Source organism: Oceanobacillus phoenicis (assembly GCF_047238145.1).
Classification (GTDB): Bacteria; Bacillota; Bacilli; order Bacillales; family Amphibacillaceae; genus Oceanobacillus.
In genome coordinates this window covers 57,672-115,342 of the sequence record NZ_JBDFME010000002.1, presented here as the reverse complement: position 1 = coordinate 115,342, position 57,671 = coordinate 57,672, and the positions used below count along the sequence as shown (strand labels likewise).

At 33.1% G+C, this 57,671-nt stretch carries 61 protein-coding genes and 1 pseudogene (2 of these 62 cut by a window edge); 40 read left to right on the top strand and 22 right to left on the bottom strand.

The genetic code is table 11. From position 1 onward, the window contains the following. Positions 1-204, bottom strand: the 5' end (the start) of a protein-coding gene (ctaG, locus tag ABC346_RS20385) for a cytochrome c oxidase assembly factor CtaG (RefSeq protein WP_317958572.1). The gene continues 702 nt to the left of window position 1, outside the view; 204 of the gene's 906 nt are visible here — the first part of the coding sequence; the start codon lies at positions 202-204; its stop codon lies off the left edge, out of view. A 542-nt stretch (positions 205-746) separates the two neighbouring features. On the opposite strand from ctaG, the gene qoxA reads away from it, so the two are divergent. From qoxA to ABC346_RS20330, 11 genes are all read left to right on the top strand, one after another. Further along, positions 747-1,625, top strand: a complete 879-nt coding sequence (qoxA, locus tag ABC346_RS20380; RefSeq protein WP_317958573.1) for a cytochrome aa3 quinol oxidase subunit II — start codon at positions 747-749, stop codon at positions 1,623-1,625. Between the two features lie 107 nt (positions 1,626-1,732). Continuing rightward, entirely contained in the window at positions 1,733-3,682 is a 1,950-nt protein-coding gene (qoxB, locus tag ABC346_RS20375; protein ID WP_317958574.1) for a cytochrome aa3 quinol oxidase subunit I, read from the top strand. After that, complete coding sequence (locus ABC346_RS20370) at positions 3,679-4,275, top strand: cytochrome c oxidase subunit 3 (protein WP_317958575.1); 597 nt, start codon at positions 3,679-3,681, stop codon at positions 4,273-4,275. Before qoxB ends, ABC346_RS20370 begins: the two co-directional genes overlap by 4 nt. A 1-nt stretch (position 4,276) precedes the next feature. Next, the gene (gene qoxD, locus ABC346_RS20365; protein WP_317958576.1) at positions 4,277-4,561 is read left to right on the top strand and encodes a cytochrome aa3 quinol oxidase subunit IV; all 285 of its coding nucleotides are present in this window, start codon (positions 4,277-4,279) and stop codon (positions 4,559-4,561) included. A gap of 129 nt (positions 4,562-4,690) precedes the next feature. Beyond that, a complete protein-coding gene (locus ABC346_RS20360) occupies positions 4,691-5,437 on the top strand; it encodes a hypothetical protein (RefSeq protein ID WP_317958577.1) in 747 nt (248 codons plus the stop codon). Between the two features lie 22 nt (positions 5,438-5,459). Beyond that, positions 5,460-6,521: a hypothetical protein gene (locus tag ABC346_RS20355; protein WP_317958578.1), complete on the top strand. Its 1,062-nt coding sequence runs from the start codon at positions 5,460-5,462 to the stop codon at positions 6,519-6,521. Positions 6,522-6,527: 6 nt separating this feature from the next. Next, complete coding sequence (locus ABC346_RS20350; RefSeq protein ID WP_317958579.1) at positions 6,528-7,406, top strand: hypothetical protein; 879 nt, start codon at positions 6,528-6,530, stop codon at positions 7,404-7,406. A gap of 119 nt (positions 7,407-7,525) precedes the next feature. Continuing rightward, positions 7,526-8,293 carry a CRISPR system precrRNA processing endoribonuclease RAMP protein Cas6 gene (gene cas6, locus ABC346_RS20345; protein ID WP_317958580.1) on the top strand — a complete coding sequence of 256 codons (768 nt, stop codon included), beginning with the start codon at positions 7,526-7,528 and terminating at the stop codon, positions 8,291-8,293. A 33-nt stretch (positions 8,294-8,326) separates the two neighbouring features. After that, complete coding sequence (locus tag ABC346_RS20340; protein WP_317958581.1) at positions 8,327-10,279, top strand: AAA family ATPase; 1,953 nt, start codon at positions 8,327-8,329, stop codon at positions 10,277-10,279. Between the two features lie 1,381 nt (positions 10,280-11,660). After that, entirely contained in the window at positions 11,661-12,233 is a 573-nt protein-coding gene (locus tag ABC346_RS20335; protein WP_317958582.1) for an SCO family protein, read from the top strand. Positions 12,234-12,264: 31 nt separating this feature from the next. Then, positions 12,265-12,690, top strand: a complete 426-nt coding sequence (locus tag ABC346_RS20330) for a FixH family protein (protein WP_317958583.1) — start codon at positions 12,265-12,267, stop codon at positions 12,688-12,690. A gap of 259 nt (positions 12,691-12,949) precedes the next feature. On the opposite strand, the gene ABC346_RS20325 is transcribed toward ABC346_RS20330, so the two are convergent. The 3 genes from ABC346_RS20325 to ABC346_RS20315 form a co-directional block, all read right to left on the bottom strand. Continuing rightward, the gene (locus ABC346_RS20325) at positions 12,950-13,156 is read right to left on the bottom strand and encodes a capping complex subunit for YIEGIA (RefSeq protein ID WP_317958584.1); all 207 of its coding nucleotides are present in this window, start codon (positions 13,154-13,156) and stop codon (positions 12,950-12,952) included. A 3-nt stretch (positions 13,157-13,159) separates the two neighbouring features. Beyond that, on the bottom strand, positions 13,160-14,065 hold the full coding sequence (locus ABC346_RS20320; RefSeq protein WP_317958585.1) for a YIEGIA family protein: 906 nt from the start codon (positions 14,063-14,065) through the stop codon (positions 13,160-13,162). 196 nt (positions 14,066-14,261) lie between these two features. After that, the gene (locus ABC346_RS20315) at positions 14,262-14,987 is read right to left on the bottom strand and encodes a ZIP family metal transporter (protein ID WP_317958586.1); all 726 of its coding nucleotides are present in this window, start codon (positions 14,985-14,987) and stop codon (positions 14,262-14,264) included. Between the two features lie 159 nt (positions 14,988-15,146). Here ABC346_RS20315 and ABC346_RS20310 point away from each other — a divergent pair, with 159 nt between their 5' ends. The 5 genes and pseudogenes from ABC346_RS20310 (at position 15,147) to cydC (ending at position 21,025) form a co-directional block, all read left to right on the top strand. Next, on the top strand, positions 15,147-15,473 hold the full coding sequence (locus ABC346_RS20310) for an ArsR/SmtB family transcription factor (protein ID WP_317958587.1): 327 nt from the start codon (positions 15,147-15,149) through the stop codon (positions 15,471-15,473). 104 nt (positions 15,474-15,577) lie between these two features. After that, positions 15,578-16,522: a cation diffusion facilitator family transporter gene (locus tag ABC346_RS20305; RefSeq protein WP_317958588.1), complete on the top strand. Its 945-nt coding sequence runs from the start codon at positions 15,578-15,580 to the stop codon at positions 16,520-16,522. Positions 16,523-16,854: 332 nt separating this feature from the next. Beyond that, positions 16,855-17,419: pseudogene (locus ABC346_RS20300) on the top strand (cation diffusion facilitator family transporter); the annotation flags it as partial. A 148-nt stretch (positions 17,420-17,567) separates the two neighbouring features. Continuing rightward, positions 17,568-19,301, top strand: a complete 1,734-nt coding sequence (gene cydD / locus ABC346_RS20295) for a thiol reductant ABC exporter subunit CydD (RefSeq protein ID WP_317958589.1) — start codon at positions 17,568-17,570, stop codon at positions 19,299-19,301. Beyond that, positions 19,298-21,025: a thiol reductant ABC exporter subunit CydC gene (cydC, locus tag ABC346_RS20290; protein ID WP_317958590.1), complete on the top strand. Its 1,728-nt coding sequence runs from the start codon at positions 19,298-19,300 to the stop codon at positions 21,023-21,025. The genes cydD and cydC overlap by 4 nt, the downstream gene beginning before the upstream one ends. Before the next feature lie 56 nt (positions 21,026-21,081). Here the strand turns inward: cydC and cydS are convergent, their stop codons facing one another. From cydS to resA, 7 genes are all read right to left on the bottom strand, one after another. Beyond that, positions 21,082-21,198: a cytochrome bd oxidase small subunit CydS family protein gene (gene cydS / locus ABC346_RS20285; protein WP_397351699.1), complete on the bottom strand. Its 117-nt coding sequence runs from the start codon at positions 21,196-21,198 to the stop codon at positions 21,082-21,084. 5 nt (positions 21,199-21,203) lie between these two features. Beyond that, complete coding sequence (locus tag ABC346_RS20280) at positions 21,204-22,226, bottom strand: cytochrome d ubiquinol oxidase subunit II (protein ID WP_317958591.1); 1,023 nt, start codon at positions 22,224-22,226, stop codon at positions 21,204-21,206. Next, positions 22,223-23,563: a cytochrome ubiquinol oxidase subunit I gene (locus tag ABC346_RS20275; protein WP_317958592.1), complete on the bottom strand. Its 1,341-nt coding sequence runs from the start codon at positions 23,561-23,563 to the stop codon at positions 22,223-22,225. The genes ABC346_RS20280 and ABC346_RS20275 overlap by 4 nt, the downstream gene beginning before the upstream one ends. A gap of 399 nt (positions 23,564-23,962) precedes the next feature. After that, positions 23,963-24,388: a disulfide oxidoreductase gene (locus tag ABC346_RS20270; protein WP_317958593.1), complete on the bottom strand. Its 426-nt coding sequence runs from the start codon at positions 24,386-24,388 to the stop codon at positions 23,963-23,965. Between the two features lie 3 nt (positions 24,389-24,391). After that, a complete protein-coding gene (locus tag ABC346_RS20265; RefSeq protein ID WP_317958702.1) occupies positions 24,392-25,072 on the bottom strand; it encodes a DsbA family protein in 681 nt (226 codons plus the stop codon). Positions 25,073-25,129: 57 nt separating this feature from the next. Continuing rightward, positions 25,130-25,837, bottom strand: a complete 708-nt coding sequence (locus tag ABC346_RS20260; RefSeq protein WP_317958594.1) for a cytochrome c biogenesis CcdA family protein — start codon at positions 25,835-25,837, stop codon at positions 25,130-25,132. A gap of 35 nt (positions 25,838-25,872) precedes the next feature. Beyond that, positions 25,873-26,448 (bottom strand): thiol-disulfide oxidoreductase ResA, encoded by a 576-nt coding sequence (resA, locus tag ABC346_RS20255; RefSeq protein WP_317958595.1) that lies wholly within the window; start codon positions 26,446-26,448, stop codon positions 25,873-25,875. 183 nt (positions 26,449-26,631) lie between these two features. Between resA and ABC346_RS20250 the strand changes: the two genes are divergently transcribed. After that, on the top strand, positions 26,632-26,952 hold the full coding sequence (locus tag ABC346_RS20250) for an ArsR/SmtB family transcription factor (RefSeq protein ID WP_317958596.1): 321 nt from the start codon (positions 26,632-26,634) through the stop codon (positions 26,950-26,952). Between the two features lie 50 nt (positions 26,953-27,002). Next, the gene (locus ABC346_RS20245) at positions 27,003-29,621 is read left to right on the top strand and encodes a heavy metal translocating P-type ATPase (protein WP_397351703.1); all 2,619 of its coding nucleotides are present in this window, start codon (positions 27,003-27,005) and stop codon (positions 29,619-29,621) included. Between the two features lie 556 nt (positions 29,622-30,177). Here the strand turns inward: ABC346_RS20245 and ABC346_RS20240 are convergent. Further along, positions 30,178-30,363, bottom strand: coding sequence for a hypothetical protein (locus ABC346_RS20240; RefSeq protein WP_105101340.1), 186 nt, complete (start codon positions 30,361-30,363; stop codon positions 30,178-30,180). A gap of 1,799 nt (positions 30,364-32,162) precedes the next feature. On the opposite strand from ABC346_RS20240, the gene ABC346_RS20235 reads away from it, so the two are divergent. The 12 genes from ABC346_RS20235 (at position 32,163) to ABC346_RS20180 (ending at position 39,294) form a co-directional block, all read left to right on the top strand. Beyond that, the gene (locus tag ABC346_RS20235) at positions 32,163-32,444 is read left to right on the top strand and encodes a hypothetical protein (protein WP_317958598.1); all 282 of its coding nucleotides are present in this window, start codon (positions 32,163-32,165) and stop codon (positions 32,442-32,444) included. A 210-nt stretch (positions 32,445-32,654) separates the two neighbouring features. Beyond that, the gene (locus ABC346_RS20230; RefSeq protein WP_317958599.1) at positions 32,655-32,990 is read left to right on the top strand and encodes a DUF4257 domain-containing protein; all 336 of its coding nucleotides are present in this window, start codon (positions 32,655-32,657) and stop codon (positions 32,988-32,990) included. A gap of 33 nt (positions 32,991-33,023) precedes the next feature. After that, complete coding sequence (locus ABC346_RS20225; RefSeq protein ID WP_317958600.1) at positions 33,024-33,281, top strand: hypothetical protein; 258 nt, start codon at positions 33,024-33,026, stop codon at positions 33,279-33,281. A gap of 224 nt (positions 33,282-33,505) precedes the next feature. Next, positions 33,506-34,066, top strand: a complete 561-nt coding sequence (locus tag ABC346_RS20220) for a hypothetical protein (protein ID WP_317958601.1) — start codon at positions 33,506-33,508, stop codon at positions 34,064-34,066. A gap of 105 nt (positions 34,067-34,171) precedes the next feature. Further along, positions 34,172-34,456: a hypothetical protein gene (locus tag ABC346_RS20215; protein ID WP_317958602.1), complete on the top strand. Its 285-nt coding sequence runs from the start codon at positions 34,172-34,174 to the stop codon at positions 34,454-34,456. Between the two features lie 76 nt (positions 34,457-34,532). Continuing rightward, positions 34,533-35,048 (top strand): HD-GYP domain-containing protein, encoded by a 516-nt coding sequence (locus tag ABC346_RS20210; protein WP_317958603.1) that lies wholly within the window; start codon positions 34,533-34,535, stop codon positions 35,046-35,048. A 384-nt stretch (positions 35,049-35,432) separates the two neighbouring features. Further along, a complete protein-coding gene (locus ABC346_RS20205) occupies positions 35,433-35,705 on the top strand; it encodes a hypothetical protein (RefSeq protein WP_317958604.1) in 273 nt (90 codons plus the stop codon). Between the two features lie 66 nt (positions 35,706-35,771). Beyond that, complete coding sequence (locus ABC346_RS20200; RefSeq protein ID WP_317958605.1) at positions 35,772-36,929, top strand: ATP-dependent DNA helicase; 1,158 nt, start codon at positions 35,772-35,774, stop codon at positions 36,927-36,929. 17 nt (positions 36,930-36,946) lie between these two features. After that, positions 36,947-38,116, top strand: coding sequence for a hypothetical protein (locus tag ABC346_RS20195; RefSeq protein ID WP_317958606.1), 1,170 nt, complete (start codon positions 36,947-36,949; stop codon positions 38,114-38,116). Beyond that, positions 38,100-38,264 carry a hypothetical protein gene (locus tag ABC346_RS20190; protein WP_317958607.1) on the top strand — a complete coding sequence of 55 codons (165 nt, stop codon included), beginning with the start codon at positions 38,100-38,102 and terminating at the stop codon, positions 38,262-38,264. Before ABC346_RS20195 ends, ABC346_RS20190 begins: the two co-directional genes overlap by 17 nt. A gap of 364 nt (positions 38,265-38,628) precedes the next feature. Then, positions 38,629-38,781, top strand: a complete 153-nt coding sequence (locus ABC346_RS20185) for an FbpB family small basic protein (protein WP_317958608.1) — start codon at positions 38,629-38,631, stop codon at positions 38,779-38,781. Positions 38,782-38,934: 153 nt separating this feature from the next. Continuing rightward, positions 38,935-39,294 carry a helix-turn-helix domain-containing protein gene (locus tag ABC346_RS20180; protein ID WP_317958609.1) on the top strand — a complete coding sequence of 120 codons (360 nt, stop codon included), beginning with the start codon at positions 38,935-38,937 and terminating at the stop codon, positions 39,292-39,294. Positions 39,295-39,402: 108 nt separating this feature from the next. Here ABC346_RS20180 and ABC346_RS20175 read toward each other — a convergent pair whose 3' ends face one another. Continuing rightward, entirely contained in the window at positions 39,403-39,657 is a 255-nt protein-coding gene (locus ABC346_RS20175; protein WP_317958610.1) for a helix-turn-helix domain-containing protein, read from the bottom strand. 232 nt (positions 39,658-39,889) lie between these two features. Here ABC346_RS20175 and ABC346_RS20170 point away from each other — a divergent pair, with 232 nt between their 5' ends. The 9 genes from ABC346_RS20170 (at position 39,890) to xerS (ending at position 46,434) form a co-directional block, all read left to right on the top strand. Further along, positions 39,890-40,645, top strand: coding sequence for an LPXTG cell wall anchor domain-containing protein (locus tag ABC346_RS20170; RefSeq protein ID WP_317958611.1), 756 nt, complete (start codon positions 39,890-39,892; stop codon positions 40,643-40,645). Between the two features lie 198 nt (positions 40,646-40,843). Continuing rightward, the gene (locus ABC346_RS20165) at positions 40,844-41,209 is read left to right on the top strand and encodes a hypothetical protein (protein ID WP_317958612.1); all 366 of its coding nucleotides are present in this window, start codon (positions 40,844-40,846) and stop codon (positions 41,207-41,209) included. A 497-nt stretch (positions 41,210-41,706) separates the two neighbouring features. Then, positions 41,707-42,669 carry a DUF3800 domain-containing protein gene (locus tag ABC346_RS20160; RefSeq protein ID WP_317958613.1) on the top strand — a complete coding sequence of 321 codons (963 nt, stop codon included), beginning with the start codon at positions 41,707-41,709 and terminating at the stop codon, positions 42,667-42,669. 60 nt (positions 42,670-42,729) lie between these two features. After that, a complete protein-coding gene (locus ABC346_RS20155; RefSeq protein ID WP_317958614.1) occupies positions 42,730-43,359 on the top strand; it encodes a hypothetical protein in 630 nt (209 codons plus the stop codon). A gap of 17 nt (positions 43,360-43,376) precedes the next feature. Beyond that, positions 43,377-43,874, top strand: coding sequence for a DUF6782 family putative metallopeptidase (locus ABC346_RS20150; protein WP_317958615.1), 498 nt, complete (start codon positions 43,377-43,379; stop codon positions 43,872-43,874). 224 nt (positions 43,875-44,098) lie between these two features. Then, positions 44,099-44,470 (top strand): hypothetical protein, encoded by a 372-nt coding sequence (locus ABC346_RS20145; RefSeq protein WP_317958616.1) that lies wholly within the window; start codon positions 44,099-44,101, stop codon positions 44,468-44,470. A 91-nt stretch (positions 44,471-44,561) separates the two neighbouring features. Next, positions 44,562-44,885, top strand: coding sequence for a hypothetical protein (locus ABC346_RS20140; protein WP_413236619.1), 324 nt, complete (start codon positions 44,562-44,564; stop codon positions 44,883-44,885). Positions 44,886-44,890: 5 nt separating this feature from the next. Continuing rightward, positions 44,891-45,223: a winged helix-turn-helix transcriptional regulator gene (locus ABC346_RS20135; RefSeq protein ID WP_317958618.1), complete on the top strand. Its 333-nt coding sequence runs from the start codon at positions 44,891-44,893 to the stop codon at positions 45,221-45,223. A gap of 53 nt (positions 45,224-45,276) precedes the next feature. Next, the gene (gene xerS, locus ABC346_RS20130) at positions 45,277-46,434 is read left to right on the top strand and encodes a tyrosine recombinase XerS (RefSeq protein ID WP_317958619.1); all 1,158 of its coding nucleotides are present in this window, start codon (positions 45,277-45,279) and stop codon (positions 46,432-46,434) included. A gap of 127 nt (positions 46,435-46,561) precedes the next feature. Here xerS and ABC346_RS20125 read toward each other — a convergent pair whose 3' ends face one another. Both ABC346_RS20125 and ABC346_RS20120 read right to left on the bottom strand, forming a co-directional pair. Then, the gene (locus ABC346_RS20125; RefSeq protein ID WP_317958620.1) at positions 46,562-47,800 is read right to left on the bottom strand and encodes an APC family permease; all 1,239 of its coding nucleotides are present in this window, start codon (positions 47,798-47,800) and stop codon (positions 46,562-46,564) included. Next, complete coding sequence (locus ABC346_RS20120; protein ID WP_317958621.1) at positions 47,793-48,317, bottom strand: methylated-DNA--[protein]-cysteine S-methyltransferase; 525 nt, start codon at positions 48,315-48,317, stop codon at positions 47,793-47,795. Before ABC346_RS20120 ends, ABC346_RS20125 begins: the two co-directional genes overlap by 8 nt. A 161-nt stretch (positions 48,318-48,478) precedes the next feature. On the opposite strand from ABC346_RS20120, the gene ABC346_RS20115 reads away from it, so the two are divergent. After that, the gene (locus ABC346_RS20115; protein WP_105101350.1) at positions 48,479-49,378 is read left to right on the top strand and encodes a DNA-3-methyladenine glycosylase family protein; all 900 of its coding nucleotides are present in this window, start codon (positions 48,479-48,481) and stop codon (positions 49,376-49,378) included. 89 nt (positions 49,379-49,467) lie between these two features. On the opposite strand, the gene ltrA is transcribed toward ABC346_RS20115, so the two are convergent. The 7 genes from ltrA to ABC346_RS20080 form a co-directional block, all read right to left on the bottom strand. Next, positions 49,468-50,727 carry a group II intron reverse transcriptase/maturase gene (ltrA, locus tag ABC346_RS20110; protein ID WP_105101349.1) on the bottom strand — a complete coding sequence of 420 codons (1,260 nt, stop codon included), beginning with the start codon at positions 50,725-50,727 and terminating at the stop codon, positions 49,468-49,470. Positions 50,728-51,322: 595 nt separating this feature from the next. Then, on the bottom strand, positions 51,323-52,303 hold the full coding sequence (locus ABC346_RS20105) for an amino acid kinase family protein (RefSeq protein WP_317958622.1): 981 nt from the start codon (positions 52,301-52,303) through the stop codon (positions 51,323-51,325). Then, on the bottom strand, positions 52,300-53,913 hold the full coding sequence (locus ABC346_RS20100; RefSeq protein WP_317958623.1) for a class I tRNA ligase family protein: 1,614 nt from the start codon (positions 53,911-53,913) through the stop codon (positions 52,300-52,302). Before ABC346_RS20100 ends, ABC346_RS20105 begins: the two co-directional genes overlap by 4 nt. 13 nt (positions 53,914-53,926) lie before the next feature. Further along, positions 53,927-54,745: a cupin domain-containing protein gene (locus ABC346_RS20095; RefSeq protein WP_317958624.1), complete on the bottom strand. Its 819-nt coding sequence runs from the start codon at positions 54,743-54,745 to the stop codon at positions 53,927-53,929. Positions 54,746-54,760: 15 nt separating this feature from the next. Then, positions 54,761-55,834 (bottom strand): ABC transporter substrate-binding protein, encoded by a 1,074-nt coding sequence (locus ABC346_RS20090; protein WP_317958625.1) that lies wholly within the window; start codon positions 55,832-55,834, stop codon positions 54,761-54,763. Continuing rightward, on the bottom strand, positions 55,827-56,915 hold the full coding sequence (locus tag ABC346_RS20085; RefSeq protein ID WP_317958626.1) for an SIS domain-containing protein: 1,089 nt from the start codon (positions 56,913-56,915) through the stop codon (positions 55,827-55,829). The genes ABC346_RS20090 and ABC346_RS20085 overlap by 8 nt, the downstream gene beginning before the upstream one ends. Before the next feature lie 26 nt (positions 56,916-56,941). Further along, positions 56,942-57,671: the 3' portion of an NAD(P)/FAD-dependent oxidoreductase gene (locus tag ABC346_RS20080; RefSeq protein ID WP_317958627.1), read on the bottom strand. It continues 434 nt past the right edge of the window; the window shows 730 of its 1,164 coding nt (coding positions 435-1,164); its start codon lies beyond the right edge, outside the window — the gene reads right to left on this strand; it ends in the stop codon at positions 56,942-56,944.

The window sequence follows — 57,671 nt, the reverse complement described above, 5'->3', positions numbered from 1 at the left end:
TGGTGAACCTTTAACAATGTACAATAATAATAAACCTAAGTAAAAGTAGATTTGCTGTTTCCCACTAGGTCTATCTTTTCCGCCAAATTTATGACGATAGGGTCCTGTTATAATAAAGTAAAGTAGAGCAAGGCCTATAACGTATAATAGGAAATAAGGACTCCATAATGCCTTGAATCCGAATATTTGTAATTCTAACCACATAATTATTTCACCCCTTTTTGAGATTTTCTAATAAATAAAACATACTATATTGTCTATCATTTTTCTAGTAATAAATTTAATAGAATAAATAGAATAACTATGAAACGAAAAGAGAGGAATCAATAGTACTTTGAACCTCTCTTTTCTATTGGTCTCGTATGTAGTACATTTCAGATTACTCATTGTTGTTTAATACTACCAAAAACTACACCTAAAAATATTATTGTAGTTGTTATGATTACAACCATTTTAGTTTTTAATTGACTGACCCACTTAACTTAATAAGTTAGTTCCATAGTTCCATTGCATTAAAAATTAGAAATCTGAATTATGTGTTAATTAAATTCCGATACCTATAATTTTTGGAAATGTTAAACATTTTCGATAACAGTCATTAAATTTACAAATATTCTTGAATGTTTTGTGACGCATTTTTCATGATGTTGTATTTTTATCTTCTTGAGATTAGTATAATAACGACATTTTGATATTTGATTGCGACTGTATGTAGAAATAATCCTTAAGAAGAAAGGGGTAAATATATGAAACTCAAATTAGTCTTACTATCGTTAGTTTTTACTATTACCACAGTGCTAACAGGATGTGAGCCATTACTAGTTCTTGACCCAAAGGGTCCACAGGCTGAAACCACTGCAAATGTCATTTGGCTTTCAATCATTACAATGGCCATTATCGTAATTATAGTTTTTACACTTTTAATAGTAGTTTTATTAAAGTATCGTGCATCAAAACAACCAGATGATTATGAACCTCCTCATATTGAGGGTAACCCAATTGTCGAAGGAATAATTGTTGGTATTCCTATCTTAATTGTAGCATTTTTATCTGTGGTGAGCGTTCAATCAACATATAAGGTTGAAACTACACCTGAGGGATATGAAGACCAAGAACCACTGATAATCTATGCTTCATCTTCAAACTGGAAATGGCATTTCAGTTATCCAGAACAAGATATTGAAACGGTTAACTATGTTTTTCTTCCAACAAACCGTCCAGTTGAGTTTAAACTTTACTCATATGGTCCAATCACAAGTTTTTGGATTCCACAACTGGCTGGTCAGAAATATGCCATGGCTGACATGGTTACGACAATACATCTAGCAGCTGAGGTTCCTGGAGAGTATATGGGACGAAATGCTAACTTTAGTGGAGAAGGGTTTGCTGAGAATAAATTTAATGTTACAGCCTTGCCACCAGAAGAATTTGATTCATGGGTGGAAGAAATAAAATCTACAGCTGAACCACTCACGGAAGAAAAGTTTAACAAATTATTAGAACCTGCACATCTTGGACAGCTTACATTTACTGGAACACATTTAGGTTTCTCTCCACCTCCAGAAATGAACATGGAAGACATGGAAGACATGGAAGACATGGATAATATGGAAGGCACTCATTAAGAAAGATTTCACTCTTCTAATGGGTAAACAGTTAAAAAATAATACATTTTAATGATTTAACGGACATTTGCATTTGTTGCGAACATCTGTTGAAGGGAGTTTACAATATGGAATTTTTTGAAAGATTCGCCGTTCCCCACCCCAGTCCATTGATTTATGGATCGATGGTTGCAATTGGGCTGACGTTTATTGCAATCATTGCTGGTATCACTTACTTTAAAAAATGGGGATACTTATGGCGTGAATGGTTAACAACGGTTGATCATAAACGTATCGGAATTATGTATATCATTTCTGCATTACTCATGTTTTTCCGCGGGGGTGCAGATGCAGTTATGATGCGACTGCAAACAGCAGTTCCTGATAACACTTTTTTAGATGCACAGCATTATAATGAAGTTTTTACAACACATGGTGTTGTCATGATTTTCTTTATGGCAATGGCATTCATTATCGGTTTAATGAACTTTGTTGTTCCTCTGCAAATTGGAGCACGAGATGTAGCTTTTCCTAGACTTAACGCAATCAGCTTTTGGTTGTATTTTGCAGGTGCCATGCTATTTAACCTTTCATTTGTTATAGGTGGATCACCTGATGCTGCATGGACAAATTATTATCCACTGGCAAGTAATGAATTCAGCCCATCGGTTGGCGTTAACTATTATAATTGGGCACTGCAAATCTCAGGTATTGGAACGCTCCTTACTGGTATTAACTTTATTGCAACGATACTAAAAATGAGAGCACCAGGTATGAACCTGATGAAAATGCCTATGTTTACCTGGACCGCTTTGATTACTAATTTAATTATTGTATTTGCTTTTCCAGTATTAACAATAGCACTTCTAATGGGGACTCTTGATCGTCAGTTTGGAACCAATTTCTTTACAACCACTGCTGGTGGTATGGATATGATGTGGGCGAACTTGTTCTGGTTCTGGGGACATCCCGAAGTGTATATTTTAATTCTTCCAGCTTTCGGTATTTACAGTGAGATTATTTCAACCTTCTCACAACGGAATTTATATGGTTATAAATCTATGGTTGGATCTATAGTCATTATCTCGACACTTTCGTTTTTAGTTTGGGTACATCACTTCTTTACTATGGGGCAGGGTGCATTAACTAACAGTATTTTCTCCATTACAACAATGGCCATTGCAGTCCCGACTGGAATAAAGATCTTTAACTGGTTGTTGACCATGTGGAAAGGGAAAATTAGGATTACTACTCCAATGTTATATTCTATAGGTTTTATACCGCTTTTCACAATTGGTGGTGTAACGGGAGTTATGCTTGCAATGGCAAGTGCTGACTACCAATATCATAATACAATGTTTCTAGTGGCGCACTTCCATAATACAATTATTCCTGGTGTTGTCTTTGCGATGATTGCTGGTCTTACTTATTGGTGGCCAAAAATGTTTGGTTTTATGCTTAATGAAAGAATTGGAAAAGGGTCATTTTGGTTTATGGCAATTGGTTTTTGTTTAACCTTTTTCCCAATGTATATTACCGGTTTAGATGGGCAAGCACGTCGAATGTACACATATTCTGAAGCATCAGGATTTGGGCCGCTAAATATGCTATCATTCTTTGGGGCTGGGTTAATGGCGATTGGTTTTATTCTCATTGTCTACAATATTTATTACAGCTTCCGTTATGCACCAAGAAATGTTGGAGACGATCCATGGAATGCACGTTCTCTTGAATGGGCAACACATAATCCAGTGCCTGAATACAACTTTGCGATTACACCGCAAGTCAATTCTTCAGAAGCATTCTGGGATTACAAAAAGAATGGACATCAGTTATTCAAAGGCGGTTTAAAAGATATTCACATGCCTAATAACAGTGGAGCACCTATAATAATGGCTGGTTTGTTCTTCATATTTGGTTTCTCCTTTGTATTTTATATATGGGCTGGTGTTATCATTTCAGGAATCGGAATTCTAGCATGTTTAGTTTACCGTTCGTTTGAAAAAGATGACGGACGCCACATACATGTTCAAGAAATAAAAGAGACAGAAGAAAAATTTGGAGGTGCTAATAAATGAAATTAGATCAAACGCAACCTCTTGAATATAGTACAGAACAAAATCAAATAAATATCGTAGGTTTTTGGATCTTTATTGGTGCAGAAATTATGCTCTTTGCAACCCTTTTTACTGCTTACTTTGTATATGAGAATCGTACTGGTAATGGACCAATCGGCTCGGAGATATTTGTACTTGAACCTGTATTGATAGAAACAATCTTGCTTTTGACAAGTAGTTTTACCATTGGGCTGGCAATTAATGCAATGCGTATAAATCGAACAAAAGCAACATTAGTGTTTTTAGGGATTACGTTAGTTCTTGGCGCAGCTTTCCTTGGTACAGAAATCTATGAATTTGTAACTTATTATCATGAAGGTGCGACTCTTCAGACTAGCGCTTTTACAGGAACTCTGTTATTAACACTTGGTACGCACGGAGCTCACGTCACATTTGGATTATTCTGGGGCTTAGCTATTATGCTGCAAATTATCAAACATGGCATAAACCAAAAGACAGCAAATAAATCATTTATATTCTCTCTATATTGGCATTTCCTAGACGTAATATGGATCTTCATCTTTAGTTTTATCTACTTGAAAGGAATGATGTAATATGAAAGAACTATTTCCAATGAAACAAATAAATGGCTTCGTATTCTCATTGCTTCTTACAGTAGCTGCTCTTAGTGTTTACTTTTTTGATATGTCTTATCAATTGGGGATGACGGTTCTTCTTGTAACGGCATTTGTTCAAGCTGGGGTTCAGTTTGTCATCTTTATGCATGCTGGAGAGAGCAAGGAGAAAGGTACGATTTACTCAACTTTGTTTTACGGAGTATTCCTGGCTTTAGCTGCAATATTAGGTTCTTTATTAACATTAGTATGGGATATGATGTAATATCCCATACTAAAATAAAGAGAAAGCAAAATAACCATCAAATTACATGTGGATTTGATGGTTTTATTTTATTATTAAATAATTGTTTTTATGTATTTGTAAATTAAAGAGAAAGAAGAGGTTAAGTTATTGAATGATATACGCTTACTAAATCCGACTCATTTATTACATCATGCCATAGGGCAGCCTCTGATAAAAGGAATAAGGAAACTAGTTTCTAATAATCTTTGTCCCCTTTGCGGTTTACCAACAATTGATGCTGTCGATTGGAAAATAAGTAAAAAGTTTTCAGATCTTGATTCGTTTGCTGAAAAAGAAAATATTAAATTTTTATGCCCTGCATGCTATTACTCGTTATTGCATATTAGAGAATTACATAAAGCATATATTTTAACTTATACTGAAGGATTAAAGGTGCTTCAATTTGATGATCAACCTAGTAAAAAGATTGGTATAGGCCAAAAAAAGGTAGTCTCACGTTACTATTTAAGGGATTTCTTGTTAAAACCTCCTGTTGATGACCCATGGATAATGATGCTACAAACGAAAATGAATCCTCAACATTCTATCATGAAAGCAAAAGTTAATTTTGGATATGCTGATACTTTGTGGGTATGTAATGGAGGAAAGAATTATGCAATTCCGAAAAAGGGACTAGAAGAACTATTTAATGCATTAGAAAAAGTAAAAAAATCGGACTTACTTTATCCGTATTTATTTAATGATAATCGGCCTTGGAAAGGACATAAAGAAATAAAATTATGGGAAGATGTTGAACCTATAATTGCTAAGCATAAGTATAAACATTATTTATCCTTTATTTATGACCGTATCATACCACCTAAAAAATACATGCTTAAAGATACCAATAATTAATCATTGATAGGGGAGATTTATAATGATAGAAAGAAAAGCCGTATTAACTTTAGCCACTCCACTTCATCATGGTAGTGAAAAATCTAGAATTAAACCCAATACATTACCGTCTGGCGTGAAGAATAATTACACCCCTCACAGACGTCTCCCAGTACTGTTGAAAAATGGAGAAGTACAATCAGTAGGACTAGTACCTGCCGTATCAGGTAATTCCATTCGACATATATGGAGAGAATCTCTAGTTGATGTCACCTTACATACTTTGGGACTAAAGCGAAAAGACTTGCCTAAAAATGTTCTGGAAACCCTAGTAAGTGGGGGAGGGATGGATGCTTCGGACGCACAAAAAAATGATGGTGAAGAAGAAAAGCAAGAAAAAGCAAAATCAAAGAGAAAAGCCATTCAACCATCCGTACCTATTTTAGTTCGAGATAGAGAAACTCTAAGGGCTGCTGTTCCGATTCTTTCTTTATTCGGTTGTAGTTATGGAAACCGAATGCTTTCAGGGATAGTTAATGTAGGGTGGGCTATTCCCGTATTAAAACAAACTGAACATATTACAAATATAGACTCAGATATCCCATTTTCTGACGAGATAACAAATTTTCAAATGATGACTCGTCAAGATCCTCTTATAGAGGAAACCGCTGAGGAACAGAAAAGCAGACAATCTATTTACTATATGGAAGTAGTGTCACCAGGCATTCCGTTTGCCCACTCATACGACATTAATTTATCAACACCCGTAGAACGTTCTGCTATGCAACTTGCAATTAACATGTTTAAAGAAAATCCTTATTTGGGGGGTAAATCTTCCACGGGGCATGGTAAGGTACATACAGATCAGTGGTATGCCAATTTGGAAGAACCACCTTCCTTATATATTGAGTTTTTAAAGGAAAATCGTGATGTGCTGGTAGAATATATCAATCTTTGGAATAAACCTGAACAGATTGTAAAGGTAATGGATGGAAAAGAAGTTATCGAATTTCCAAAAGATATATCTTTAGAATTAGATCGTCTTGTAACAGAGCGAGAAATAGCTGTTCAAGAAGAAATAGGGAAGAAAATCGCAGAGTGGTGATGAAAAATGTTATCGCTAGAAAACAGAAATTTAACGTATAAAAGGATAAATAAAACACCATTAAGAATTACTATCCATTTATCAACCCCGATTGTATACCCATTAAACGGTATACACTTAGATGCACTTTTAACTGAAATAGTTGCGAGAGAGTTATTTAGCTATGATTTGGACCGTTGGCAAAACCAAGATAAACATGTAGAGCTGCCATTACCTTTAGAGAAAACAAAAGGGGAGTACCCCTTATGGAAAGCTAGCATTGGTTTTTCTTCTCCTATCAGTAGAGAACATCAAGATTTTTGGATAAAACGTACAAATGATGAGTTTGCTGGTTATAAGTCAAGTGAAATTGTGTGGCCAGCTGGAGTAATAAGCGATGTAGCATCTAAGTCCTTGGCGAAGGAAGTAAACATTGAAAGAGCTACTGGACCAGCTAACAATCCTGCAAGTGGAGGATTTAAATCATATTATGAAAACAGAAATCTTCTATTAACTGACTACATGATCTTTCATGCATTTGGAAATAAGGAAGAGGTAGAACGGCTATTAAACTCGTTAAAAGCGATTGGGAAAAAGGTAGCGATAGGTTTTGGAAAAATCAACAGAGTAGAAGTTGATGAGATGGAAGATGATTATTCTTTATTTACACCAAATGAAAAACCTGCTAGGAATCTTCCAGTAGAAGACTTTCCTAATTTAAAATCGCAAATAATCGCTTCAAGAACTATACCCCCATACTGGTCTAAACGTGAATTGGTGGTATGTTATGCCCCTCCCTCTCCGATTCCTGTGTGGGAATGGGAAGATGATGTTAAAATAACTTCATTTGAGGAAAGTTGGTTTGAAGAAAATATGGAAGAGAATGATGGTTGGTTTGACGATTGATTTAAGGTTTACCACCGAAATTTATGGAGTGAAAAATTGGTTATTTATGTTTCTTTATCTAACTGTAAAGAATCCATCCCCGAAACTTATGGAGTGAAACACGAAAGGAATAATTATATATGAAATCTATTAATGCATCAATTATTCAAATAGAATTACGATCAGATAAATATGTACCAAAACCATACCCAAGATATCTACATGGGCTCTGCTATTATTTAGCTGGAAATGATTATCCACATGAAAAATACCGCCCACCTATGTTTCATCCGTCAGTTGTGAAATGGAGAGGAAATAAGGAATGGGGAACGCATGCAACTATTCTAATATCTAGTATAGATAAAAAATTAACATCTAATATACTTCAATCATTAGAGGAAGCGAACGTTCTCAGATTAGGGCATTGCGAAATGCAAATCAAAACTTTTTCAATACAGAAACAAGAAACCATACCATTAGATGCAAAGGTTACTGTACCAGTACCAGATGAATTTAAAATTAGTTTTAATACACCTACCAGATTTAGAACTAGGGAAACAGAACATTATATTACGAAAGCCTATCCTGACTTGAAGTTATTAATTCGTTCTTTGGCTCGCAATCTCCATATTCTATATGACATTAAAATTAGTTTAAAGGAACAAGAAGAATTAAGTAATAGTATTTTGCTAATTAATGTAATTGGTTATCCAATGCAGGCAAAAATAGATAGAAAGTCAGTGTTTGAAGATAGTTTTATTGGGGAGATACATATGTCTTGTAGAAAACTAAGTCAAAAACAAAAGAAACTTTTTGGTATTTTGTTAAGAACAGCTAAGTATTCAGGAGTTGGACACAAAAAAGGTTATGGATTTGGACATATACAGATCAAAAGACCTAGCGCTTAATCAACTTTAATATCCGCTCAAATGGAGGTTTTTTTGATTAAATCGATTGAAAAAGAAACATTACAGGAAGAAATATTTAATTCCAGTAGATTACCAAGAGATCATACGCATGAAATGATGCAGCAAAATATTTATCGGACGATACTATATGGCGTACCTTTCCGATTAGCCGATGAATTTGCTCATGCAACAAAGGAATTTCAATATAATGACTCTAGACGCATAGTGGGAGCAATGTGTAATGTTTATATGAATAAACTTTCACATGGAAATACAACCTTATATGACTTAAACGATAAAGTTAGAAAAATAAACGGGAGAAGTGTAATTACTAGTAAGGGGAGTTTTCGTGAATTAGTTTCTAAAACACTATCTCAATCCAATGACTTGTTTCAGGAACAAAGTAAACTCTGGGAATGGTATGAGGATAAAGAAGGAAAGGTTCATCCTCGTTTAGATAAAAATTATTTTTATACTGCTTTAGAACAAATGAATGATATTAAATTACATAATCGGAAACTATTTGATTTTAGTGAATACAACGGTAGATATTCATTGTACCATTTACCTACATATTGGTCAGAATATCAACTAGCAAAACGGATCCTAGAAATTATACATGGTAAGAGCATACTCAAGACTTCTAAAGATGTTGCAAAATTAAAGGCAATAAATTATGGTGCAGATACAGAACAAGCACTAGCAATTAGTGAGGTTTTTGACAATAAAGTATCTATTATTACTGGAGGAGCAGGTACTGGGAAAAGTAAAACAATCGAAATTTTGGCTAATGTATTACTAGACGAAAATGCGAATCTATCTATTCGTGTCTGTTCCCCAACAGGTATTGCGGCCCAAAACCTACAAAATCGATTTATGACTTCACCATCAGAAAATGTACGTTCCTATTTTTCAGACTCTGTAAATAAATGTAGAACTATCCATAGTTTGTTGGAAGTAAAACCATCTAAATCAATTGGAATGATTCGTTCAAAGTATTCTTATAAAAAAGACCCATTAATAGCCGATGTTCTTATTATAGACGAAGCGGGTATGGTGGATATTTACTTAATGCGTAGTTTATTATGGGCCTTAAAGGATTATGTTCATGTTGTAATAGTAGGAGATAGTAACCAACTAAATAGTGTTGGTCCTGGAAAAATATTATATGACCTTACACATAGTTTAAAAAGGTTACAAGAAAAAGTATTTGTAACACCTTTGCCTAAATGGTCTAAATTAAATTTAATTCACCGAACAGAAGATGATTCTCGTATTCCATTTTTAGCCAATACATTATTAACTCCGAACAGGGATGAACGTTGGAATTACTTTAATCAAGAAATGGAAAGATGTATTGAAAAGGGAGACGTTAGGTATATACAAGCAAAAGAAACGAAGGATATTCTTAATTTAACCGTGAACGAATATTTAAACGATCATAGTTCTGTGGAGAATGTAGCATTAATTACTACAAGGCATGAACAAACTGTAGGTAGAAATATATTAAATGAGAAAATACAGAATAATCTTATGAAACGTATAGGTTTAGAAGAGGGCGTTATCATTATTCAAAATAGAAATGATTATCAACATGGTGTTTTCAATGGGGAAAAGGGGAAAATTACAAAAGTCATAGAAAATAAGATAACTGCTGAATTTACCGGAGAGAGAACAATTTCCTTATACAAAAATCAAGCTGAAAATGATTGGTTGATTGGTTACGCTATTACTGTGCATAAATCACAAGGCACAGAAGCTGAAACAGTTTTATTACCTATTTGGAATGAGCCAAAATCTAAAATATGGAATAGATCACTATTATATACAGCTATTACTCGTAGTAAAAAAAAGTTAATAATTGTCGGTAATAATGATGCACTTGAGCAAGGAGTAAAAAATAAGGAAGGAAGTCGTTTAACGAGATTGCCTCTTTTCTTCCGGGAAATTGCTAAAAGATATATGCAAAATAAATTAAGATTTTAAGATCTAAGAGGTGGATAATTAATGCTTAATATTAGTAAGTCGTAAAAAGTTCCTTTTTTCCATGGATATATATGTGGTTTCATCAGAATTAAAAACATAATGGTCACAGGCAATAAAAATGAACTATAAGGGAACCATGCAGGGAAAGTTGGAGTGAGTTTGCCTGTAGGTTATGTGTAGATCCATTTTGATTGCTCTACAGAATTAATATAAACAAGAACATGTCCATAATCTACATTGTGACGATCCATACTTATTTTTGCTTGGGGGAATATTTCCATATTTAACATTAATAACTCCTTTATGAATTTTTCCATCAATGCTCACAAACACAAACATTCATCCATTCAATTTAAATTGAACATCAAATAACACACACTAACATTAATCTATAAGAAATAATTTAACGCATAACTTTACTATAAGCTTGTTTAAATGCTTGTTTAAATGAATATGAAAATCTTCTTATGCTTCACTATTACATTTATTTCAACTATTTTATTGTTAGTTTTATTATTCTCTAATTGATCCCTTTTTGTGCGTATTCTTTTCGCATTAAATTAATTTCAATGTTGTGCGATTGATATGAGGGCAGAGAAAAATAAGTCATCTAAAAGGTAGTTAGTTGAGAACGAAGATGTGCAATTCTACATAATTTATGTTGTTGTATTAAATTCTTCTACCTTATTTTTATATAAATAAACCAATTGTTGACCATGTAAATAATATAAAACCTTTTTCGGGGACCGATACCCGAATAAAACGCATATAGTTAATTGAAATTCCCTTTGCGTGTTGTTGCAAAAATCCAGAAATTCATTTTAACTGATATAACGCTTATCTAGCATCTTATCTAGCATCTATTTCTGTATCACTACCTGACACATCAGATTTATTGACCCATGATACAACAGAGTTTGCTACTTGTTCCGGTGTTATATCAGGGCGACTTTTCATCTTTAAAAATGCTCAAGCTTTACTTATATGTATTATCTGACATAACACGTACTCAACCATTCAGTAAGGGATATAACACTTGTATCACGGGCTGTTATAAACATGAATGAATCACAGATTACAGTAAAGAAATGGTGATTTAGGCGTTATATCATAAAAGGTTTACTTCTAATCAAGATTAAACAATTAGTGAAACCCTTAATTTATTTAGAAATGTATTCATAAATCTTTCACATAAAAACGATTGATTAGTTAACCTAATATTGATACATTTTGTTAAAGGTTGTTGTTAAAATAATCAATTTGGTAGGAGGGCATAGGAAATAGATTGTTACCAACTTAAAACAGAAAAAAATATTAAAAAACTAACTATAAAAAGGTATAACTTGAAAGTCTTGTGAATGATGGAAGGGATGGGAATATATTGAAACGTTTGCAGGCACTAATGATTGTTCTTACCATTTTTCTAGTTGCTTGTGGTGAAGAACTTGAAACAAATATGTCAAAAGAGGTAACAGACTTTGAGTTTACAACGCAAGATAAAGAATCACTATCCTTAGAAGATTTGAAAGGGGAATGGTGGATTGCAGATTTTATTTTTACAAACTGTACAACTGTCTGTCTTCCAATGACATCGAACATGGCTAAACTTCAGGACAAAATGAAGGATGAAGAGTTGGATGCACAACTTGTTTCATTTAGTGTTGACCCCGAGTATGACACACCCGAAGTTTTAAAAGCGTATGCAAAGAGTTATCAGGCTGATTTGGATAATTGGACATTCTTGACCGGTTATGATTTCCAAACCATAAAAGATCTATCAGTAAAATCATTTATGTCCGCTTTGGAAAAACCACCAGAAGGTTCTGATCAAGTAATGCACGGTACTAGATTCTATTTAGTAAATCCTGAAGGGGAGGTAGTGAAAAATTACAAAGGTGTCGAATCAGAGTCGATAGAACAAATTATTAAGGATCTTAAAATAGTACTTAAGTAATCAATGATTCAAAAATCGGAGGATTATAACAATGAGAGTTAAAATTTGTATGTTTATGTTAGTTTTACTAATAGGATTATTAGCTGCATGTAGTAATGAAACTGAAAATGGGAACAAACAGGGAACGGATGAACTAAAAATGCTGGAAGTTGAATTCCAAGTTCCAGCTAAATCTGATATTGGCGAAACAATAGAATTGAAGGCAATCGTTACATATGGTGATGAAAAAGTAAAAGATGCGGATGAAGTCCAATTTGAATACTGGGAGAAAGGAAACGAAGAAGATAGTACAAAGATTAAATCCAATAACAATGGGGATGGCACGTATACTGCTGAAGTATCTTTTGATACTGAGGGGATCTATGAAATATATGCTCACACGACAGCAAGAGATTTACATACAATGCCAAAAAAATCTATAACAATTGGTGAAAGTACAAGTGCTGATCAAGAATAAGGACCAAGGACCCCATGAAAGTATGAAATCATGAGAATAACGAAAATAACCTATCTCTCTAGTCATAAGTGGAAGAGATGGGTTATTTGTACCACCTCTATGTTTCAAGGAGAGAAAGAAACACCTGATATTATAGCAGCTTATAAGGTGTTTTATTTTCACTAGCCATGTTTTAATGTAGAGCCAAGTTAAAATCGGATGGGGTTGTCGGTAATGAATAAGTCCCACTTCCGATATAGAAGAAGTAGTCAAATAAAGGCTAAACCCGTATTATCATATAATCTCCATTTGTTAACTTTACAACATCCGCCTTCATTGCCTTTGCAATATCCACTGTCATCTCTTTGGAGGATTCTTCAGAGTCTGCATATAACGTTAGACAACTACTCGTCAATACTCGCTCTTTTTCTCTTGTTATATAGGCAAGAATTCTATAGTCAGGCTTCATTGTTGCTTCTCTTCCCATTTCTTATTCTCCCTTCAAGTTAGTTTTCATAACACTATGGGATTTCTTAGTACTCTCCAGTAATGGACATTTTTTAACAACTTCAATTAAGGCATCAATATCTTGTTTAATAGGTACGAGGGTAATAATAACCCTGCCTTGTTCATAATCCTTCCTAGTAAAATGGTAACGTTTATTACCTAAAGCCCTTGTAGCTTCAAATAGGGCTGCCTGCCGTTGACCAAAATTGTCTAAATTAATTCGGTAATGGTTTTCATTAGGATAGATTACAACAGCTAATCCTTCTTCTTTAAACAATTTTTCTGCGTTATCTGTACCTAGAAGGTTACTAACATAAATTCCATCCACAAATAGGCTAGAGTCCTTAACTTCGATTTTACCTTCTTTGACCTGTGCGATGTCCCCAATGCTTTTTCCTTTTGTAAAATTCTTTAGAAAAAATACAACGGCTATTCCTACTGCTATACCAGCAATAATATTTATCCATAAATTTAATGGTATTATAGTAATAGTTAACGAAACAAAAAAAGCTGTGATAAAAGCAATGTAGTTTCGGGATTCAAAAGTTTTAGCAATCCCATCAATATAGGCTTTCCCACGATATGTGTATTCTGTATTTTCCAAGTCACTTAGACTTTCTTTCTCCATTTTTCTCACATCTCTAAATTGTTGAAGTGCCACTGTTAAAAAGGTGACGGCAACAAAGTTCTTACTGATTAATGCTGGTATGGCAACTGCCCCTAATGCGGCGGCAACAAAACCAGTAATAACGTGAATTAAGTATCCATTTGGATAACTTGGATATTGTCTATAGTCTTCTTTTAAAACCCATACTCTTGCCAGTGTCCCGATAATTACAGCGGTTATAATAACACTTAGATCCTCGAAGGATAAAAATTTCCCCTCCATTCTAACACTCCTGATCTGTAGAATTTAACATTATTATTCCCATACCTGACTAATGTATGAAAAAAAGACCCGACAAGGTCTTTTTAACACTAAGTACTCAATTTCTTCAAATCTTTTATAATCGTTTTTTTCTTAGGATTTGTGAAAATTAAATTATTCATGGTAGTTAGCATTAATGGATCAATGTTTGTTTGGTTTAAAGTGAGAGATTCATGTACAAATATATAATTCCAACTCCAAATAACCCAATCACTGAGGAATACAATAAAGTTGAATTTCTAACTGCTTCTCCGAAAATTTCTTTTACTGCAACCATAAAAATGATAGCAATAGAGAGGTTTATCATAAAAGCAAGCAAGGAAGGAAATCCTATATTGAATAATTGGCCAAGCAGTGTTCCTAAAGCAATTGGCAATGTAATAATGGTTGTGATAAACACATAAGTAAGTATGCCAAATCCAGCTAGAAACAATGGAGTAAAAACAATTATTCCTTCCGGCACGTTATGTAACAATAGTGTTGTTAGCATTATCCCCCCTATCTCTGTACCCAGCGTTTGGCCAAGCGAAATACCAACAGGGAAATTGTGAACCGCAATGCTAAAAGTTAAAAGCACACCAGAACGAACAAAAATATCTTTTTGATGACTATCTGTGATAATTGTAATTTTATCCATTAATTGATGGATGTAATGAAATAGTAGTAAGCCAATTGCTATGCCAACGGCGAGATTTAGCCATCCGCCTAGCTCAATACTCTCCGGAATCATTTCAAGGAATAATAACCCTACAATAAGTCCAGCACATAAAGAAAAAATAAAACCAAATCCACGTTGAAATCCTTTCAATACCCAGGCAAGTCCACCACCGACACTAATGCCAAGAGCTGAGACGAATGCACCAATTAACCACGATGTAGCCATATTATCGCTCCTTAAAAAGGCTGTACTTATTTTATATTGTAGTTGGCAGCTAATTATACTTACGCAGTTTGACAATATTATATAATGAATTTAAAATATGACCATATACTAATATATGCATATATAGATGAAGTGATGATTTAAAGGGAGGGAAATATAGTGGAGGAAAACAAGGAAAATGCAGAATTAGATAATAAAAATTTGGATGAAGAAACATTATTTGTAGTATCACAAACATTTAAGGCATTAGGGGATCCTACGAGAATTCGTATTCTTCATTTACTTTTTCAAAAGGAACATTCCGTAAACGGTATTGCAGAGAATTTACACCTTAGGCAATCAACTGTTTCTCATCAGTTGCGTTTTTTAAAAAATTTACGGTTAGTAAAATATCGCAGAGAAGGTACAACGTTATATTACTCTCATGATGATGAACACGTAATGAATATGTTAAAACAAACGATAGAACATGCCTGTCATAATTAATATCTGACAACCAATAATAAGGTACAAAGGAATAATAATTTATGTCGATAACACTTTTATATGAGCATGTATTAATATACAAATAAAAGCAGGAGGTTTTAGAATTGGGGCACAATCATGGACATGACCATACACATGGAGCAAACAAAAAGGCATTAATGATAAGTTTTATTATTATTACTTCTTATATGATAATTGAAGCAATTGGCGGGTTCCTTACCAACAGTCTTGCATTATTGTCTGATGCAGGACACATGCTAAGTGATTCTATATCGTTAGGAGTAGGTTTATTAGCTTTTACATTAGGAGAGAAGGTAGCCAATTATAGCAAAACCTATGGTTACAAAAGATTTGAGATACTAGCCGCCGTCTTTAATGGAGTTACACTTCTGTTAATTTCAATTTACATCTTTTATGAAGCGTTCCAACGTTTTACAGAACCTCCAGAGGTTGCTTCGACAGGAATGCTAATTATTGCCTCCATTGGCTTATTGGTAAATATCCTTGTTGCATGGATTTTAATGCGTGGTGATACAGAAGAAAATCTAAATTTACGGGCTGCCTTTCTTCATGTTTTAGGTGATTTACTTGGATCAGTCGGAGCAGTTACTGCCGCATTACTGATTATGTTTTTCGGATGGGGCTGGGCAGATCCGCTAGCAAGTGTAATTGTAGCAATTCTTGTATTAATAAGTGGTTGGCGAGTGACGAAAGATGCTATTCACGTATTAATGGAGGGAACACCAAAAAATGTTGATTTGGACAACATCATAAAAACAATGGAGAACGTCATAGGTGTATTAAGCATTCATGACTTGCACGTTTGGAGTATTACCAGTGGACAAAATGCTCTTTCTTGCCATGCGGTGGTGGACGGGAATTTATCTGTTCTTGAATGTCAAAAAATATTGAGAAAAATAGAACATGAATTAGAACATAAAGGTATAGGGCATGTAACTATTCAGATGGAAAATAATGACCATCCCCATGAAGATTCATTAATGTGCCAAAATGATAATGAATCTTCTGTACATGGCCATGAACATTAAGAAATAGTTGAAACCTTATATTTCAAACAGCTTCCATTTCAACAATTGGTGGGAGCTTATTTTGTATGTCCATGAATTCTAGTCATTAGTATTAAGTGTTACCTAAAGCATCTTTTTTGGTACAATGTGCTACATAAATCGTCATAAATACTCATTTTTAGATTAAATCAATGAACGAATAACTTTTTTACATATGACACATGTGTTTCTCGTATACAACTTTTTTTGGTTTTTACTTATTAACATTACAAATCCTAACAATGTTTCTATAGACCCACACGAAAGAAAGTGTATTGATATAATGCTCAGGCAGTCAATGGAGGGGAATTACTATGGATGAACAAAAGTATAGGAATCTAAAAATGGGTGAGCGTGGTGCAATAGTAAGTATCATTGCGTACATATGTTTTATATATAGGAAATATCAGTAATTCAGAAGCTTTAAAAGCAGATGGTTTAAATAATACAACGGATATAATAGCATCTATTGCAGTGTTAATAGGGTTAAAATTATCACAGAAACAAGCAGACGAGGATCACCCTTATGGTCATTGGAAAGCAGAAATGGTAGCTTCAATGATAGCATCGTTTATTATAATGGTTGTCGGAATTCAGGTACTGATTGGAGCAGTAACCTCGGTATATCAAGGTGGAAATGAATCACCTGATATTATTTCAGTGTGGACAGGTATATTTTCAGCGGTTATCATGTATTTTGTATATCGGTATAATAAAAACCTTGCACAAAAGATAAAGAGTCATTCCGTAATGGCAGCAGCAAAAGATAATCTATCAGATTCATGGGTGAGTTTAGGTACAGCCATTGGGATTTTTGGTTCTCAGTTTAATTTACCTTGGCTTGATCCATTAACAGCAATTGTTGTTAGATGTAAAACTAAAATGATAAGAAGATTTTTATTAAACTGTTTATTAGAACAATAAATTAATGACATTTATGTTAACTGCCTCCCTATTATTTTACTAGCATTATGCTAGTTATGTATAATTATGTGAAAAGGTTCACTAGTTCAGGAGGTAAAAAACTATGAATGGGCTTCAAGATATGGCAAAAAAACAGAAAGGAAAGTTAACTTCCTTGGGTATTTTTGCATTATTATCAGGTACATCAATTATTGGACAGAGTTTTCTATTTGTCACAATAGTAGATCGTATTTTTATAAAAGATGATACCTTCTCGGAGATTATTCCTTTATTAATAGGACTATTGGCAGTTCTTTTTGCAAGAACTCTATTTAATTACCTTAGTGGAAGAACTGGAATTAGGATGGCTTCCAAAGTGAAAAGTGAGCTTCGAAATTTATTGTTACATAAATTCTCTACTAATCCACTGCAGTCATCAATTCAAGGACAGTCTGGACAAAAAGTTAGTGTGATGATGGATGTAGTGGATGAAGTTGACAGTTATTTTAGCAGTTATATTCCACAGGTGTTTCAAGCAAGTATTATACCACTAATGATTCTTATTGTTATTTTCACAGAGCATGTTGCTACAGGGGTTATCATTTTAATTACTGCACCATTTATTCCTATTTTCATGATGGTGATTGGGTTTAAAACGAAAGATAAATCTGAAGAACAATTAGATAAAATGGCAGCTTTTTCAGGGAAATTCCTTGATACTTTACAAGGGCTTACAACCCTTAAATTATTTGGTCAATCGGCAGTGCAAAAAGAAATCATTCGAAAAAGTAGTCTAAGGTTTAGGGAGGCAACGATGGATGTATTAAAAATTGCTTTCCAAAATTCTTTGGCATTAGAATTTATTTCGATGCTAAGTATTGGACTAGTTGCTTTAGAAGTTGCTATTCGTATGGTCATTTTTCAAGATCTTTCATTTTATACAGGATTTCTTATGCTAGTTTTGGCTCCGGAGTTTTATACAAAGTTGAAGGAGTTAGGCAGTGCTTTCCATACAGGAAGAGGAAGCATGGGTGCAGCTAAAAAGCTAGAGAATGAATTAGCTAATTCAGTAAAACCTGTTGAATGGGGGAAAAAAGGCTTACGTAGTACCACCCCACCTTCCATTGAAATACGTGAAGCTGAATTTAACTATGGTGAAAGTGATGCATTTGCCTTAAAAAACATTCATGTATCCATTGACCCTTTCGAACAAATTGCGATTGTTGGTAGAACTGGATCCGGAAAAACAACGTTATTACATGTTATTGCTGGGCTTGTTTCACTTTCCAAAGGAGAAATACTTGTCAATGGAAAGCCAAGGAAGATTTACAGTGAAAAAGATTGGTTTGGTGGATTAAGTTATATTTCACAAAGTCCCTATCTCTTTTCAGGATCAATTGCTGAGAATATTGCAATTGGTGGTAACACTAATGCTTCTAAGGAAGACATAGTAGGTGCAGCCCAAAAAGCTGGCATTTCTAAGTTAGTCAAGTCGCTTAATGACGGATTTGATACACCAATCGGGGAGGCTGGACGGGGGCTATCTGGTGGAGAAAAACAGCGAATCGCCATTGCTAGAACCTTTTTAAAAAGCCCGTCCATTATTCTTTTTGATGAGCCGACAACTGGTTTAGATTTGCAGACAGAGCGTATTTTGCAGTCTTCAATGAAAGAACTATCAAAGAATTCCACAGTCATTACGGTTGCACATCGACTTCATACGATTAAAAATGCTGATCAGATTCTCTTCATGGATAATGGAGAAATTATAGCCTCTGGCACACATAATGAATTGCTGAAATCAACTGAAGCGTATCGTGATATGGTATCTGTGCAGCAGGGGGGGGCGTTAGAATGAAAGATTTAATAACGATTATCAAAGTAATGTTTGTAAAGAAAAGGGATATTATTTTCTCTGTTCTTTGTGGATTTATTGCCGGGATAACAGCTGTTGGTTTATTTGCATTAAGTGGCTATTTAATTTCAAAGTCTGCTCTAGCACCTCCTATTTATACGCTGATGATTCTTACTGCGTCGGTTAAAATGCTGGGAATTATTTCAGCATTAAGTCGTTACGGGGAACGTTACTTCTCGCATCGTGGGACATTTACTATGTTAAGTAATTTACGTGTGTCATTTTACGAAAAATTAGAACCATTAGCACCGGCTATTTTTCATAAATATAGAAGTGGGGATCTTCTTTCAAGGATTGTTGGTGATGTAGAAACACTACAGAATTTCTTTTTACGTGTGTTTTACCCGCCAATTGTCTTAATGTTAGTCTTTTTATGTACGGTTTTCTTTACGGCTTTCTACTCAGTAGAAGTTGCATTAATATTGCTCATTGGTTTGATTTTGACAACATTTATCGTCCCAGCAATCTTTGCGTTAAGACAAAGGAAAGTAGAGCGAAAGGTAAGGGAAAGTCGTGGAGAACTGTCTACTGAAGTAACAGAATTTCTATATGGATTTCGTGATTTGAAAATATACCAGAAACTAGAAGGGAAAGAAAGTAGGTTGCGTAATTCCGCTAATGTATATTTAAAGAAGCAAGAACGTGAAAATGTGTATAACTTGTTCAGCGAATCATCCAATACTTTTTTATCCTTATTTGTATCGTTTGTTGTTTTAGGTATTGGAGCTTATTTAGTATCTACGGAACAGTTAGATGGGATTTTCCTTACGATGCTTTTGATGATTTCATTGACTGTATTTGAAAACACAACTTCGATGTCAGTATTTCCAAGTTACTTGGAGGATAGCAGGCAAGCAGCAACAAGACTGAATAATGTGGTTGGCATGGAACCTGAACAAAAAATGTCAAAAAACAGTGAAGAAAAACTGTCCATAATAAAATCTCCAGCTGTTGGGGTGAATGGGGTATCATTTGCGTTTCCTGATGAAGCAAGGAATACATTATCTGATATATCCTTAACCTTACCATCTGGTTCAAAAACAGCAATTGTTGGTCCTAGTGGATCTGGAAAGACAACGTTAATGCAATTACTATTACAAATTTATCCAATAAATCAAGGGGAAATTTGCTTAAATAATAAATCAATTAATCTTTTATCACAAGAAAGCATTTGGGAAAATACGAACGTAGTATTGCAAAAGAATCACTTCTTTTATGGAACAATCCGTGATAATCTATTGATTGCCAAAAACGGATTGACCGACGGAGAAATGGAAAACATGCTAGAAAAAGTTAAACTGGGTTATTTTTCTTTAAACGACCTAGTGCTTGAAAAGGGGGAGAACCTTTCAGGAGGGGAGAAGCAGCGACTGGCAATTGCAAGAGCAATGCTAAAAAATGCCCCAATATGGCTTTTGGATGAGCCGACCTCATCCATTGACGCATTAACTGAGGCAGATATTTATAACTATCTATTTGAGGAAGCAAAAGAGGATACAGTTGTTCTTATCAGCCATCGCTTAACAGGATTAGAGAGGATGGATCAGATAATAGTAATGGACTCTGGGAAAATTGCTGAAGCAGGAACATTTGAAGAACTGATGGGGAAAAAGGGATACTTTTATGAAATGAAACAAATTGAGCAGAGTGTGTTTTTAAATGCATAATTAACTTTGAATATAAAGAGCTTTTCCATAACTTATGAGGAAAAGCTCTTTTAAGTTTAATTATTTTCCTTTTTTGGCACGGGATCATCCTTAAGCGCTGCCCAGAAAGAAAGCAATAGTGCTACGATGATCATGATAAATGGAGCGACAAAAATTAGAAAATCATTTAACATATACCTCACTCCTTCTTTTTTCTTCCTTCTAAATAATCCTTATCAAATAGGAACAGTTTAAATAATAGATATAGAGAAGGAATTAGCAATGCAAAACCAAGAATAAAAACGAAAACAAGTGATATTGCCATTGCCTGATTTGTAAACCCTTCGTGAATCGTTAAATATGGGTATAGCAAGTATGGATAATGGGAAATTCCGAAACCATAAAAAGCTAGGGCAAATTGACCGAATAATAGCCAAACAGCAGTCCCGTAATTTTTTCGTTTCCAAATGAGAAAAACTGTTGCAAGCCATAATAAAAAGGATAATCCAAACATCCACCATAAATCTATAATTCGTTCATAATGTGCAGGATTGTGAAAACTCAATTCATAAACAATCCCGCCAGAGGTAATGATTAAAGGCAATGCCCAAATCAATGCATATCTTCGCATTAGATTGGTAGCCTTTTGATCACCTGTTTTGTTTGCATACCAAGTAAGAAATACTGCAGAAATATAAAGAACTGAAACAATACTTAAGATGACAATCGACCATGATAAAGGACTTGTGAACAATGCCGAGTAATCAAGAACAGGATTCCCGTCCTCCATATATACAAATCCACCTTCAGATATCGTAAGCACTATCGAAAGTGACGCTGGTATAAGTAAGCCTGATAATCCATACATAAATGCATAGCCCTTATGTCCTCTATTTCCATATGTTTCAAATGCATAATATGAACCGCGTATTGCAAGTAAGATTAACGCAATACTGCCAGGTATGAGAAAAATGGTTCCAAAATAGTAGGCTGTTTCAGGAAAGAATCCTACAATCCCTACGAAAAAAAATACAAAAAATACATTGGTAACTTCCCAAACAGGAGACAAGTAACGTTGAATAATATTAGATAATATATGTTGTTTACGTGTGATGATACTGTATGCATTAAAGAATCCAGCACCATAATCAATCGATCCGACAATAATGTAACCAAACAAGAATGTCCATAGCACCGTGATACCTAGAATTTCCAGTGTCATGCGTTATCACCACCTTGTGAAGTTTCAAGCTCTTTCTCCACTGGATTGTCTTTAAACATCTTGCGAAGTACAACAACCGTCCCAATTCCTAATATTATATATAAAAGGATAAATAGAATAGACATTAATCCTACGTAGTCACTGGATGTTGCTGCTTCCTCAACAGTCATGATACCACGAAGGATCCACGGCTGCCGGCCAACCTCTGCCATCCACCAGCCTGACTCGATAGCTAGAAAGGACAATGGGCCTCCAAGAACAATAAGCCAACGGTACCATTTTGCTTTTACAAAAGCCCAGCCTCGCTTGATTCCTAACCAATAAATAAGTGATATTCCTATCATAAAGACACCGATTGTAACCATTAAATCAAAGAAATAATGGACTACAAGAGGAGGAGTTTCTTCCTCAGGAAATTCATTTAAACCAATTACTTCTGAAGTTGGGTTACCATGCGCCAATATGCTTAAAGCAAATGGTATTTTTATCGCACCTTTAACTTCATTGTTTTCATCTAGCATACCGTACATCAAAAGTGGTGCTCCTTCTTCAGTTTCAAAGTGCCATTCTGCTGCAGCTAGTTTTTCGGGTTGATATTCTGCTAGGTATTTCCCAGAGAAATCACCGATAATTGCTGCTGCAATGGAGAAAATTAATCCAACTTTCATTGTCAAATAAAGGGCTTTTTTATGATATACATGATTTGAACCCTTTAATAGCTTGTAAGCTGCAATAGCTGCAAGCATAAATGCGACTGTCATATAAGCAGTTGCAAGGACATGCGATACTTTTGTAGGCATTGCTGGAGTAAACATTGCAGCAATTGGATTTGCATTAATAAGTTGTCCATTAACAATATCAAAACCTTGTGGTGCATTCATAAACGAATTTACTACGGTAATGAAAAAGGCTGACATACCCGCACCAAGTGCAACAGGAATTAATAGTAAAAAGTGTTTTCGCTGATCTTCAAATCGGTCCCATGTGTATACATAAATACCTAAAAATATGGCTTCAAAGAAGAATGCAAATACTTCCATGAATAATGGAAGTGCAATAATTTGTCCTGCTAATTCCATAAAGTTCGGCCAAAGCAGTGAAAGCTGTAGTCCAATTGCAGTACCTGTTACAACCCCAACTGCAACTGTTACAACAAATCCCTTTGCCCATCGTCTAGCCAATAAAATGTAATGTTCGTCTTTTTTTTTGATTCCAACCCATTGCGCGATCATAATCATGAGTGGAACGCCTACTCCAATGGTTGCGTAAATAATGTGAAAGGAAAGAGTGAGTAACGTTAAAAACCTGCTGGCAACTACTGGATCTTCAAATAGCATTTATATATATCCTCCTTTGTTAAACAAGTGAATTACTGAGCATACAAGCGTACAGTAAATGAATAGTTTACACTATATTCATGTTGTATATACCTTACCCTTATTGTATATGAAAGTAATGGTAATGTATTAAATAGCTTGTGACAATTTAGCAAATACGATGTGAAGTAATTGTGAATGAAATTATCCTTGTTTTCTTTTCTATTTGTAGCAAGTTGCATTAATCGCCCCGTATGCATGATTATTAAAATCACTAAGTACAACATTTAACAGCCTCCATTGAGAGGAAGTCGGTGGAAGTTATATTTTGTTATAGATATTTAATGCTCTTATTACCAATGCCATGAGTAGACAAAAAAATAAGGTGTAATTCGATTTTGCCGAATTACACCTCTTTTATTAATTATTTTTTGGCCTCCTTATAAGTAGCATTAATAATGCAATTAAGGTGAAGGCAACCAATGCTAAAAATGGTATGGTAATAAATCCTAGCCAATTAATATATTCAGCACTGCATGGAACACCATTGGCACAAGGTTTGATTTCTGCAAAACCCGGAACCTTTTGCTCTAAATAATGAAAAAATGAAATAGACCAGCCAATGATCGCCATTGGTAGTACATATTTTTTTACAGAACGATCATTTTGAAATGTTGCTATTCCAAGTATCAATGATAAAGGATACATCAGAATACGCTGATACCAACAAAGTTCACATGGAACAAAACCTCTTATTTCACTAAAGTAAAGGCTCCCAAGTGTTGCAACCACCGAAACTAACCAAGCCACATAAAGTGAAAACTGTCGAATATCTACATTCTTCATATCCTAATTTTCCTCAAGTGCACTTTCGATTGCATTTTTTATTGCTTCATAATCAAAAGGATCCTCTATCATTGTTTCATTTACCATAATAGTTGGTGTGAGTTGTACGTTGAATTCTGTTACCAATTCGGTATCTTTATTTACTTCGTTCATTCCAGAGTTGCTTTCAATATCTGATTTTAATTGATCTGTATCAATACCTGACACACTGCTTGCTACTTCAAGTATCTTTTCAGTGGTGACCCAACTGCTGTCATGATTGGCACTTGGTTGTGCCTTAAAGAGCGTTTTATGAAATTCCCAGTAAGCTTCAGGATTTTGTTTATAAACCGATTCTGCTGCTAATGACGCTAATTTCGACTCTTCCCCGTGAAATAAAACGTTTATAAATGAGAATTTAACTTTACCAGTATCAACATAATCGTTTACTAATTGTGGGTAAATATTTTCCCCCCATGCTTTACATGAAGGACATTTAAAATCACCAAATTCTACAACAGTTACTGGAGCGTTGGAGTCCCCTAAAGTGGGTTGTCCATCAATTGGTGGTTGTTTGTCCAATGTTGTTCCTTCGCTTGATTCTGAATTATTGTTGTTGATAACAACCAGTGCAACTATTAGTGCAACAACTACTAATGTGATAATTACTATAAATTTCATTGGTGAATTTTTTCTTTTCATTATAATATCTCCTTATCTAAATAACTATTAGTTTCTATATACTAAAAATGCAGAAATTCTTTAAAATCCATAAAAACCAAACCATCCAGCTAAGAAGGAGGTTAGTTTCGTCATCCAATCAAAGAACAATGCAATTCCCATGAAAACCATAATGTACCCGCCAACTTTAATTATCCGCATACTATGTTTTTTAATCCATTGTAATCTGCCTATAAAGAACGACAATACAAGAAACGGAATAGAGAATCCTAATATATAACTTATCATCATAACAAGTCCAATATCAGGATTAGTTGCAGCTAGCGATAACACAATTGCCAATATAGGACCAGTGCAAGGTGTCCATCCTAAAGAAAATGCCATCCCTATAATAAACGAACCAAAAAATCCTCCTGGACGATTTTTAAATGTAATCTTTTTATCCTTCATAAGGAACTTAAAATTAAGCACTCCTACAATGACTAGTCCAAAGAAAATAATTAAAATCGCACCAACTTGTCTGATGACATCTTGATAGGTTAATAAAAATTCCGATATAAATGATGTGGTGAAACCTATCATAATAAAGATACTTGAAAATCCAATTAAGAAGAAAATAGTATGTAAAAGCGCCTTTTTATTCATTTTCTTGTTGTTTTCCTCTTTTATCTCACTTACACTCATTCCAGTTATATAAGATAAAAACGCTGGATATAGTGGTAAACAGCAAGGCGAAATAAAGGATAGAAAACCGGCACCAAAGGCTAAAAAGATATTTATTTCATTCAAACCATAACCTCCTCTTCCATAAAATCATTACTTACTTATTGCTCTGGCAAGATTTCTTGCAGATACCCTTCCAAGCTCTCTAATGTAAGTGCCCCAATCACGGTTCTTTCTATCTTTCCATCAGGATTAATAAAGATGGTACTAGGAATGGGTCCTATGTTATACAAATCTCTAACTTCTCCTGTTTTATCATGAGGAACAGGAAAGGTTAAATCATACTTATCAATAAAACCACCAACAACTAACTCTGTATTGTCCAAACTGACTGCAATAATTTCAATTCCTTTTTCTTTATACTTAGGATATAAGGCTTGCATGTAAGGCATCTCTTTTTCACAGGGTTTACACCAAGTCCCCCAAAAGTTTAGCATGACTCCCTTCCCTTTAAAATCACTAAGCTGAATAGTTTCTAATTCATTATTTTTGTTAATTTGCTGCAATTTAAAGTCGGGCGCCTGATCCCCAACTTGATATACCGAATTGTCTGCTTGTAAATTCGAAACCAAAGCAAAGGCTAATGCAGCAAATAGCACTACAAGAATAGACGTTCTTAAGATAAAGCGATTTCTTTTTTTATTCTTCTTTTTATTTTTTATTTGTTCTAAGTTCATCGTGAATTCCTCCTCTTATAGAGTACCATTCATAAAAGATGTAAACTTTGACAACTTTCTTACATTAATGATTTGACCCTTTCCATAAACTATGTATTCATGGTTTGACACTTATATTAGTAATTGCTAATATGATAATAACAAAATATATTAGTCATGTCTAATATAAGGAGAGGATAACGAATGCATAAAATAGATATTGATACAAAGATGAAGTTTTTGCACGGATTTTCAAATAAAACGAGAATTCAAATACTCGAAAGTATAAAAACAGAAGAAAAAACAGTTTCTCAAATTGTAGATGATCTAAATGGTAATCAATCGAACATATCACAGCATTTAGCGTGCTTAAAAGGATGCGGGCTTATTGTAGGGAGACAAAACGGTAAATATGTATATTACCGTGTACGTAATCAACTAGTACGAGATTTATTAACCATGTTTGATGTGGTGCTTGAAGATGTTCAAAACGATATTGCTTGTTGCGAAAATCATATAGATTAATGGGGGTGGAATGAGTGACAGACAAATGCTGTAGTTCAAAAGGGGAAACTATTGAAGATAATAAAGGATGTTGCAGTAGTCGGTCTGAAAAGGCGGACACATCTGGGAAAGAAGGGGACAGTTGTTGCGGCGGTCAAAATTCATTTCAAGGAATACCAGTTACTATTACTACAAATGAATCTTGTTGTAGTAGTCATTCTAAAAATATTAATGGTAAAACCAACGACGGTTATTGCAGTCAAGAATCGCCAAATGAAATAGAAGTTAACTCTTGTTGTGGTGGCAAAGAAGACGATACCTCGAGTTGTTGTAGTAATAAAGTGATAGAAATACCTAGTATTAATACAAGATCTGTTAAAGGCGAAAAGATTGAATACCGAATACATGGAATGGATTGTCCTTCTTGTGCATTAACAATAGAAAAAGGCTTGAATGGGATAAATAACATTCAGGAAGCAAAGGTAAATTACAATACTGCGAAATTACAGGTCCTTGGAAACAACGCTCTATCTCTTGAAAATGTAGAAAGTGAAGTTCAAAAACTCGGATATACTGTTGAACCACTGGTACGAAACAATAATGTACGAACTTATGATGTTGAAGGAATGGACTGCGGTAGTTGTGCTAAAAGTATTGAAAATCATTTAAGTACAATCCCGACAGTTAATAGTGTTAGTGTTAATTTTTCAACCGGGAAAATGAAAGTGGAGCATGAAAATAGTGTCGATGATATTGTTTCAGAAGTATCTAAAATTGGTTACAAAGCTTCACCTGTTATAAATAGCAATAATTCTTCAGAAACCCCAAAAAACAAAAAGGGGAATGGCTTAATTACCTTATCTGGTATTTTAATTGCGCTTGGTTTTATTGGATCTTACAATGGTGTATCTCCATTAATGATCACCATTTTATATGCTGTTGCTATCGTAATAAGTGGCTATAAACCAGTAAAAAGCGCCTATTATGCTATAAAAAGTCGTTCGCTTGATATGAATGTATTAATGTCAGCAGCAGCAATAGGGGCTGCATTAATTGGAGAATGGTTTGAAGGTGCAACCGTAGTATGGTTATTTGCATTAGGAAATGCACTTCAAAATAGATCAATTGAGCAAACTAGAAAATCTATCCGCAATCTTATGGATTTGGCACCATCAGAGGCATGGATTAAAGTTGGATCGGAATTAGTTAAAAAGCAAGTAGAGGAAATTTCAGTTGGTCAGATTGTTGTTATTAAACCCGGTGACAGAATCCCATTAGACGGTGAAATCATTCAAGGTGAAACTAGTGTGAATCAGGCACCTATAACTGGAGAGTCAATTCCAGTCGATAAATTAATCGGGGATACTGTATATGCAGGTACCATTAATGAAAGTGGTTCTATTGAAATCAAAGTCACCAAATTAGTCGAAGATACAACCATATCAAAAATCATTCATTTGGTTGAAGAAGCACAAGAACAAAAGGCTCCTACCCAAGCATTTATCGATAAGTTTGCCAGTATCTATACACCTATTGTTTTCGGTTTAGCAATAGCTGTAATCATCCTACCACCACTTTTCGGCTTTGGGGCTTGGGGAGAATGGGTTTATAAAGGACTTGCATTATTAGTAGTTGCCTGCCCATGTGCATTGGTTATATCCACTCCTGTTGCCATCGTTTCTGCTATCGGAAACGCAGCAAAGAATGGTGTCCTAATAAAGGGCGGAACGTTTCTAGAGAAAGCAGGGGCCATAGATGCCATTGCTTTTGACAAAACAGGAACATTAACAGAAGGGAAGCCAAAAGTTTCTAAAATTGAAGCATTAACTACCTCTGAAGACGAATTAATATCACTAGCATTCACATTAGAAGATTACTCGACACACCCAATAGCAAAAACCATTGTTGAATATGCGAAAGATAAGGGAGTTCAGACTAAAAACGGAGAGTTTTTTAAGAGTATAGTCGGTAAAGGTGTTCAGGCAACGATTGATGGCGAAGTTTATTATGCTGGTAATCTAAAACTGTTTGAAGAAATAAATTTACCTTTGGACAATGTTAAGGACAAAGTAGACGAAATACAAAGTCAAGGAAAAACGGTAGTGATTATCGGTACACAACAAGAAATAATGGGGATTATCTCTGTTTCTGATACCATCCGTACAACTACTATAGAAGCATTAAATGGATTGAATCAAGTTGGTGTAAATCAACTTGTTATGTTAACTGGTGATAATGAGGGCACTGCCAAGATGATTTCAAACGAAACGAATGTCAATCGCTATTTTGCAGATCTGTTGCCAGAAGATAAAGTGGATGTAATTAAACAATTGCAAAAAGAGGGTCACAAAGTCGCCATGGTTGGTGACGGCATAAACGATGCACCAGCACTGGCCACTGCAGACTTAGGGATTGCAATGGGTGGTGCAGGGACAGATACAGCAATGGAGACGGCTGATATTGTTTTAATGGCAGATAATCTGGAAAAATTGCCACATACCGTTAAACTAAGTAGAAAAGCATTAGCGATTATTAAACAAAATATCTGGTTTTCATTAATTGTAAAATTCATAGCATTAGTTCTTATATTTCCGGGGTGGCTTACACTTTGGATGGCTGTGTTAAGTGATACAGGTGCTGCTGTTATTGTAATATTAAATGCTCTCCGTCTTCTAAAAGTAAAAGGATAATTAGAAAAGGCTGTTCATTTTTTGATTGAACAGCCTTTTCATTTAAAAAATAAAATTTTTATTTCTATAAATGGGGTAATACCAACAAAACGCGGAAAACATACGCTAAGGATCATATCAAAAGATAAATAAAACCCTGATTTTTCTACGCTAAGCAGAAAAATCAGGGTTTTTTATATCCTATGTGTACATTGGGAATGTATGGAGTTCAAAATCTCGGGTTTAAAAGGATATTCTCCTAAAAAGTTTAGGTGTCCCTATCCAAATGGTGATACGTATGGAACTTTGATGTAAGAAAAGTAACGAGTTTACATTCCCTACGCCCTCTTCTTCAATAATACTAAAGGCCAATGATTCCTTAGCGTAGGAAAAATTGGCCTTTTTACCTCGGTATTTCTCTTAGCATATGTTATTAAGACCTAAATTGCAAAAAGTCATAAAAAATAGAGATTGATTCATATTAAACATGTCCAATATGTATCAATCCCTTGCTTCTTGTGCAACAAACGCACCCGAGTCTTGAATAAGTTACTACATAATTTTAGCGAAATACGTATTAAATCTTTTGTATCTCTATTATCTGATCGTGATACAACGTTCTATAAATATCGGAAACATATTCATGAATTATTAGATAATCATCTGTAATTGAATCCACATAACCTTCAAAAATATCTCCATTTTCTCCATATACTATCGAAACTTTATAATTTTTATTTAAAGAATTAATAATTTGTATCATTACCTTTCCTCCTTTGCAATTTGTGTCAAATATGAAATACGAAGTCCTTATTAAAGAAATGCGCCCGATTGTGGTGTATGCCCTATGTTCCCCAGCAAGTTGTTCCCAAGATCAACTATTATCTAAGATGTTTTTCAAACCAGCCGCACGCCTCAAGTTTCATACTGTAAGTAAACTGATGATTAACAAAAGGCATACTAAGTTTAAGTTTATCGAGATGTCCAGAATACTTCGGTAATAACTTCTTATATAGTTCTAACGAATAAAAGTACGGCGAATCAATATCTTGGTCACCATCAATAATTAATAATGGTTTTGGAAAAAAATCACTTAACTTGTCAAAAGGGTTTCTTAGAGGAAATTGACAAGGATTATATGGAGATCATCTTACAGAACCTAGCAAAGTTTATCGGATGGTTGCGGAATCCACATAGCAGCCATAAAGTAACCCCTTTTAAGGAGATGAAGTCGAAGAAAACCTTCATTTGTCCTCCTCCAATAGCCAAAATATATAATTATATTATACTTTTTAAACAAAATTTGTAAGGTCTTGTTTATATTTCTGATTTACAGAAAAAGAGAAGGTATTCGCCCATATACTGAACGAACTATCCTCTCTTTATGATAGTCTAATTAACGTATGTTTTCCGCGTTTTGTTGGTAGGACCCCAAGTACTGCTTTATTATTAGGATCCCCTTAGCTTATATTGGGGGGCTAAAGGAATCCAAAAGGGAAATCAGCACTTACTGATTATTCATTCACTGTAAATCTATAAAGTTTTTTGTCAAATCAATGTAATTAATCATTTTATTAAATGCCCAATCGTTCCATATATTATGTTTAATACATTTTCTTGACTATAACAAAACACTATATGTTTATATTCATAAAACATGTTTAATGTTGATTTTGAATACATAATGTTGATATATTATACCAAAACAGGTTATAATATATTTAGAAGTTATTTATTGTACCATCCGGACAGAAAAAAGAACCTGTTAGTCTGCAAACTAACAGGAACAATTAGAATTTTATCAAACAAAACAGTTAGATGAAGAATACTTTCTGATGGATGATACAAATATTTTAATCACATAGTGCAAGTAAAGATTTATAAATAAAGGTACTTTGTAAGTGGCAGCTTACTTTGTAGCTTTATTTTTTTGTCTCTTTTGTGCCTGAATGAACGTAACTACACCTAATATTGTAGTTACTACAGTGCATATCGATGTTATAATCCCCATCATGGCAGACCTCCTTATTGCTTATTTCAGAAAGTCTCTGCCATCTAAGTTATCTATTAAAAACTGTTTTGCATAAATCTATTATACCACAATTTGGTATCTATCTGAAGTTAGTGTACCATATAGATAATGCATTTTGTTACATAAACGTAAAAGCTTCTTATTAAAATAATAGAATTAAGTTTTCTCCTTTTAATAACACGTTCTTCTATTTTAATTTGTTTAACTATGTTTTATCCAATAAATTAGTTAAAATAAGGTGAAAAAAGTATATATATATTGAGAAGCCTTTAGTAGTATCTTCATGCCTAGCAAGTTTTTGAAAAACAAAACAGACTGATTATTGAAAATTCCATTATTAATAAAATGGTACATATGGGTCATTAGGAGATCAAATGTCTGTTTTAAAGAAAAAAAACAAAGAACTAGAAAACAAAGGAATATTTGATATTATTAAGTACGATAATATTTTTAGTATTTAGTTGTTGTCAAATGCCTTTTGTGAATGCACAATTCTTTGTTTATTACATTACCTTGGAAGGATGATTAGTATGGTTGAATTAAATAAGGAAGAAATGCAGGAATTCATTAATTTGAAGCAATATTTGATTGATTCTACTTCTAGCGAGGAAATTAAATACTATTCTGAACAAATCCACCTACTACTAGATAAAGCAGAAAGTGGATCAGAGAGAATTTCAAAATTTACTAATGAACAAAGAGAACTATATATGAAATACCTGAAGAGATTACAGGATGCTGATAATATAGAGGATATTCAATTATATGAAGAAAAAATATTAAAATTAATAAATAAAACTGATAAGAACTGAGTTAACAATTGATTTTATCGCACTATGGTTTTAATATTAAAGTGTAATATTTTGTTTTATATTTTTTATGCTACCTTTTTTAGGGTAAGCTGGTTTATTTTTGATAATAACATCCTTTGGGGTGATGGAAACACGTACGTACTATAAGTATGTCTATCTATCATCTCCAGGGATGTTTTTTTATGCCCAAATTTGGAAGGAGACGATGTTATGTTTAATTTAATATGGATATCTGCTGCGGTTGGAGGGATTACGGGAATTATTTCTCACTTAATTAGGAATGGGAGAATTTTAGTTTTCCCCAAATTGCGGAAACGCCCAAGAGGTATATATTTAGGGTTTATTGCTGATATTTTAATTGGTGCTGTTGCAGCTATCTTCGCAACCACTTATTTAGTACCCAATCCAGAGGACTTAAAAGCAGTGATAGGTATTTCTATTCTTGCAGGTATGAGTGCGGAAAGCATTTTACTTACTAAAGAAATGAAGCAATCTGAAGAGAAGGGAAAAGCTTTAACAAGAATAAATGAGAGGTTACTAAAATAGTTTTAAGACGATTACTTTTAGGGAGGATTAGTTATGGCTTTATCGCTGTATTTAACTGATGAGGAAAAAGAAGAAATTGCAGAGTATAAGAAGGGTATATTGGATGCAAGTTCTATTATTGAAATAGAATATTATGAAGCAGAAATAAACTTTATTTTAGATTTGGCAGAAAGAAGATATTTTACAGATCCAATTAAAAACTTAAGTCATAAGGAAAGCTTATACAATGATATTGGATTTATAAAAGTGAGTTTACCTTATACACAAAAAAATAATGATAAACTACTATAAGAGGATAGAAAGACAGCCTATGAGATAATTCTTATGGGCTGTAATTGTTTTTATTAATGGTAACCTAGATTATAAACTTAAATATACGTTGAAAAGGTTCTATTTTCAATGTATAATACAAGTAATTAAAATACGGAATTGGAAAACCCAAAGAGATACACATACAAAGTATTGTATGTATATTTCTTTGGGTTTTTTTGTTTCAAAAGAGGAGTTTTAAAAAAATGAATTGGAAATACAGATTATTAGTATCAATTTTGTTTTCTTTCTTTTTAATAACTGCCTGTAGTAGTGCAGAAGAAACTGTAATCGTTGTTGATGAGGAAACAGGGGAGGAAATTGAAGTATCTAAAGAACTGGTTGATAAACAAGATCAAGAAAAAAATTCTTATTCGGAACATCTGACCAATACCTTCGACACTTCTATAGGTTTACATGATAGTTTTGCGCATGCATTGGATGATATGTTTACCAAAGAATCTTCAGAAGGGCAGTTTGCGAAAATATTGAAAGATAATGTAATCGAACAATCTCGTGAAGTTTTAGATGCTGCAGAAAAATATAATTTTCCATCAGAATTTTTTGAAATGAACCAACTGGTAGTCCAAAACCTTAATAATCAGCATCAGCTGTTTTTAGATGCAGTTAATGAAGCAACCATTAGTTCAGAGTCTGAAAACAAAGAAATAGACATAGTGAAACTAAGGGAACGGTTGGCTACTATAAAGCAAGATTATTTAACAATTGTGAACACATGGAAAAATGGAGGTAAGGTTGAAAAATAACTATTATATGACAAATGATTATATCCTTTTTTTGGCATTAATTTACTTTTAAGAATAGTGAATCTACAATCAAAAGAGATAATTTAATTTAAAAGGTGATTATATATGAGAGATGTTAATCCAATCATAAAATTGTTAGCCACTAAAATAGACGACTGGATAGAATTACTTTGCTATTACTTTCATAATGAAAGCAAAATGAATAAAGTTTGTGTCTCTTTTGATGGATTGAAAATGGAGCTGGAGAAACAAGATATTTTATACTCTCCTTTAGAATGGAGGAAATTCATTATAACATTAGGCGAGGAATTAAGAATTGAACGTACCCTTGAAATTACGATCGATATGAATAAAGAAGCTTACTTAATAACATTGCCTAAAGATCAATAAAAGTATTTAGTAGGAAGGAGGATTCATTATAATAGTCAGTACATCATTAAAACAGGAACAAGAATTATTAACCCTGTTGAAACAACATGATATTAATACATATGAACACTCTTTCAGAGTTGCCGAACTTATGGAACGTTTTGGAACCTTTTTAGATTTAGAAAAAGATACGATAGCCCAACTATATCAGTTAGGAAAGTATCATGATATTGGAAAAATATATATAGATAAGAATATCTTGACTAAAAAGGAAAAGTTAAATGACAATGAATATGAGCAGATATTTAATCATACCTTTTATAGCTATGAATTACTAAAAAATAAAGGATACTCGATTGAGTTTCTACTGGGAGTGTTAAATCATCATGAAAACTACAACGGTACAGGATATCCTTTTAATTTAAGAAATGATGAAATACCGTTTTTCGCACACCTTTTGCGTATTATTGATAGCTATGATGCCATAACAAATAATAGAGCATACCAGAAGGCACACTCAAAAGAATATGCTTTAAATGAACTAATGTTATTAAGAGGAGAACATTATCATCCAGTCTATGTTGATAAGTTTTATCAGATGATGAAGGCCTAAAGTACAACAGAGGAAAATTGACTATAAAGAGTTTTTTTTGTAAAATTATTTTGTAAACTTTTTATTTTCTTTTTTAAAACATCCTTTTTAGGTTGTTAGGCTAACTTTTTAAGTTATTAATCAATACGGTCTTTGGATCGATGGAAACTACTATACTATATTCTATTAGTATGTCAACTTTCCATTTATCCAAGGGCCGTTTTTTTGTTGGTCTTTTATGGGAATTTAAAAAGAGATAATTAAAAATAGGAGGATGTTTATTAGTAGTATTAGCTAAATGTAAAAATAGTGTTTTGATGAATTGGATTGAACAATAATATAGAAGAATATATTGGTCTAATACTACGATAAGTATGCAGGAAAGATTCACAAAGGGGGAGAATAATGGAAGATAATAAAAGTAAAGTGGGTTTAACAAAAACTGGATTTAGTAAATCTGGTTTTGTTGCATGCTCACATTATAATTATTGCGAAATGGGAAGACTGTTCTGTTATTATAAGGATATTGATCCCGAAGTAGAGCTGCATTGTTATTGTTTCCAAAGGCATCATTCAAATATGCTTGTAAAGAAAAGTATTGAGGAACAGACTTTGACATTTGATTTAGAGGATGAGATAGAAACTGTGGAAATAGAAGAGCAATTAAGTTTATTTTAAATATGAGGTAGAAAGCAGATTATTAGAGATATTCTAGTAGTCTGCTTTTTTATTGGAGGTAATGTGATGAAATCAATAATATTAACAAAGGAACAGGAAGATGCAGTGAAAGGAATAAAAGAGTGGTTTAATAAAGGAGAGCGTCAGCATTTTGTTTTAGCAGGTTTTGCAGGTACTGGAAAAACATTCTTAGTAGATCACTTAATACAACAAATGGGTCTGCATAATAATCACGTAGCTTTCGCTGCTTTTACTGGAAAAGCTTCATTGCTTTTAAGAAAAGCTAACCCCGGTTATCGGTGCAGTACAATTCATCGTTTAGCTTATAAATTAGATGCGGAGTCGGAACATACAGCTTTTATTCTTAGAGAAAAGAAGGAATTAGAGCATTTAAGATTAATTGTTATAGATGAAGCTTCAATGCTTAGTAAGGAAATATTTAATGATTTACTATCATTTGGTATTCCTTTACTGTTAATAGGAGATGAGGGCCAACTACCACCCATTGGTGGAAATTTTAATGTACTATATGAACCAGATTTTAGACTTACGGAGATTCATCGTCAAGCCAAAGGAAATCCTATAATTCATTTATCCATGCTAGCAAGGGGAAAGAAAAAAATTGAACCGGGAGCCTATGGTAAAAATGCATATGTACTTTCCAAAAATAATGTTAGTCCGCAACTGTTAGACAATATTTGCTTACGCTCTGAACAAGTTCTTTGTGGTTACAATTCTACTCGAAAGAAAATTAACCAGAAAGTAAGGCAGCTAAAAGGATTTAATAGTCCTCTACCAATGGTCGGTGATAAGCTAATATGTACTAAAAATAATTGGGAAACAACCTTAGGTGGAATTTCTTTAGTTAATGGATTGACGGGTTTTGTTAAAAAAGTGGAAATAAAAGAAAAGCAAGAGGACATTACGAGAGATTGTATTAGCGTTGATTTTAGACCGGATTTTATGTCAGAAGAAAAGTGTTTTGAAGGATTATTATTATTAGAAGATGATTTCAAGAAAAGTGCTAATACAAGATTGAGTACAGATGAATATAAAAAATATGACAAACTGGACTTTGGGGAATGTATTACTGTTCACAAGGCTCAGGGTTCTGCTTACGAACGATTATTAGTAATAAATGAAGTATTAGATAGCTCTCAACATGAGAAGTGGCTCTACACTGCTATCACTCGTTCAAGCGATAAACTTATATTAGTTATATAAATGGGAGGATGTTGTAAATGGAAGAATTTGAAACTACTACGAATTATCATAACTCATTAAATTATTTAAGTAAAAATTTTGATTATATAATAGAGATTTTTCAAAAGCAGAAATCGGAAGGGAAAATGGAGCAGAACTGGCGTGTTCAATTATTAATTGCCGTAGTAAAAGATGTGATATCAACAAAAGGTGTTGAAAAGCTAAAAACACTTGGAAAATTTATGGCATCCTTAATATCTGTACCATGGTTAACAACATTTCTATTAACTTTTTGGACGAGTTCGCCTTATTGGTTTGTAGGTGTGGGAATATTGACCTTCCTTATCACTTATTATGTAACTGCAGTAATCTTTTATCTACCAAAAATGTTGGATACAACAAATAAAAAAATGTTTCATCTTGCTGCATACAGAGATAAACGTCCTAATGAATTTGACCTTTTTAGCAGAGCGTTCATTTATCATGATTTTTCATTCACTGGACTAGAAAAGTATGTAAATACCATATTATCTAAACAAGATGAAGATTCTCAAATGGTAACCCAACTTACTAATACATTTGATAGGGAAGTATCCATATATAGAGAACAAATAGAGAAAAATGAAGAAAAGTATAAAGGGGCAATAGAGGAACTCGAAAGAAATAATGCCCAAACTGAGAAAGAGTTCAATCAATTAGAAGATATGCAAAGTTTTCTTATTTACTTTTTAGACAACATCAATGTTCTCTTATATAGATTGACTAATAATAAATTATCTTTATCAGATCTTTCATTTTTAACAGGGTTTACCATTTATGAGGAGCAGGAAGATAAATTAGTGAAAATCCCAAATGGAGACCATGGAACGACTGGAGCAAGTTTAGCTGAAATCAGTTTTACTGATCCACAATATGAAAATTATTCTTCTGTTCTGGTATCGGTAAACAAAGAATCAGCATCAAGATATCAAAAGATTAGACAAGGTTATTATATAGTATCATATCGAATGAAAATGGGAACAACAGGTGAAAATTATTGGATCTATAATTTCCATGTTAATACTAATAATAACGAGCGAGCATGGAATCTTTTGTTAAATGATGATATAATTAATACAGAAGAAATTTATCGATTGTTTCATGCTTTTTGTTTAATTATATACAATCATAAATTTGGAGCGGAGGGAATTAATGATGCCACAAATTAAAGAAAGAGAGTCTGGTCTAGTTAAATTCCAGGCCCAAGAGGATATTAATAAGAAAAATCGAGAAGAACGACTACGCAGAAGAAATTTAGCATTAGAAAAAGTTAATCGTATTCTTGATGATAAAGATACTTTAAGAAAAAATGGCTAGGAAAAAATTTTCCTGGCTGTTTTTTTCTTTTCTGCATATATTAATGTAGAGGTGATCTTTTGGGAAGACAAAATAATGACACGAACTCATATAATAAAGATTCCGGATTAGTAAAATTTCGTCCTATGAATGAAATAATAAGCGAGAACAGAGAAAAGAGGAAGATTAGATACAATAATTTAGTAAAAAAAATGGAGGAGATATTGCGAGGAAACAAAAAATAAAACTTATTACTAATGACAACATTATTATTTATCAGTTACAATAAAATAAATATACGAAATGGCATCCCCAAAAATGAGTTCATGGAATTTATCCATGTTCATTTTGGGGTTTTTTATTAGAAAAGTGGGTGGAGAGGATATTGAGAAATTCGAAAGTTAAGGGATTATCACTAGATGAATTAACAAGAATTTATAAAGAAGAATTAATTAAAGATAAAGCAGCAATGATGAAACTAGAAGACAAGGTAGATTTAAAACATATAAAGAATGAAAGAAGTGTTAAATTAACATAAATACTCACAAAAGTTGAGCTTTAACTAATTCGAAATGTGTATATTATATTAATTAATAACTTTTTTACACGTATTGTGTAAGCGGTGCAGTCATGCTATCTTATTACGTATAGATGAGGTCAAATTAAAAAAGAAGGATAGGTGGATATACCGTTGGGTGAAGATAAAAAAAAGAATCAATTTGCGAAAAGGATCAAATATTTAAGAGAAGCGAAGAATTGGTCGAAAAAAGAATTGGTGGAAATGTTGTCTATTAATCTTTCTACCTATGCTAATTGGGAATATGGAATACGGGAACCAGACTTTGATACGTTGATTGAAATATCAAAGATATACAATGTATCAGCAGATTTCTTGTTAGGAATTACTAATGATGACTACATTAGCAAAGAGAAGTTTCTTTCTGAGATATCAAATGAAACGTTAATTAACTGGTATGTAAAAATTGGAGAGACTGGCTCTGAAAAAGATTTAGAAAAGCTATATCAGATATACAAACTAATTGAAGAATAAAATAGTATAAATGAAAATAAAAAATCCCTGTTAAAAGGGATTTTTATATTGTGAAAATCCTTAAATTCAACGATTACTAGACGATATAAGTAATAGAGCTTATATATTTCATTGCTTTTTGTTTTCCTCGGTTACAACCTTGTTGAAAACATCATCGTTAAAAAACTCAGATAAACTCATCTCAAAGCCATCTGATATTTTTTTAATAGTATTTACACTTGGATACTTTGTTCTACCTTGCATAAACTCATTTATTGTGGATTGATTCACCTTGGACAACTCAGCTAATTTTAATATGGAAATACTTCTTTGTTTACAAAGCTCGGTGATCCTAATTTGAAGAGCTTTCTGAATACTAATCATGTTAATTCTCCTTTTAATTAGGTTTACTAAATATATTATAAACATGTTTATAGTAATTTAACAGTATTCTGTTGACTTTTTTTGAAAAGCAATTATAATAAGGATTAACAACATAACAGAATACTGTTAATCGCTTATAATAATTTTGAAAGAGGTGATATTTTACTACTATATTCTAGTGAGTTTACATATTCTGTTAAATTATATTCAAATTATAATTGGGGGTATTAAAATGAAGAAAAAAGGGATTATATCATCAGTAATGGCAGCAGGTTTAGTATCGAGTTTGTTTGCATCATCAACAGTATTTGCTGAGGTAGGAGTTACTGAACCGGGAGAATGTGAAATAATTATAAATTCTGACGAACATACATTTTCTAATCGTGCACAGGCTAACGGGCCATGCGAAGGACTTGTTGAAGGGTATTACTTAGACGGACCTATATTATATGGTTCTTATACTGGTCCAGTAGCTGATGGTGAAGAAGTATTAATTGGTACACCGAATATTCCTTATGGAGAGTCACGTTTAACCGTATATGTTGATCCAACTGATGAAGGGGATTCTGGAGACGGAACAGAAGAGCCAGGTGAAGGGGATTCTGGAGACGGAACAGAAGAGCCAGGTGAAGGGGATTCTGGAGACGGAACAGAAGAACCAGGTGAAGGGAATTCTGGAGACGGAACAGAAGAGCCAGGTGATGGAGACGCTGGAGACGGAACAGAAGAACCTAACGATGGAAATTCAGAAGATGAGTCTCCTGAGAAAGAGACACCTGTAGTAGAGCAACCAAGCCAAGAAGTACCTGTTAATGAACAAACAAACGGTAATGGAACATCAAATACAGATAACCAAACTAATGTTCAAGAAGGTCAAAGACTGCCGGATACAGCTACTAACAACTACAATGTAATGCTTATGGGTGCAGCAGTAATTTTAGCAGGGGGAATTTTATTCCTATTAAATCGTAAGCGTCAAGAAGCATAATGAATAGTAAAAGGAGGAGGAGAGTTATCCTCTTCCTTTTTTACCATTGATATAAGTTTTAAGTTGACGAGTGTCACAAAATACTAACAATATTAATGAATGTCAAAATGACACTGAATAATATTGCAGACAAATAAAATTAAAAAAGTGATATTAGGTACTAATTTTATTTATTTTAACGAAAATGGAGGAATAATAATGAATCAATCAGAGAAGGCTAAAAAATTATATGCTAATTGTGATAATACAGATCCAAACGAAAGCACCCTAATGCCGTTCCATTACGAAAGGTTTATGGATACAGATATTCTTTTTAATATGGTTGCTGCGTTTTTGATTAATAGATATGCAATACAGAACTATAATCAAGATTGGATTCCATATGCTGAGGGTGTTAGGGTAGATAAAAACTCACAGATGTGGAATGAACTTAAACTTATTGTTAACAGTATGGAAGAATTAGAATTTCTAGAAACCAAGCTTGAAAAAAATCAAACTTTTATTCGTTGGTGCGATGACGGTATTTATGAACCTGAAAATTATCAAACCAAAGCTTCTAGTTAGAATTGTTAAAGGACATAAAAGTATATATAAGTTACTTTAAATAAGACAAGATTCTTTGTACATTGTGAATCCGAGACAAAAAACTATGTACTTTTCAAAATTAAGCTCCCAAATTAAATAGGGGATATTCAGTACTTTTGTGTCATTCCCTTCAGTATAATTGTGTCACTCGTCACAATAGTAGATGGTATTTTGAGATGAAACACAAATTATTATTTTTGCGTTAAATTCTAATTTAACGCACATTTGAAAATAGTAAAATAGTTTGATATAATTAAAAAGAACTAGAAGTAAATTCCAGTTCTTAATAAAAAATCTTAATAAAATTAAAAATAGCTCAACCCTGCAAATTTGGTAGCGGGGAAAAGCTATTCAACGTACACTTGTGTCACAACTCTGCCTAAAAGGTAGCGGAGGAATAACACTAGATTGATTTTTATATTACACTATCATTCTTTAAAAGTCAACAAGATAATTTGGAGAACAAGGAGCTTAAAATGAACTATCTAATTTATTTCGACGAGTCTAACAAAATAGATCAATTTAATGAAAGATATTCATATTATGGTGCTTATGGCGCATCGGATAAAACATTAGCAAATATAGTGAAAGAGGTAAGGAAAATATATGTAGACCATCGTTCAAAAAGTGAACTTCATTTTACAGATTATAGAAAAGATGCAAACATAATAAAGTATTTTAAAACTTTGAATACTGTATTAAAAAGCGACCTTAGAATTAATATTCTAATTGTAAATAATGAAGATGCACTTGCTTCAGCTGATAGATTGGGTTTAAATACAGAAGAATTGAGAAATTTGTTCTATATTAAGATACCTGAAAGGTTATTTTATGGGTTAACAAGAGATTTATCTGATTTTACAAAAGATGATGAACTGGTATCAGTAAAATTAAAGATCGACAATAATGAAGAGTATGAAAAGCTGAATTTAAATGAAAAGCTAGTTGAGCAAATGAATGCGCACGCTGCTTATAGAAATAAAAACTATCGTGTAATGAAATCAATTACACTTGACTCACAGAAGTCAATTCCATTACAAATAATTGATACTTTTATGGGTATAGTAGTATTTCTCATTGAAAAAAGTTATACAAAAACAACTGATTCATCAATTGTAAAAAGCGATTTAATTTATAGACTTCTTATAGAGGACAACATTTATCGCTTCCAACAACAAATTAAATTATTCGAATGGACTGGCAGTGAAGAATTAAAAGAAATAAATATAGGCGACTACCTCTCCCCTTTTATCGTTTATAAATCAAACTATGATATACAAGAAATAATAAGAATGAAAGATATTTTGCTAGCTAATCCGTCCATTAAGACTAAAGATTTGCGTAGTGAAATGGAATATCCTAATTCAAGAAAAAATCAACTATTAGGATATAGAAGCTATGTTAATGGAGACGGCAGGAATACTTTTCTTTTGAGCTAAAGAAAGAATTTATACATAACATGATTTTACTGTAATTATATGATTGGAAGTGAAACAAAGATGAAACATAAGAAAAACATTTCTAATATATACCGAATTGATGATTCCGGGTTTTATTGTAAACCGTATACATCTAGAGTATATTCTCATGTGTTTGAGTTTATAGATATTGAAATACTGGATCTTTATACAGTTAATCAGAGTATCCCTGAAACATGCTTACATCTACCGGCGTATAACGATATTAAGTGGTCGGGGTGCTTTTGTTTTCTCGACGAATATAATAAAAAGATTACTAGTAAAAATGGCGCGTTAGCAATGAGAAATGGAGAAAAAATAAATTTAGCACTTATACCAATCAACACGACAATTTGGGTAAGGAATTGTAGTCATTTAGGAAAAGATAACCCTTTCTATAATAAATTTACTTATAATTTAACCCATGAGGGTAAAGTTTATACTTATTGGAACCAAAATCAATTTGACAGTTTTCGATGGGTTAGAATGAGTGTCAATTTAGCTCTGGAACGCACTAGATTATGGAAAGAAAATAACAAAAATAACCCTTTACCTGAATGGTTAACAGAATTTTATTTAATGGAGAGCCAATTACATAAGCTTATCCCCCCCTCTTTTGATAAAAGAGTAAATTTATATGTAAATAATCTATTAAGAAAGATAGTAGAGTAGGAGAATGAGACATTAATATGCTTAGAGAACGAAGGATTTTGTCATCATCAAAAATAGACAAACATGAAAAAATGCTCAAACATAAATTAAATGTTGAGCCAAAAGTATATTATGGAAAAGCAGCTCGTAAAGAAATGGGGAAATACCCAACGAAAAATCTAAAATGGAAAAAGGCGAATGGGTTTTACAACCCTCCACTCAATGAAGTTTATATTTTTAAGTTATTATCAGTTGACTCTATAATAGGAATTTTAGCGCATGAATTAAGACATGTTTATCAACTAGAACATAAAAAAAAGGATTTTACCTTTCACTACGACTGGTATGGAGAAAATAATTTTGACCCTTTTTATTTATGTCGAAAAACTGAACTAGATGCAAATGAATTCGCCTATCAATATTGTCTAGAGAACGAACTAAAAAATAACGTTACTGAACATTACTTGAAAAAGAAAAATAAGTGGATAAAAACCAGGGAAAAACACAAACGTAAAAATCTACATAGTTGCCCATAAATGGGAGAAAACCAAAGAAGCGCTAGGTCCCTTCTTTGCACAAATAATAACTAATGTAAAAGGAGATCTAATTAAATATATATCTAGTCTGCTCATAACTAAAGAAAAAATATTGTTGCAATCGAAGTGATGATAAAAGAAAGTTAAATCAAGTAAAGGCCTCTCCATTAAGAATTTCGCTAGAATCAGAAACTATTTTATTCATTAAGGATGTGTTATTTAAATTGTCAATGTATAGAATTGTCAACAAAGAAACTGAACTAATTTATTCTTCATCATTAGGTTGGGTAGAAGAAAATGGAAAAATGTATGGCCACTGTTTTGAACGTGAAGAGGCAGAGGAAATTTTAGATAAGCTTATATCTGATGGTATTCCAGTAGCAATGGAAAAGGACAAAGTTGCTAGTAGATTCGAGAGTGCAGCAAACTTTTCTATTAAAAACCTATTTATTGGGACTGTAATAACTTTTATATCTTTATTTATTACCTTGTTTATATTAAGAGATATACCATTAAACTACAATAGAGAAGAAGTAGTAACATTCATATATTCTATATATGAACCATTATTTACTTATTTAAGTAACCTTGGTTGAATTGAAGAATTTAAATGATTTAAGTATCCTTAGCACTAAGGAGTGACCTGTCTTGTTAATTAATTTAAAGACGAACAAAGGAAATACCATCTTGGAAATAGTTGATTCGAACAATATTATTATCCGTAAAGTTAAACTAATAATTGATAAAGAGTATGTAATTAATCCCTTAAACCAGAGAAATAGAAATCGTGGCAGGAAGGTAATTTTGAAGAAAATATTCCAGGATGAAAAAGGATCTCACGCGAAAGTCAAATACTTAGATTCTTCCAGACCTGGAAAGGTCGATATAGGTGATTTGGACGAATTTGATAAACTGTCTTTAGTTGATTTATATGATGATTACATTGATAAGACAATCAGTAGAATGGAACCATATTTGAAGAATTTGTCCCTTTTTTTAAAGGTTACATAGATATTGTGAATATTATAGATGGAAGAAAAGATAAATCGAATATTGCCTATATAAACCAAAAAGAGATTGCAGATAAATTATGTGTAAGCCCCACGAAGGTTTCTCAAAGATTAAAACAGTTAATAAGGTATGGATCAATACGTAAAATCGATTCAGGAGTTTATAAATTATTGGCCAATGATTTATGGCATACCCCCTATCAAACTACTCATAGGGTGGTTCTATTGTATAAAAGTAATCCTGGATTAAATTATAATGAGCAAGCAGAAGTACTAAAAGTTACTTATAATGATATAGTAAGAGCTTGGTCATATATTAATATGTTAAATATTCGTTAAAATTTTATTTAACGCTAATTAAATAAAAATTGAAAATATAGGAGTGAACTTACTTGCCTATTGGAAATAGAGAAAGAGAAGTACATCAACAACGATTAGATCTTCTGCTGCCTCAACTACCTGATTATGTACAAGAGTATGTATTATCAAAAAAAAGAGCTGAATACTCCCCCTCTACTCTATTGGGATATACACACGAATATATAAAATTCTTTTCATGGTTGCAAGAAGAAGGCTTTGCTAACGTACAATCTATTAAAGATATACCTTATACCCTGCTTGAATCATTACGTAAAGAATATGTTGAATATTATATTGATTTTTTAAAAGAAGAGGATATACGGACAGATAAAGAAAAAAAGCAGGCTTATAACAACAACATAAAGAAACGTTCAAGTGTAGCAGTGAACCGTAATATAAATGCTTTAAAGTCTCTGTTCAATTACTTAACTCAAGAAACAGAAAATGAAGAGGGTGAATGCTACTTTTATAGGAATGTGTTTAGCAAAATTAAAACTCATAAAAAGCAAGATACTGCTAATCGTCGTGCCAGAAAAATTAGCTCAACAATCTTAAATGATCAAGATATACAAGATTTCATTCTTTTCTTGAAGGAACACTATGAGGAAAAACTAACCGGAAGAAAATTAGAGCATTTTAAGAAACATAAAGAAAGAGACATTGCTATCATTAGCATGTTATTAGGGAGCGGTGTTAGGGTAAGTGAAATCGCGACCTTAACTTTACCAGATATTGATATGCAAAACAAAAAGATTGATATTATTCGCAAAGGTGATAAAGAAGATACGGTTCGGGTCCTCCCTTCTGCTTTAGAAGATTTAAAAGAATATCTAAAAGTAAGAAAAGAAAGGTTCAAAACCACAGATGATGATATATATGTATTTGTAACTAAATATGGAGGAATGTTAAAACCTATCTCTGTAAGAAGTATTCAAAATTTAGTTGTTACTTATACCAAAGCATTTAACACCAGGAGTGAATTTTCAACTGGTAAAGGATTAAGTCCTCATAAGTTGAGACATACATTTGCTACGGATTGGATTAAAAATGGTGGAGATATTATTTTGTTACGCGATCAACTTGGACATAATACAATAGAAACGACCTCTAAATATACAAATCTATCTGATAAGGCAAGCGAAAAAGTAATGGAACAGATAGAAAAATCTAGAACTAATTTAAAAAATTAATAAAAAGCCAATAGCAATTATTTAATTAGTCGCTATTGGCTTTTTATTAATAATAGAACACTGATATAAACATATTAAATATTAGTAGTTAATTGCTTCGAAATGTCTATAGTTATATAATCGATGGTCAAGTTTTCTTTATTATTTTCATGTAAATACAATAAATTAAAAATACCACTAATGGTACAAGTACATATATTTTAAAGAAAGGAATAACAGATAATATAAATATAAATGATATTAAAGAGCTTATCCAAGGTCTACTTTTTGAATCAAATAACTTTATACCAGCAAGCATTGTTAGTGCATATACAATTAAACCAAGTGAGGTAGGAATAAATAGTAAATCATTAATAGTAACCGATAATAAAACAGTAATAATTACTCCACAAATGGCAAATACTACTGAAAAAACAACCATTCTTCTGGGTACGCCCGAAGAATGTATTTTAGATAAGAATCGTGGAAAGGCTTTATCTCTACTTAAGGAATAACCCAACTGGGTCAGACTTGCAATAAAAGCGTTAGATGTTCCAATGCAAATCAAATAAGCTAGAATAGCAGTTAGTATCTTAGCCCCTATTCCAAGAGTATCTTGTATTATAATAGCCACCGGTGAGAAATCGCTTTCCTCACTTCCATAAGTACCAGTTCCAATAGTTACGAAACTCAGCAATAAGAATAATAAACCAATGATAAAAGCACTAATCATAGAACTCTTTACTATATTTTTGTGTGGTTCTGTAAAGCTAGAAGAAAGATTGCAAATTGCTTCCCACCCAAAAAACGCCCAAAATATAACTGTTATTGCTGTCCCTATTGGATACAACCCTTCAGAAAAGAAAGGCTGAAAGTTCTGAAATGAAACATTTGGAAGAGCTACAATTATAGTTATAATAAGCAAAATTAATAAGCTAGTGCTAATAAATAAAGCTACTTTCCCGCTTACTTCTAATCCAAAATAATTAAAACTACCAGCTATAAGTAGTATTATGACTGCAGACAAAACTTCTCCGAACAACCCAAACTCAAAAGCATTACTCAAATAAAATGCTCCAGTTAGTGAAACAATAGTTTGGCCAACAGCAGCAGTAACAAAATAAAACCATCCAACTATATTTCCTAAATGATATCCAAAAGATTTTCTAACAAAGGTTGCTGTACCACCAGCATCAGGAAAATCTCTTGCTAGACTCGCAAAACTATATGCTAATGGAAAACTGAATAATATTACAATACTCCAAGACACAATTGATGCTGGACCAGCCATTGAAGCAGTTATACCCGAAACAAACAATACTCCAGAACCCAATATTGCTGCTATATATAAGCTTATACCTTGAGATAATGTTATAGTCTTAGTCATTTATTGCACCTTCAAAGCTATTCGATCTCTCTAGTTCTAGTAAATCTAATTTAAAGTCTACTCCTCCCCTATATCCGGTACTGGCACCACTTTGAGTTACCACTCTGTGACAGGGGATAAATATTAATAAAGGATTTTTAGCTATTGCCGACGCAACTGCTCTGTATGCTTTTGGTTTTCCGAGTATTTCACTTACTGATTTATAAGATAAAGTTGTTCCATAAGTAATTGTCAACAGAGTTTTCCATACTTCCACTTCGAACGATGTTCCATATATTCCAAGATTTGTAGTGAATTTAGTCCTTTCTCCATCAAAATACTCCGAAAGTTGTTCCTTATACAATTTTAATTTTGAATCTTTTTGTATGATGTTCTTATATTTTGACCTTACTGCCCATTCATGAAATGCATTATATGTTTCATTTGATGAACCTACATAAATTAATTCATTCTCTGTACACGCAATAATGCCGCGTTTTCTATTATGGTTCCAGTAGCTCCAAAATATATCATTCATACAAACAATCCTTTCTTCTATTTATAATTTATAACTAAGTTTATGTTAATATTTTTTTTACTACAAGTTAATTCTGATGAAAAAGCAAGATAACAAAATTATTATAGTTTTAAGTGTGTTAAATTTATCTATAATTAAATTTGATATAAAGGAGCTTTCCTATGCAATCAAAACAGTTAATTATCAATTTACCTAACGATTTTTCTTTTTCAGTAAACCTTGAGTATCTTAGAACTCAACAAGATTTAACCTATATTACAGAAATGGATAGTATAAAAAAGATATTACTAATTGACGGATACAAGTTTGCTATAAAAATAACTGAAGCTAAAAAAGGAAAGTTATCTTTAGAAATCAAATCGTTAGATCGCGAAAATCATAAGTTGTACGAAGAGAAGATTCTAAAATACGTGAAGGACTGGTTTGATTTAGAAACTGAACTAACAGACTTTTATATCATGGCTAGCAAAGATGAATTTTTGGAAAACACTATAACAAAGTTTTTTGGCCTAAGAGTGATTGGTATTCCAAACTTGTTTGAAACATTTGTATGGGCAATATTAGGACAACAAATAAATTTAGTGTTTGCTTCTAAGTTAAAGGATAGGTTTATCAAAAAATATGGCGAGAGAACAGTTTATAATGGTGAAGAATATTGGCATTTTCCACAACCAGATAAGATAGTATCAGAAGACATTGATGAATTGTTTAAAATAGGGATGTCTAGAAGGAAATGCGAATACATTAAAGAAATTGCTATAGCTATCGAAGACAAAAAAATCACAAAAGATATGTTACAAAATTATAATAATATAGAGTATGCCGAAAATAAGTTGACTGAAATAAAAGGTATTGGCCCCTGGACTGCCCATTACGTATTGTTAAGGTGTGTTAGATATTCTAATGCTTTTCCGATAAATGATGTTGGATTACACAATGCAATAAAATTGGCAGGTAAATTAGAAACAAAACCGTCAGTAGATGAAATATGTAAAATCGCATCTCATTGGAAAGGCTATGAAGCATATGCAACCTTTTATCTTTGGAAATTAATATATTAATGTATATATACAATAATAGAGTAGAAGGGGGCGACTAACCCCCGTCCTCTCACACCACCGTACGTACCGTTCGGTATACGGCGGTTCAATTAAGTATTACGAATAAATTCATACCTTTGATACAGACTTTTGAGCCCTAGTCTACTCCAATAGGAGTTGCCTAGGGTTCTGCTTAAGATTGGACTCTTGGAGATACGCCAATAATTCTTTCTGGTGTTTCCCCATTCGTATGCTTTGTGGTCAGGAACACCCAAGCTAATCAGCTTTCGGACTTTTGTCCGTGGAAGCTTCCATTGTTTCCACATACACATGCGCAATCTTCTTCTTATCCACTTATCGAACTCCTCAAACTTTGAAGGTGTCTCCGCTAAAGCGTAATACCCGCACCAACCCATCAGGTATTTGTTTAATTTCTCAATTCTTACTTCCATAGGAAATGGCTTGGAACGTGAAGTTATTTCCCTGATTTTCTGTTTTAGACGCATAATACTTTCTTTTGCGATTCTAATTTTTGGATTCTTTCCATTGGTGAAACTAAAACCAAGAAACTTACGTTTCCAAGGCCGGTCCACTGCTGATTTCTCTTTATTTACTTTCAAGCGAAGTTTCTCTTCGATAAATGTAGTAATGGAATTCATTACACGATTCCCAGCTTTCTTTGTTCTCACATAGATGTTGCAGTCATCCGCATAACGAACGAAACGTAGCCCACGCTCCTCCAGCTCCTTATCTAAATCATCTAATATAATGTTAGAAAGAAGAGGGCTCAACGGCCCGCCTTGCGGAGTGCCTTCTTCGGAGCTAACTACTATCCCATTTATCATGACGCCAGATTGTAGGTATTTCCGAATAAGCCGAAGCAGTTCCTTATCCTTGATGCGCTTCGCTAAAACACCCATGAGCTTATCATGGTTCACCTTATCAAAGAATTTCTCTAGGTCCATATCAATTACCCATCTGTATCCTTCTTTAATAAACCCCCTTGCCTTCCTCACAGCGTCATGTCCTCGACGGTTGGACCTGAATCCATAGCTATGTTCTGAGAAGGAGGGGTCAAAAATTGTATGAAGCACTTGGGCAATAGCCTGTTGAATGAAACGATCCGTCACGGTTGGAATACCTAACATCCGAACTCCTCCGCTTGGTTTCGGGATTTCGACACGGCGGACAGGAGAAGGTGTATAGGTTCCTTTCCTCAAGTTCTCCCGAAGGGAATCCCAGTTATCATAGAGATGTCTTCGTAGGAATTTTACGGACATTTCATCTATGCCATGACTTCCTTTATTTCGTTCGACTCGCTTTAGTGCGAGAATGAGATTGTCCCGTGACAGAATTTGGTTCATCAACATACTTGGGTTTCCTTTCTTCGTGAATGTGACGTTCTATTTGTGCAAGTTCCACTCCACCCTTCCAAAGTCCCCTGTAGATTCACTACGTCCTCCTTTGGATAAGCCCTTCCGGGTTGTCTGTGTCTGCATGAAATCTTAACGCCTAGTGTCACATTTCTCCTTAATTGTTCCGTCCTTCCCCTTACATTCTCGAGTATGCAGGGTACTATGACTTCTGCTGACTTCTGACCGTTCAGCCATCCATTGCTGAATGGGTTACCAAGAGTGCTTGGCGTTTCGATCAGACCTCCCCGGGTAAGAATGCAGTCTTTCCCTTCATCAATCTGCTTCATTTACTCTGTACCAACTTTGGCAGAAAGGACTTTGTTTTGTTATGCAAACTCATCCATTGATACCTAGCCTCATATGAAGTTCGTGTTCCTCAGACCGAAGGTTTGCCGTCCGCTTCCTTCAGATTCCATGTCGCCACGGACACCCTTGCGTTAGGCTAACTGTTACTTCTGCCTTCACAGTTCGGGACTCTCACCCTATAGACTGCACCCATGCCGGGCACACATAAAAAACTCATACCTTATAAGGCATGAGTTTTAAATTGTTATGTGAAATTATCGTGAAACAATTTCAAACACTTATTCACACTATTTTTTGGTAGTATTAATTCTACCTTGTCCTGAAAAAATGATAAAGATTGAATGTTCATATCATAATACAATATATAACTATGAAGTTCTTTATTTTTGTTCAAATCCTTACCAATTATTGTGACTTTTTGTCTTATTGCATCCATATCATTAGTAGTGATACAAACAATTTCACCGGGTTTTAAATTTGTGTCTGAATGTTGACCTATGGTTGTTTCTTTTTCCCCTTTCAATGTTTTAATCTTTATGATAACGTTATTTTTTTTAGCCCACCTTATGGCTTCAGGGTGAATAACCTTTCCACCACTATTCGCTATTTTTAGAGCTAAATTATAATCTAGACTTTTTAAAGTTTTAGCAGATTGTAAAATTTTTGGATCTGTTGTCATAATCCCAGGAACATCAGTATATATATCTAGTTGATTCGCATTGAAAAAGCTGGAAAGTGCAGCAGCAGTAACATCACTTCCCCCTCTACTAAGAAGTGTAATATCACCATCTTTTGTATTACCTTGAAAGCCCGATATAATCGGAATATAGCCTTTACTTAGTAAATTTTCAATTTTTTTACCGTCTATATTTATGATATGTGAATCCAAATGACTATTTGAAGTAATTATACCTGCTTCCCTACCTGTTAAAGCAATTGCCTTAAAGCCGTGCTCATTTAAGAAAGAGCTTAAAATTACACTGGATATAACTTCTCCACAGGAGGAGATTAAAGCTACTTCTCGAGTTGAAATATCACTATATTTTATATGTCTTAATAATGTATCTGTAGAATAAGGATCTCCTAATCTTCCTATCGCAGAAACCACAATGAGGAGATTATTCTCTTTTTCATGTTCTTTAGCTATCACCTTTCTTATCTTTTCTTTATCATACCGTGTGCGTAAGGAAGTTCCTCCAAACTTTAGAACTTTTAAATTATTCATGTTGTTCTCCTATAATGTACTGGAAAGAAAAACTGTGTCTCATTGCCAATCTCTGGACACGTATGAAGTTCCAATATATTCTTCCATAATAAATCTAAAGGTCTTGCTCCTAAATTACGTATTAATTTCTTTGAAAAATTTGGCATTATAGGATAAGCAAAAATTGCTAAAGAAGTTAATAGATAGCTAAAATCTGATAAATAATGCTTATATAAATTATAGTCTGATTGACTCGAAGGTAAAACTTTCTCGTTCCAAAAACTTTTTAGTGAATCAATATAATCATTTAACTCAATAGCAGCTTTTCTTAAGCTAAATCGGTTTAATTCGTAGTATTTCTCTAAGTTATTTTTAGTTCTTTCTACGATACATGAAGCTTGATACTGTAATTGTTTATTTTTTGGTATTAAGCCATTAAATTCATTATTAATAGTTTCTGTGAAACTATTAATTACCACTTCCCATTTTTCCACCATTTTATTATTTACTTCGTAGAATTTATCCAGAGAAAAATTAGTTTGCATATGCTCAGGATTTGTTAAAGACAAATAGAATCTTAAATTATCTGATGGTATATCTCTCAATATGTCTTCTCCCCACAAGGCATGATTTTGACTAGTTGAGAATTTTTTATCCTCGAGTAAATAAAAATAATTAGTAATAATGTGTTCAGGTAGCAAAGTGCCTTCATCAAGTGCAAATGCACTAGCAAGGTGTAAAAAGGAATTAAAAAAACTATTGTCAAAACCAAGAAACTGAACTAAAGTATGATTACCTTGATAATCCAAGTATGAATCTTTATATATATTGTCTGACTCTACACTTTCAAGGATACCGGGATACATTTCAAACCATACATTAATAACTTGTCCTTGAAACTCTGATAATGGAACTGGAATTCCCCAATTTGCTGGGTAGGTAATCGGATAATCAGGTATATTTTTTGACGTTATATATTTACAATATTCAATTAATTGCTCTCTCCAAGTGTCCCTTGAAGAATAGAATTCTATTAACTCCTTTTTGTAATCATTTACCGGAAAAAAGAGGCCGGTATATTGGGTAGTATTAGGAACAGAATTACATACAGTACATTTAGGGTCAATCAACTCAATAGGATCATTTATCTGTCCACATGCTTCACATAAATTTCCTGATGATTTACTTCTGCAATATGGACACACACCTTTAACAAAAGATTCAAACAAGTGAATCTCACATGAATCGCAAAATAATATCTCTTTAGTCTTTTCTTTTAATTTTCCGTTATTATACAGTTTTAAAAAAAATGATTGAACGTATTTAATGTGTTTATCATTACCTAACGGATTCTTATATAAATCAATATCAATATCAGCAGAACTTAAAGTATTTTTAATAATTCTATTGTTTACTTTTACTAAATCCACTGGATCCACACTTTTATTGTTTGCAGTTGTAGGAACATAACTTTGATGGTCATCTCCATAAGTAATATAAGTAATATCATGTCCTTGCATTTTCTTGAACCTTGTGTAAATGTCAGCAGCCAAATAAGGCCCAGCTAAATGTCCAATATGAAGATCGCCATTAGGTGTAGGGGGGGTAGCAGTAACATATATTTTATCCATCTAACTCCTCCTTTTATTCTTTCCAATGTTTATTTTCTAGTGCGTATTGTTCAACTCCAACGGCCCCCCACCAAATAGCTAAGAATTTAAGGTCTTTTTTTCCGCTATTATAAAGAGAATGTACAGAAAATGGTTCAAAATAAATTACATCATCTGAATATACATTTTCTTTTGGTTCATTATCCACACTTATTACACCTTCCCCTTCTAAGATGATAAAGGTTTCTTCTTCATCGTGACAATGCGGCTCCGTCGACTTCCCAGGGGGAACAATTATAAGACCTGAACCAAATGGAGAATTTAAGCTAGCTTCCCAAGGATAAATCCTTCTTAGTAAGGACCCATATTCATTTTTATAACTTTCTGGATTATACTTCTGTAGATTGATACTCGTTTTTTTAGTTCGTTTTAAGGCTCTATCTAGATATCTACTTACAATTTCCTTTGGATAATGCTGAGATAAAGCTAGTTTCACACCTTCAAAATATGATAATGCAGGCTCTGATACTTCCTCTACAACTAATGGCGCCATAATATATGCAGTAACTTTTTTATCGTATATATAGATTTCTTTTTGTTTTAATTGATATCCATAATCATTTTCTTTAATTATATCAATTTGATCTTCATTTATATCAAATGCTATACCTAGTACCTCTCCTCCAGTTTTTTCAATTACTGTCGAAGTTCCACCGTTAAAGTCTGGATGAAAGCCAGTGAAAGTATAAATATGGTCTTTAAGAGTTGCTTTAGAATAGCTATTCCAAGAAACCAAATCATTTTTAGCAGTTTCTAAATTACATGTTAGACCAAAAGAAAATAAAGTCGGCATATTATATCTCTCCTATCAAAATATATGAAAATTTTCGTTTTTTATTTTATAAACATCCCATGTGAAATCTAATATATCTCCATTTGGCGAAAAAGAAATCTTTTCGAGATTATCAATTTTCACTCCGTTTTTCAGAGTATAGATTAACTTCTTGTATCCATATTTTTTTAATATAGGTATATTTGTAAGAAGCAATTTAGTAGCTAAATAGCTTGTTACTGAATATGCACCAGGACCTATTAATGCTTTTTCTTTATATTTTTTAGTGAATTCATTATAATCCAATCCAAATAGTTCTCGTCCCGTAGAAATAGTGTATAGGTTCATATTCATGTTTTTAGAGATAAGAAATGGAAAATCTGCTACAAATACATCGTCCCCAAAAATAACTTCTCCTCGAAAACTTTGTTCACTTAATATTTTTAAAAGTTGGAGAGCTCCTTCGTAAGTCCCTGCATATAATACAGTTTGATTGGACTTTATAGATAACGAATCTGTACTATTTAATATTTCTTTATCAATAAGAAGTCCATTTTCATTTGATTTTTTTTCTAGCAAGGTAGATAGTTGCTGTCCATAGTTATTTTCCTGATAAATAATTTTAAGAGATTTCTTGTTTGAAAATGATGTAGCTAATTTAATCATCTCTTCTGCCATATCATTGTCTTTACCACAAAATCTTAACAAGTTATCATATCCTTGTTTTGTAAGATCAGGATGTGTTGTCCCTGTTGCGAAAAAAGGGATGCCTATATCCGAATATACAGTTGCTGCTGCAAGTGATTGATTAGCACTCAAATGACCTATTACCGCATTTGCTCCCCTATTTATTAACTGATTAGCTGCTTTTTTACTCGATTCATACGAAAATGAACTATCTTCCCACAATAACTCAATATTGTAATCTCTTTCTTTATTTTTTAGATATTCTTCAACAGCAAGGTGTACACCTGAATATAACTCTCTTGTATGCCCTCCATAATTAGCACTGAATCCAATCCGAAAAATTTCTTTATTAGTTTTTTGCTTTGGGATTATGTTACAAACATTCATAGGTTCAATAGGTTTAATTACTAATTTATTATTCATACGCTTCACGAGCTTTCTTATAAGATGTTTGATCTCTTCGTATATAATCAGGGTTAAGCTCTTGGTTTACAGAAATATAATAACTCAATAGTTGCAATGGTATCATGTACACTATAGGTACTAATAACTCATGAAAATGAGGCAACTTAAATATATAATCTGAACTATCAACATTACTTTTTTCAGTAGTAACAAGTAGTGTTTTACATCCAATATTTTTAGTTGCTTTAAAAAGATCATTTAGTCTCGAGTCTAAATTATTATTGCTATTAACTACAATAATCCCAGTGTATTTGTCACACATAACCAATGGACCATGAAATAATTGTTCTACATCCATAAAAGTTGTTGGAGTATAATGTACTTCACCAAACTTTAACGAAGTTTCAGCTGCTGTACTTATCGTACTGTCACTGCCGGATATAAGATAAAAGTTACTATCGATTTTCTTTGATAGATCTTTAATTTCACTTCTTTGTTTTAAGACATTATCAACTAAAGAAGGTAACTGTATTGATAAAGAATTGATAATATCACTGGTTGTAATAAATCCCATTTTTTTTGCAAGCTTCCCCATTATAATTAACATCAAAAAAGAACTGAGGGAAAAAGTAATAGTATGAGCTAAAGATTTATCATTTTTATAACCATAAGTTAAAACAAAGTTGGATATTTTAGCGCATCTACTATCAGCGTCACCTGTAACTAATATAGTTTTACATTTTCTCTCATTAGCAAACCTTAGACAGTCAAAAGTAGCTTTGGTATCTCCTGAATGCGAAAAAGCAATTATTGTATCTTCACTATTTAAATCATAATTTGGAGACATTAATTCTCGAGCAGGTATAGAATAAAATTTATTATCTCTTCTAAATATCATTTGACTAAAACTAAAACTAGAAAGAGCAGAATTATAAGATGTACCACAGCCAACAAGAAAAATTCTACTACTATTTTTTAATACTTCTAAAATTTCGTCATGATTTTTAAATTTAGATGATAAGAAAAGCTTCTTTAAATATTCTGGTTGTAACATAATTTCGTCATACATATGAAATGGATGTTGCAATCGATCTTCCATATTTAAACTCCTTTCATATTTGCTAACTACATAAAATTGTATAAAGTATCTGTTAAAAAGATACTTTTTTTATATCTTTTGAACCTATCAGGTCTGTAATACTCAAGGGTTTTTAAATGTATATCTTTGTAAACTTCCTCTGACACATACCTGCCAATCGCAGGCGCTATTTTGTATCCTCCACCACTAAAGCCAACAGCTAAATATAATCCGTCTATGCCTGGTGAACCAATAACAGGATGAAGGTCTGGTGTGTAACTGTCAAAACCTATGCGGCCACCAAGGATATTTGCCTCTTCTAAGGCAGGAAATCTTCTTGCAGCTCTTTGAATAGCTTCTTTTGCTTCCTCTAAATGAACAAATCTATTTAAACTGTGCTTGTTGGAACCACAAACAGATGACTTAATTCCTATCAAAATTCTTCCATCTTTAAATGGCCTCATATAAGTATCAGAGGTGTCATCAATATAAGAGTGGGATAGGATTTTATTATTACCCTTTGGTTTTACAAAAACTACTCCTAAACGTTTTGTATATAGCGGTATGTCTAACTCTAAATTTTTTAAGAGTTTCTTGCTCCAAAAGTTAGATGCAAGAATTACTTTGTCCGCATAAAATTTAGCGAACCTTGTTTTAACTCCAACAACTTTATTGTTATTAATAATTAATTGTTCAACTTCTGTCCCTTCCATCAGGTCTATACCATGATTTAAAGCGCCCTCAAGGAATGAGAGACTAGTTTTTGTTGGATCTCCG

What these genes read in the sequence shown, in the direction of transcription:
- ABC346_RS20085 (WP_317958626.1), bottom strand. Translation starts at nt 56,915, where the DNA reads ATGGAAGATCGATTGCAACATCCATTTCATATGTATGACGAAATTATG.
- ABC346_RS20190 (WP_317958607.1), top strand. Translation starts at nt 38,100, where the DNA reads ATGATGCCACAAATTAAAGAAAGAGAGTCTGGTCTAGTTAAATTCCAG.
- ABC346_RS20330 (WP_317958583.1), top strand. Translation starts at nt 12,265, where the DNA reads ATGAGAGTTAAAATTTGTATGTTTATGTTAGTTTTACTAATAGGATTA.
- ABC346_RS20275 (WP_317958592.1), bottom strand. Translation starts at nt 23,563, where the DNA reads ATGCTATTTGAAGATCCAGTAGTTGCCAGCAGGTTTTTAACGTTACTC.
- ABC346_RS20225 (WP_317958600.1), top strand. Translation starts at nt 33,024, where the DNA reads ATGGCTTTATCGCTGTATTTAACTGATGAGGAAAAAGAAGAAATTGCA.
- ABC346_RS20160 (WP_317958613.1), top strand. Translation starts at nt 41,707, where the DNA reads ATGAACTATCTAATTTATTTCGACGAGTCTAACAAAATAGATCAATTT.
- ABC346_RS20090 (WP_317958625.1), bottom strand. Translation starts at nt 55,834, where the DNA reads ATGAATAATAAATTAGTAATTAAACCTATTGAACCTATGAATGTTTGT.
- ABC346_RS20155 (WP_317958614.1), top strand. Translation starts at nt 42,730, where the DNA reads ATGAAACATAAGAAAAACATTTCTAATATATACCGAATTGATGATTCC.
- qoxB (WP_317958574.1), top strand. Translation starts at nt 1,733, where the DNA reads ATGGAATTTTTTGAAAGATTCGCCGTTCCCCACCCCAGTCCATTGATT.
- ABC346_RS20095 (WP_317958624.1), bottom strand. Translation starts at nt 54,745, where the DNA reads ATGCCGACTTTATTTTCTTTTGGTCTAACATGTAATTTAGAAACTGCT.
- resA (WP_317958595.1), bottom strand. Translation starts at nt 26,448, where the DNA reads ATGAACTTAGAACAAATAAAAAATAAAAAGAAGAATAAAAAAAGAAAT.
- qoxA (WP_317958573.1), top strand. Translation starts at nt 747, where the DNA reads ATGAAACTCAAATTAGTCTTACTATCGTTAGTTTTTACTATTACCACA.
- ABC346_RS20355 (WP_317958578.1), top strand. Translation starts at nt 5,460, where the DNA reads ATGATAGAAAGAAAAGCCGTATTAACTTTAGCCACTCCACTTCATCAT.
- ABC346_RS20195 (WP_317958606.1), top strand. Translation starts at nt 36,947, where the DNA reads ATGGAAGAATTTGAAACTACTACGAATTATCATAACTCATTAAATTAT.
- ABC346_RS20350 (WP_317958579.1), top strand. Translation starts at nt 6,528, where the DNA reads ATGTTATCGCTAGAAAACAGAAATTTAACGTATAAAAGGATAAATAAA.
- ABC346_RS20200 (WP_317958605.1), top strand. Translation starts at nt 35,772, where the DNA reads ATGAAATCAATAATATTAACAAAGGAACAGGAAGATGCAGTGAAAGGA.
- ABC346_RS20280 (WP_317958591.1), bottom strand. Translation starts at nt 22,226, where the DNA reads ATGACACTGGAAATTCTAGGTATCACGGTGCTATGGACATTCTTGTTT.
- ltrA (WP_105101349.1), bottom strand. Translation starts at nt 50,727, where the DNA reads ATGTTGATGAACCAAATTCTGTCACGGGACAATCTCATTCTCGCACTA.
- qoxD (WP_317958576.1), top strand. Translation starts at nt 4,277, where the DNA reads ATGAAAGAACTATTTCCAATGAAACAAATAAATGGCTTCGTATTCTCA.
- ABC346_RS20315 (WP_317958586.1), bottom strand. Translation starts at nt 14,987, where the DNA reads ATGGCTACATCGTGGTTAATTGGTGCATTCGTCTCAGCTCTTGGCATT.
- ABC346_RS20235 (WP_317958598.1), top strand. Translation starts at nt 32,163, where the DNA reads ATGGTTGAATTAAATAAGGAAGAAATGCAGGAATTCATTAATTTGAAG.
- ABC346_RS20215 (WP_317958602.1), top strand. Translation starts at nt 34,172, where the DNA reads ATGAGAGATGTTAATCCAATCATAAAATTGTTAGCCACTAAAATAGAC.
- ABC346_RS20240 (WP_105101340.1), bottom strand. Translation starts at nt 30,363, where the DNA reads ATGATACAAATTATTAATTCTTTAAATAAAAATTATAAAGTTTCGATA.
- ABC346_RS20175 (WP_317958610.1), bottom strand. Translation starts at nt 39,657, where the DNA reads ATGATTAGTATTCAGAAAGCTCTTCAAATTAGGATCACCGAGCTTTGT.
- ABC346_RS20170 (WP_317958611.1), top strand. Translation starts at nt 39,890, where the DNA reads ATGAAGAAAAAAGGGATTATATCATCAGTAATGGCAGCAGGTTTAGTA.
- cydC (WP_317958590.1), top strand. Translation starts at nt 19,298, where the DNA reads ATGAAAGATTTAATAACGATTATCAAAGTAATGTTTGTAAAGAAAAGG.
- ABC346_RS20105 (WP_317958622.1), bottom strand. Translation starts at nt 52,303, where the DNA reads ATGAATAATTTAAAAGTTCTAAAGTTTGGAGGAACTTCCTTACGCACA.
- ABC346_RS20150 (WP_317958615.1), top strand. Translation starts at nt 43,377, where the DNA reads ATGCTTAGAGAACGAAGGATTTTGTCATCATCAAAAATAGACAAACAT.
- ABC346_RS20230 (WP_317958599.1), top strand. Translation starts at nt 32,655, where the DNA reads ATGTTTAATTTAATATGGATATCTGCTGCGGTTGGAGGGATTACGGGA.
- cydS (WP_397351699.1), bottom strand. Translation starts at nt 21,198, where the DNA reads ATGTTAAATGATTTTCTAATTTTTGTCGCTCCATTTATCATGATCATC.
- ABC346_RS20220 (WP_317958601.1), top strand. Translation starts at nt 33,506, where the DNA reads ATGAATTGGAAATACAGATTATTAGTATCAATTTTGTTTTCTTTCTTT.
- ABC346_RS20115 (WP_105101350.1), top strand. Translation starts at nt 48,479, where the DNA reads ATGCAATCAAAACAGTTAATTATCAATTTACCTAACGATTTTTCTTTT.
- ABC346_RS20320 (WP_317958585.1), bottom strand. Translation starts at nt 14,065, where the DNA reads ATGGAGGGGAAATTTTTATCCTTCGAGGATCTAAGTGTTATTATAACC.
- ABC346_RS20120 (WP_317958621.1), bottom strand. Translation starts at nt 48,317, where the DNA reads ATGAATGATATATTTTGGAGCTACTGGAACCATAATAGAAAACGCGGC.
- ABC346_RS20165 (WP_317958612.1), top strand. Translation starts at nt 40,844, where the DNA reads ATGAATCAATCAGAGAAGGCTAAAAAATTATATGCTAATTGTGATAAT.
- ABC346_RS20125 (WP_317958620.1), bottom strand. Translation starts at nt 47,800, where the DNA reads ATGACTAAGACTATAACATTATCTCAAGGTATAAGCTTATATATAGCA.
- ABC346_RS20325 (WP_317958584.1), bottom strand. Translation starts at nt 13,156, where the DNA reads ATGGGAAGAGAAGCAACAATGAAGCCTGACTATAGAATTCTTGCCTAT.
- ABC346_RS20250 (WP_317958596.1), top strand. Translation starts at nt 26,632, where the DNA reads ATGCATAAAATAGATATTGATACAAAGATGAAGTTTTTGCACGGATTT.
- ABC346_RS20270 (WP_317958593.1), bottom strand. Translation starts at nt 24,388, where the DNA reads ATGAAGAATGTAGATATTCGACAGTTTTCACTTTATGTGGCTTGGTTA.
- cas6 (WP_317958580.1), top strand. Translation starts at nt 7,526, where the DNA reads ATGAAATCTATTAATGCATCAATTATTCAAATAGAATTACGATCAGAT.
- ABC346_RS20205 (WP_317958604.1), top strand. Translation starts at nt 35,433, where the DNA reads ATGGAAGATAATAAAAGTAAAGTGGGTTTAACAAAAACTGGATTTAGT.
- cydD (WP_317958589.1), top strand. Translation starts at nt 17,568, where the DNA reads ATGAATGGGCTTCAAGATATGGCAAAAAAACAGAAAGGAAAGTTAACT.
- ABC346_RS20100 (WP_317958623.1), bottom strand. Translation starts at nt 53,913, where the DNA reads ATGGATAAAATATATGTTACTGCTACCCCCCCTACACCTAATGGCGAT.
- ABC346_RS20370 (WP_317958575.1), top strand. Translation starts at nt 3,679, where the DNA reads ATGAAATTAGATCAAACGCAACCTCTTGAATATAGTACAGAACAAAAT.